Below are 57003 nucleotides of genomic sequence, written 5' to 3' on the forward strand. Positions count from 1 at the left end.
CCCTGATGTCGGCGCGCGGGCCGCGGACTAGGCTGACGAGGTGTCTTATGCCGCCGATCTACGCACGGTCCTGGAAGGTCGGGACTTCAGACGCCTGTTCAGCACGCGGCTGGTCTCGCAGTTCTCCGATGGGATCTTCCAGTTCGCGGTGGTCGGTTTCGCGTTCTTCAGCCCGGAGAAGCAGACCACGGCCGCGCAGGTGGCCATGGGGCTGGCGGTGCTGCTGCTGCCGTACAGCATTCTGGGGCCGTTCGTCGGTGTCTTCATCGATCGGTGGTCGCGGCGGCAGATCCTCGTGGTGGCGCCGATCGTGCGCGGGTCGCTGCTGATCGTGGCCGCTGCGCTGGTCGCGGTCGACTGCCCGGACGGCGTCTTCTACGCGGCGGCGCTCGGCGTGCTCGGCGTCAACAGGTTCTTCCTGGCCGCGCTCGGCGCCTCGCTGCCGCACGTGGTGCCGCACGACCGGCTGATGATGGCCAACGCGGTCACCCCCACCTCGGGCACGGTGTTGACCTTCGTCGGCGTGGGCGTGGGCTTCCTGCTGCGCTCGGTGTTCGGCGGCGACGACGCGGGCACGGCGCTGCTGCTGCTCACCTCGGGCGTGGTGTTCGGGCTGAGCGCGCTGATCGCGCGCACCATGGGCCGCACCCTGCTCGGCCCCTCCTACGACCCCGCACGCCCCCAGCCCCGCAAGGCGGTACGGCACGTCGTGCTGGGCCTGGCCGACGGCGCCCGACACCTGATCCACCACCGCGCCGCCGCCGCCGCGATGGGCGCGATGGCCGTGCACCGCTTCATGTACGGCATGGCGACCGCGATGGGCATCATCCTCTACCGCTACTACTTCACCGACGGCGACCCGGACGCCGCCCTGGCCGGCAGCGGCATCGTGGTGGCCACCTCGGCCTTCGGCTACTTCCTCGCGGTGATCGTCACCCCGTGGGCGACCGACCGGTTCACGATCGAGCGCTGGATCCCGGCGATGCTGGCCACCGCGGGCGTGCTGACGGCCGTGCTGGTCACGCCGTTCCAGGAGTGGGGGCTGCCGGCCGCCGGGTTCGTGCTCGGCGTGGCCGGCCAGAGCGTGAAGATCTGCGCCGACACCAGCGTGCAGCGCGACATCGACGACGCCTACCTCGGCCGGGCCTTCTCCATCTACGACATGCTGTTCAACGGGATGTACGTCCTCGCGGCGGCCCTGTCGGCGGCGATCCTGCCCGCGAACGGCAAGTCCTACCTGGCAGTGGCGATCATGGCGCTGGGCTACCTCGGGGGCGCCGTCCTCTACCGGGCCGTCACGCCGACGCGTACACCATCGCCTCGGTGATCCGGGCGACCTCGGCCGGCGTGGCCGCGTAGGGCGGCATGCTGTAGATCAGCCTGCCGAAGGGCCGCAGCCAGACCCCCAGCTCGACGGCCCGCTCCTGGACCCTGGCCACGTCCACGGGGTCGTGCGTCTCGATGACCCCGATCGCGCCGAGCACCCTGACCTCCTTGACGCCGGGATGGTCCGCGGCGGCGGCCAGGCCGTCGGTCAGCCCGCTCTCGATGCGCCGCACCTCCTCACGCCACGGCCGCTCGGCGAGCAGGTCGAGCGAGGCTCCGGCGACCGCGGTGGCCAGCGGATTGCCCATGAAGGTGGGGCCGTGCATCAGCACGCCGATGCCCTCGGCCACCCGATCGGTGCACAGCGTGGCGGCCAGCGACAGGTAGCCGCCGGTCAGCGCCTTGCCCAGGCACATGATGTCGGGCCTGATCCCGGCGTGGTCGCAGCCGAACAGCTCTCCCGTACGGCCGAAGCCGGTGGCGATCTCGTCGGCGATGAGCAGGACGCCGTACTCCTCGGTGAGCTCGCGCAGTCGGCGCAGCACCGAGGGGTGGTAGAAGCGCATGCCGCCCGCGCCCTGCACGACGGGCTCGACGATCACCGCGGCCAGTTCGTGGGCGTGCCGGGCCACCAGCGCGCCCAGCTCGTCCAGGTAGCCCTGGTCGGGCTCGCGCGGCGGCGCGGGGGCGAACACGTGCCGGGCCAGCGCGCCGGAGAACAGGTGGTGCATGCCGTTGACCGGGTCGCAGACGGCCATCGCGCCGAAGGTGTCACCGTGGTAGCCCCCCCTGACCGTCATCAGCCGCGAGCGGCCGGTGTACTGCACCGCCATCTTGATGGCGACCTCGACGGCGACCGAGCCCGAGTCGGCGAGGAACACCTTGGGCAGGCCGGTCATCGCGGCCAGGCGGCGGGCCAGCAGGACGGCGGGCTCGTGGGTGAGCCCCCCGAACATCACGTGCGCCATGTCGTCGAGCTGGTCGCGCAGGGCCTGGTTCAGCCGGGGGTGGTTGTAGCCGTGGATGGCCGCCCACCAGGACGACATCCCGTCGATCAGCTCGCGCCCGTCGGCTAGCCTCAGGCGTACTCCGTGGGCGGCGGTGACCTCCCGGACGGGCGCGCCCACGGCCGCGTAGGGGTGCCAGACGTGGTCGCGGTCGAGGTCGAGCAGATCCACCTAGCCGTTCTCCCCCGCCCACTCCCGGAGCGCGTCCGCGGCCGCCTCCTTGCCGATGACGCCCTGGTCGAGGCGCAGGTCGAGGAGGAACTTGTAGGCCTTGCCGACCACGGGGCCGGGGCCGACGCCGAGGACCTTCTGGATCTCGTTGCCGTCCAGCTCCGGCCTGATCTTGGCCAGCTCCTCCTCCTCGGCCAGCTTCTCGATGCGCTCTTCGAGCTGGTCGTAGGTGCGCGACAGGGCCTGCGCCTTGCGCTTGTTGCGGGTCGTGCAGTCCGCCCTGGTCAGCTTGTGCAGGCGGGTGAGCAGGTGGCCGGCGTCGCGGACATAACGGCGCACGGCGCTGTCGGTCCACTCGCCCGAGCCGTAGCCGTGGAAGCGCAGGTGCAGCTCGACCAGGCGGGAGACGTCGGAGACCACGTCCTTGGGGAACTTCAGCTCCGTCATGCGCTTCTTGGTGAGCTGGGCGCCGACCACCTCGTGGTGGTGGAAGGACACCCGGCCGCCCTCCTCGTGGCGGCGCGTCTTGGGCTTGCCGACGTCGTGCATGAGCGCCGCCCAGCGCAGGATCCGGTCGGGCGTGCTGTCCTCCTCCTGGTCGATGGCCTGCTCCAGGACGATCAGCGTGTGCTCGTAGACGTCCTTGTGCCGGTGGTGCTCGTCGATCTCCAGGCGCAGCCTGGGCAGCTCGGGCAGCACGTGGGCGGCCAGGCCGGTCTCGACGAGCAGGCGCAGGCCCTCGCGCGGGTCGGCGCCGCAGACGAGCTTGTCGAGCTCCTCGCGGATGCGCTCGGCGGAGACGATCTCGATGCGCCCGGCCATCGCGGTCATCGCCCGGACCGCGTCGGGGTCGACGCCGAACTCCAGTTGCGAGGCGAACCTGGCGGCGCGCAGCATGCGCAGCGGGTCGTCGTCGAAGGACTGCTCGGGGGTGCCCGGCGTGCGCATGACCTTGGCGGCCAGGTCGCTCATGCCGCCGTAGGGGTCGACGAACTCGTGGGTGGGCACGCGCACGGCCATCGCGTTGACCGCGAAGTCGCGGCGCTCCAGGTCGGCTTCGAGCGTGTCGCCGTACATCACCTCGGGCTTGCGTGAGGTGGGGTCGTAGGACTCGCTGCGGTAGGTGGTGACCTCCAGCAGCCAGCCGCCCTTGCGGATGCCGACGGTGCCGAAGTCGATGCCGATCGTCCACACCGAGTCGGCCCAGTCCCTGACGATCTCCAGCACCCGCTCGGGGCGGGCGTCGGTGGTCAGGTCGAGGTCGTTGCCGATACGGCCCAGCAGGATGTCGCGCACCGAACCGCCCACCAGGGCGAGCTCGTGCCCACGCGCGGCGAACAGCTCGCCGAGCTCGTCGGCCACGGGCGCGATCTTGCGGAACAGGTCACTCATGGTCTGCGTTGAGTCGGACAAGCTGGGTAGGTCCTTCGATTCCGGAACATATCCCCCGAGCCACACCAGGTCCGGGTTACCGTCGGTCAGAGGACCGTCGGGGGCCATGGAACGAGGCAAGGAGCGCATATATGAAGGACGCCCTCGCGATCCACCGCTGGCTCCTCGCACACCAGGTCCATCATGAGATCGTACGCCTTCCGCGCCCCATGACGTGCGCGGACGAACTACCCCAGACGATCTCGGTTCCCCCCGCGAGGTGTGTGACGGTCACGGTCTTCGAGGTGTCGGCCAAACCGGGCCGCGAAGCGGTCGCGGTGATCTCGACGGCGGCCACCCCGCCCAGGCCGGGAGCGGTCGGCGGACTCCTCGGCGGACGGCGGGTGCGCCCCGCCCCGGCCTTCCTGGTCAACGCCGCCACCGACTACGCCGCCGGTCTCGTCTGCCCGCTGCTGCTGCCCGGTGACCTGCGGGTGCTCGTCGACGACCGGCTGAGCACCGATGCCGAGCCCGTCTTCACCGCCACCGGCGAGCGTCACACGGCCCTCTCCCTCCGCGCCCACGACCTGGTGACACTCCTGTCGGGAAAAACCGTGGATCTGCGGATCCCACGGCCCCGTGGATCACGTGAGGCGGTCGCGATCCGGCACTGAGCCCGTACCATTGCGGGCGTGCGTCGAACTCCACTCCGGACAGACGCGTGATCCGTAAGGCCACGCTCCTCGCCGTCCTCTCCGCCGCGTTGCTCGCGCCCACGGCCGTGACAGCGCCGAGTACGGCTGCCGCGACCCCGGTCACGGCCGGACGGCAGACGGTCAAGCTGACCGTCGACGCGATCACTCCCGACGTCCCCAGGGAGCCGACCACCGAGATCAACATCTCCGGAACCGTCACCAACGCCGGCGCCGCAGCCCTGTCCGGCCTGCGGGTGCGCATCCGCTACACCAGCGTCCCCTTTCCCGACCGGGCCTCGCTGGAGGCGTACCAGACCTGCCAGGCCTGCGATCAGGCCTCGCGCAGCATCGTCGCCGAGATCCCGGCGATCAACGCGGGCGGCAAGGCCCAGTGGGAGCTGCCGCCCGTCACCCCGGCCTACCTGAACCTGTCGGGGTTCGGCGTCTACCCGCTCTCGGTCGAGGTCCTCGACGCCAACTGGCAGCCGATCGCCATCCAGCGCACCTATCTGACCTACGCGCCGTCGACGATGCCCAAGCTCCCGCGCACCCGGCTGGCCTTCGCGCTGCCGATCATCGACCAGCCGCACCGCTCCGTCGACGCCACCTTCATCGACGACCAGTTGCGCACCTCGCTCGTCGGCACCGGCCGCCTGGCCGACCTGCTGAAGATCGCCAGATCCAAGCCGAAGAACGTCACCTGGTTCGTCGAGCCCGCCCTGCTCGACGACGTGGACGCGATGACCAGGCCGCACCGGGTCAAGACCCGCAAGACCAGCCAGGACCGGCCCGCCGACGCCAGCGCCGCCCAGTGGCTCGAATCCCTGCGCTCGGCGCTCGCCACGGCCTCCGTGGTGGCCACGCCGTACGCCGACCCCGATGTGGTCGCCCTCGCCCACCAGGGCCTCGACGAGCAGACCGGCAAGGCCGTCTCGATCGGCGCGGAGCAGGCGCGCAAGCTGCTCCAGCGCGACGTGCCGACCAATGTCAACTGGCCGGTCGGCGGGCTGATCGACGCCGACGGCCTCGACCTGCTGGCGGTCAGCAAGGTCGACACCGTCCTGCTCAACGCCCAGAACGCGCCGCCGCAGCCACCCGTCCTCACCACGCCCGACGCGGCGACCACCGTCGACAGCGTCATGGGCCCGGTCACCGCTCTGGTCGCCGACCCGGGGCTGAGCCGCGCCCTCGAACTCGACCCGTCGTTCCAGGGCTCCTCGGTCATGGCCAGGCAGCGGTTCGTCGCGGAGACCGCGATGATCGCCAAGGAGCAGCCCCCGACGGCGCCCGCCCGGTCGCTGCTGGTGGCCCCCTCCCGGCGCTGGCAGCCCAACCCCGAGCACGTCACGGCGCTGCTGAAGACCACGGCCGGTCTTCCCTGGCTGGCCAACGGGCCGGTCACCGCCCTCAAGGCGGGCAAGGCCGGGGTGCCGCGGGCCGCGCTGACCTACACCGAGCTGGACCGGAAGGCCGAGCTCGGCAAGAAGTACCTCGACGGGGTCGCGAAGCTGGCCGGCAAGTCCCGGCTGACCACAGAGATCACCTCCAAGCCGCTGCTGTCCGCCTTCGACAGGTCGGTGCTGCGGCTGACCTCCTCGGCCTGGCGCGGCCGTACCGGCGCCGCCACCTCCTCGGCCAAGCAGGTCAACGCGACCACCGACGAGCACATCGGCAAGGTCCAGGTCACCGGCATCTCCAGCGACAAGCCGCGCAGCATCGCGGGCACCGAGGCGTCCATCCCGATCAGCGTCCGCAACGGCCTGAAGCAGGACGTCACCCTCAGGGTCGCGGTGACCTCCGACAACCGCGAACTGCTCACCATCGGCAGCTACGACGAGCAGATGCCGCTCACCATCACCGCCGAGCAGAACGGCACCGTGGTGATCCCGATGAAGGCCACGACGAGCAGGAGCGGGGACGCGCTGGTCACCGTCCAGCTCACCACGCTCGACGGCAAGAACTACGGCCCCGCCCAGAAGCTGACCGTCCGCACCACCGGCTACACGGGCATCGCCCTGGTGATCGTCGGCGGCGGGCTGGTCGTCATGCTGGCCGCCGTGGTGATGCGCGTGCTGCGCCGCCGGTCGCAGAAGCGCGTCGCGCGCGCCACGAAGACGAGGGAGAGCGAGCACGTATGAGCCGCATGTTGCGGGCCAGTGCGATCATGGCCGCCGGCACGCTGGTGTCTCGGGTCACCGGCTTCGTGCGCACCATGGTCCTCGCGTCCGCGATCGGCGTGACGGCCCTCGGCGACGCCTACAACGTGGCCTACAACATTCCCTACGTCCTGCTCGATCTGCTGCTGACCGGCGTGCTGAGCAGCGTCGTGGTGCCGATGATCGTGCGGGCGCAGCAGCAGGACGCGGACGGCGGACGGGCCTACGAGCAGCGGCTGATCAGCATCGCGGCGGTGGCGCTGGCGGTGGTCGCGACGATCGCCGTGCTGGCCGCGCCGTACCTCGTGGGCATCTACACGACGGAGTGGAGCGAGGGCGACCGGGAGGTGGCGGTCACGCTGGCCAGGTTCATCCTGCCGCAGATCGCGTTCTTCGGTGTCGGCGCGATCGCCGGGGCCATCCTCAACACCCGCGACCGGTTCGCCGCCCCCATGTGGGCGCCGGTGATCAACAACCTCGTCGTCATCGGGCTGCTGTTCGCCTACATCGCGGTCAGCACGGCCAGGGGCGACATCACCAAGGCCACCGACACCGATCTGGCCATCCTCGGCCTCGGTACCACCGCCGGGATCGTCGCCCAGGCGATCGTGCTGATCATCGCGCTGAAGCGGACCGGGTTCTCCTTCAGGCCGCGCCTCGACGTGTGGAACGCCAAGCTCGGCGAGATGGGCCGGATGGCGGTCTGGACGTTCGGCTACATCATCATCGTCCAGCTCGGCCTGCTGCTCACCACCAACCTGGCGACCGCCGCGAGCAAGATCGCCGCCTCCGAGGGCATCGAGCACGGTGTCGGCTACACGCCGTACATGCTCGGGTTCCAGCTCTTCCAGTTGCCCTACGGCATCATCGGCGTCTCGGTCATCACCGCGATGCTGCCCCGGATGAGCCGCGCGGCCAACGAAGGGCGGCTGGACGACATCCGCAGCGAGTTCGCCTCGGGGGTCCGGCTGATCAGCGCGGTCATGGTGCCGGCCTCGCTGATGCTCATGGTGCTCGGGCCGGCCATCACCGTGCCGATCTACGCGCACGGCGCCACCTCGGTGGAGAGCGCCATCTACATCGGCAACGTGCTGCAGGTCTTCGGGCTGGCGCTGGTGCCGTTCTCGATCTTCCAGTTACTGCTCCGGGTGTTCTACAGCTTCGGGGACACCCGTACCCCGGTGTTCGTGGGCACGGGCACGACCGCGTGCAACGTCGTGATCAGCCTGGCCGCGTTCTACACGCTGCCGGCCCGGTACGCGGTCATGGGGCTCGCCTTCGCCTACGCGGCGACGTACGGCATCGGCGCGGTGGCGGCCTGGAACATGGCCAGCCGCCGGGTTCAGGGGCTGGGCGGATGGGCGGTGGGATCGGCGCTGACCAGGATGTATCTCGCGGCGCTGCCCACGGCGGTGCTCTCGCTGGCCACGGTGTGGGGGGTACAGCAGCTCTTCGGAGGGCTTAGTCTGATCAATTCGCTCATCATCCTGACGGTCGGCGTCGTTCTCGGCGGTGCGCTCTACCTGTTCATCGCGCACAGGATGCGCATCCCGGAGGTGAACTCGATCGTTGGATTGGTGGCGGGAAGGGTAGGCCGATAGGCGGGCACTGCCTCGCCGGTCTGACAAGGAGAACGCGGGCGGAACCGGCCCGGCACTACCATGGTGCGACACGCGGCGAATGGAAGCAGGAGGGGCGTGGGCGGATCCACCCGGCATAGCGTGCCTGTGTGGCACATCGCCACGCAGGTGACCGAGTCATGAGCACCTCAGCGGTCGAACCCGGCACACGCCTGGCCGAGCGTTTCCGACTGGAGGACGTCGTCAGCGAGTCTGACGGCGTCACACTGTGGAAGGCCATCGACGAGATTCTGGCGCGGCCTGTAGCCGTTCACACCTTCGCCCCCGACTTCGCCCGCGTCACCGAGGTGGTCACCGCCGCCAGGGCCGCGAGCCGCCTCACCGACCCCCGGCTGACCCAGGTGTTCGACGCCGCGCAGGAGGAGGACCTCGCCTTCGTGGTCAGCGAGTGGGTGACCGGCGACTCGCTGTCCGACCTGCTGGCCGCCGGCCCGCTGGAGCCCGAGCGGGCGGCCGGGCTGGTCGCCGAGGCGGCCGAGGCGCTGACGCACGCCCACGAGGCGGGTCTCCACCACCTGTGCCTGCGACCGGGCAACCTGGTGTGGACGACCGGCGGCACGCTCAAGGTGCTGGGCGTCGGGATCGACGCCGCCGTGGCCGGGCTCACCACCGACGACCCCGCGCTCGACGACGCCGAGGGCCTCGGCCGGCTGCTGTACGCCGGTCTGACCGGCCACTGGCCCGGCGACGAGGAGGAGGGCGGCCTGCCCGCCGCCCCGATGAGCGACGGGCACTTCTGCACGCCCCGTCAGGTGACCGCCGGCGTGCCCGGCTATCTCGACACCGTCACCTGCCGGGCTGCGCTGCCCGAGTCGCGCAAGGGGCAGAGCGCGCTGACCTCGCCCGCCGAGGTGGCCGAGGCGCTGTCCGACGTGGCCAGGCCCATGCCGATCCCGGTCGCCTACTCGCCGATGCCCGCCCCCGCGACGGTCTCGCGTTCGGAGGGCATCGACACCGAGTGGCCGAAGACGCAGACCACCATGGCCCCGCCCACCCACCACCACCATCACCCGCGCCAGGGCAACGACGGCGGCAGCACGCTCAACAAGGCGCTGATGGCGATCGTGGTGCTGCTGGTGATCGTCGCCGTGGGCCTCGGCGCGTGGACGCTCGGCCGCAGCATCGGCAGCCCGTCGACGCCTGAGGTCGCGGGCGGTCCCACGGTGAAGCCGACGCGGACGGCCGAGCCGCAGGTGGTCAAGCCGTCCAGCGCGACCGGTTTCGACCCGCTCGGCGACGACCAGGCCGAGCATCCGGAGCTGGGCGAGGACGCCATCGACGGCAAGCCGAGCACGTTCTGGCACACCACCTTCTACAACAGCGCCGAGCTGGGGAAGCTGAAGGACGGCGTGGGGCTGCTGGTCGACATGGGCAAGCCCGTGCAGGTCGCCAACGTGGCCGTGACGCTGTCCAGCAACCCGGGCTCCACCGTGGAGCTGAGGGTGGGCGACGCTCCCGAGTTGTCCGCGCTGAAGACGGTGGCCCGGCAGAAGAACGTCTCGGGCAAGGTCACCCTGACGCCGCCGGAGGCCGCAAGCGGTCAGTACGTTTTGATCTGGTTTACGCGTCTCCCTGCGGATGAAGGTAGGTTTCGTGGCACCATCTATGACGTAGTGGTGTACTCCCCCGGATCGGCATAACCTTGTGAACTCCCCACCCGAGCCACCTTTCGCCGATGAGCAGCAGCCCCAGGCCCCCGTGCCTGACGCCGAGCTGCTGGCTCGGCACATCAATGGGGACCCGCACGCGTTCAGCGAGATCGTCAAAAGGCACCGAGACCGGATGTGGGCCGTCGCGCTGCGCACGCTGGGTGATCCTGATGAGGCGGCTGATGCCGTACAGGACGCCTTTGTCTCCGCCTATCGCAAGGCGCACAGCTTTCGCGGTGAGGCGGCCGTCACCACCTGGCTGCACCGCATCGTGGTCAACGCCTGCCTGGACAGGATGCGCCGCAAGTCGGTCCGGCCGGTCGCCGACGACGAGCTGATCGAGGCGGCCGAGCGGGACACCCCGATGCCCGACCAGACGGCCGAGCGCGAGGTTTCGATGGAGGTTTCGGCGGCGCTGAAACTGCTTCCGGCCGACCAGCGGGCCGCGCTCGTACTCGTCGACATGATGGGATATTCAGTCGAAGACGCAGCTCAGGTGCTGTCCGTGCCCAGTGGGACGGTGAAGAGCCGATGTGCACGGGGTCGCGCGAAACTTGCCCCAATTCTTTCGCATCTGCGGAACCGATCCAACCTCACCCGCGTCTCATCCGCGAAGGGAGCAGAACTTCGTGACGGGTGACACGCACTACGATCTGGAGATCCTGGCCGAGTTGGCCGAGGGTCTCCTGGACGCTGCCACGGCCCAGCAGGTACGCGAGCATCTCGCGGCATGCTCCCCATGCGGGGAGCTCCTTGCTGACCTGGCCGCGGTTCGCGAGGTGCTGGCGGCGACACCGACACCGGCCATGCCGATGGGTGTCGCACTCCGGATCGACCGCGCGCTGGCCGCTGAGGCGGGTTCGGCGCGGGGAGGCGGAGTCGGCCTCGTGGAAAGCCCTGACTGGGACGAGCTCATGCGAGACGCCCCATGGGAGGAGGCACCAGAGCCCGTACGGCTCGGCGTGGTGGCGGACGACGGCAGCGTCGTTCGGACCAGGCGGCGCGCGTCCACGCGACGGCGCAGATGGGCGATGCCCGCGGTGGCGGCGGCAGCGGCGGCGGCCGTGGTCGGCTCCGTGGTGGTCTCCAGCGGCCTGCTGACGGCGAGCGGCGGTGAGCCGGGACGTGGCAAGGTCCTGCAGGCGCAGCCGGCCGTGCCCAGCGAGACCGCCGGGGTGAGCTACATGATCACGGACTCCGGCTACAACTACAGCGAGCATGCGCTCAAGCAGCCGCTGGTGGGCTACTTCGGCCCGTACGAAGCCAAGAAGGAGGACGGCGGCGGCAACGGCAAGGTGGCGGCCTGCGTCTCCAAGATCACCTCCCGGACCAAGCTCAGGCCGATCGCGGTCGACCAGAGCCAGTACAACGGGCAGGAGGCGCTCGTGATCGCCTCCTGGAAGGACCAGGCCAGGAACAAGGTACGGGTCGACGTGGTCGATCCGTTCAAGTGCAAGGCCATCCGCAAGCCCGTTCTGGGGCGCTGGAAGTAACCTCTGTCACGTCGGGAGCCCACTTCGGTGGGCTCCTTTCGTTTGCCTTTCTCATGGGCCTGGCGATGTGGGTAGGTAAGGGAATCACGGACGCCTAGGATCTGTTGTCGCCACTGGCAACAGCAGAAACGAAAGGCGTGGAACGTTGAAGGACGTCCGAGATGTCATCATTATCGGTTCCGGTCCGGCCGGATACACCGCGGCCGTCTACTCCGCGCGCGCCGAGCTGAAGCCATTGGTCTTCGAGGGCTCGGTGACCGCGGGTGGCGCGCTGATGAACACCACCGACGTGGAGAACTTCCCCGGATTCCCTGACGGCATCATGGGCCCCGACCTGATGGACAACCTGCGCAAGCAGGCCGAGCGGTTCGGCGCCGAACTGGTCGCCGACGATGTGGTCGAGGTGGACCTCGCGGCCAACCCCAAGGTGGTCAAGACGCACACCGACACCTACCTCGCCAAGTCGGTCATCCTGGCCACCGGGTCGGGCTACCGCGAGCTCGGCGTGCCCAACGAGAAGCGCCTGTCCGGCCACGGCGTCTCCTGGTGCGCCACCTGCGACGGCTTCTTCTTCCGGAACAAGGACATCGTGGTTGTGGGCGGCGGCGACACCGCGATGGAGGAGGCCACCTTCCTCACCCGGTTCGCCCGTATGGTCACCGTCGTGCACCGCCGCGACGAGCTGCGCGCCAGCAAGATCATGCAGGAGCGGGCCTTCGCCAACGACAAGATCAGCTTCGTCTGGGACAGCGAGGTCGTCGACGTGCTCGGCGACGACAAGGTGACCGCGGTCAAGCTGCGCAACCTCAAGACCGGCGAAGAGAGCGAGCTGGCCACCGACGGCCTGTTCATCGCCATCGGCCACGACCCGCGTACCGACCTGGTCAAGGGCCAGGTCGAGCTGGACGACGAGGGCTACATCAAGGTCGCCTCGCCCAGCACAGAGACCAACATCGAAGGCGTGTTCGCCTGCGGCGACGTCGTCGACCACATCTACCGTCAGGCCATCACCGCAGCGGGCACCGGCTGCTCGGCGTCTCTCGACTCCGAGCGCTGGCTGGCCGGCAACGAGAAGTAAGGAGCGCTCCCGTGAAGGCAGTCACCGACGCCACGTTCGATGCCGAGGTCCTCAAGAGCGACAAGCCCGTGCTCGTCGAATTCTGGGCGGAGTGGTGCGGCCCGTGCCGTCAGGTCGCCCCGATCCTGGAGGAGATCGCCAAGGAGTACGGCGACCGGCTGGAGATCGTCAAGCTCAACATCGACGAGAATCCGGAGGTTCCCCGGAACGCCGGTGTGCTCCAGATCCCCACGATGAACGTCTACAAGGGTGGAGAGGTCGTCAAGCAGATCATCGGCGCCAAGCCGAAGGCCATGCTGCTTCGCGAGCTTGAGGGCATCATCTAGAGCCCCCCGCGGCTGGCGACAGCCGTACCTCCGCATGGAAAAGCCCCCTGGCCGCAGGGGGCTTTTCTCATTTTTTGGTCATGGACGATCGCGGGCGCGCCGGGCGCCTCCCCGGAAGCGCCTGGAAGGCGTTAGACGGGGCGAAGGGCGCGTTCCGGGCTCATGGAGCCGAGGAGGCGTTCCAGGGCCACCTCGACGTCCTCACGCCAGGAGACGGCCGTCTTCAGCTCCAGGCGGAGCCTCGGGAAGCGCAGATGCGGGCGGACGGTCTTGAATCCCACCGACAGCAGGTATTCGGCGGGGACGACGCAGCTCGGCTCCTCCCACTTCAGGTCGCCGAACGCCTCGATGGCCCGCACGCCGCGCCTGGTCAGGTCCTTGGCCACGCCCTGGATCAGCATCCGGCCCAGGCCGCCGCCGGAGAATTCGGGGATGATGTGCGCGGTCATCAGCAGGACGGCGTCGGCGCTGACCGGCGAGGTCGGGAAGGCGACTGAGCGCGGGCTGTACAGCGGCGGGGTGTACAGGACGAAACCCGCCGGGACCCCGTCGACATAGAGGATCTTCCCGCAGCTCCCCCACTCCAGCAGGGTGCCCGAGATCCACGCCTCTTTCTCCAGCGCCGGGTCGCCCGCCTTGACGGCGCGCTCGCCACTGACCGGATCGAGTTCCCAGAAGACGCACTGCCGACACCTTCGCGGCAGGTCATCCAGGTTGTCGAGGGTGATGTTGACCAGCCGACGCGACAACTGCGCCCCCCATCGTTGCGCGGAAAAGCGCGCGAAAAGCACGTCTACACGTGGCATCGTAGCCCAGTGAATGCGGCGTCAGCGGTTCCTGTGGATCGTGCCCAGCGGTTGGGCTGGTCACGGGCGACAAGTCCGACTGACGTACTCTGGACTCTCGGCTTCACTTACATGACCTAGGAGGTGGACCGTGGCGGAAGAATCGGATCACGGTCAGACGCCCGCGACCCACGGGTCGCGCATCGACGCCTACGTCGATCGGTACGCAGCACGAGCTACCGGGATGGTCGCCTCCGAGATTCGAGCTCTTTTCGCCGTCGCGTCCAGGCCCGAGGTGGTCTCGCTCGCCGGCGGCATGCCGTACGTCACGGCCCTTCCCCTCGACGTCGTCGGCGAGCTGGTCGCCGACCTGGTCGCCAGGCGCGGCCCCGTGGCCCTGCAGTACGGCTCGGGCCAGGGCGACCCGCACCTGCGCGAGCAGATCTGCGAGGTCATGCGGCTTGAGGGGATCGACGCCGGGGCGGACGACGTGGTCGTCACGGTCGGCTCGCAGCAGGCGCTCGACCTGATCACCCGGATCTTCATCGATCCTGGTGACGTCGTGCTCGCGGAAGGCCCTTCGTACGTCGGCGCCCTCGGTACATTCGCCGCCTATCAGGCCAAAGTGGTTCATATCGCCATGGACGATCAGGGCATTGTGCCCGAATCGCTGGCGCAGACCATCTACGCCCTCCGCGCCGCCGGAAGCACCGTCAAGTTCCTCTACACGATCCCGACCTTCCAGAACCCCGCCGGCGTCACCCTGAACGTGGCCAGGCGGCAGCAGGTGCTCGACATCTGCCAGCGGGCCGGGATCCTCATCGTCGAAGACAACCCGTACGGGCTGCTCGGCTTCGACGGCGAACCCATGCGCACCCTGCGGGCCGACTGCCCCGACGGAGTCGTCTACCTGGGGTCGTTCTCCAAGACGCTGGCGCCCGGCTTTCGCGTCGGATGGGCGCTCGCGCCGCACGCCATCCGCGACAAACTCGTGCTCGCCATGGAGTCGGCGGTGCTGTCGCACTCGTCGTTCACCCAGCTCGCCGTCGGGCAGTACCTCGCCACGCAGCCCTGGCGGGAGCAGATCAAGACGTTCAGAGAGCTGTACCGGGAACGACGGGACGCGCTGCTCGGCGCACTGGAGTCGCTCATGCCGGCCGGAGTCACCTGGACTCGGCCCGGGGGCGGCTTCTTCGTCTGGGCCAGCCTGCCCGAAGGGCTCGACTCCAAGGCGATCCTGCCCCGGGCGGTGGCCGAACGGGTGGCGTTCGTGCCCGGCACCGGCTTCTTCTCCGACGGCAGCGGATCCCGGCACATGCGGCTCTCGTACTGTTTCCCGGAGCCTGAGCGCATCCGGGAAGGGGTACGAAGGCTCAGCGGGGTGATCGAGCAGGAACTGCAGATGCGCGACACCTTCGGCACCGGCTCCGTGCTGGGCCACGGCGGCGTCGACACCCCCGGCCCCGACCTGGCCTGACCCGTCTCAGCCACACCGGCCGCCTCCCGCATGGGGGGCGGCCGGTCCGCGTTACGCCTGCTGTACACCAACCCCCCGAGACGCCGGTACGGTGGAACACCGTCCGGCGAGCTTCAACGCCGGGGACCATCCGGAGGATGTTAGATGAGCGATCTCAGCCACGTGCTCGTGCTGGCCGGCGGGCTCTCCTACGAGCGGGAGGTCTCCCTCCGCTCGGGGCGTCGCGTGAGCGAGGTGCTGCGCGCGGCCGGGATCGACGTCGAGACCCGCGACACCGACGCCTCCCTGGTGCCCTCCATCCTCGCCGACCGGCCCGACGCCGTCTTCGTGACCCTGCACGGCGGGGCCGGCGAGGACGGGGCGATCAGGTCGGTGCTGGAGCTGCTCGGCGTGCCGTACGTCGGAGCCGACCCCGACGCGTGCCGCGTCGCCTACGACAAGCCGACCGCCAAGGCCGTCGTACGCTCCGTCGGGCTGCGCACCCCCGAATCCGTCACCCTGCCCAAGGAAACCTTCCACGACCTCGGCGCCACCGTCGTACTCGGCCGCATCGTGGAACGCCTCGGCCTGCCCCTGTTCGTCAAGCCCGCCCGCGGCGGCTCCGCGCTCGGCGCGTCCATGGTGCGCACCGCCGAAGACCTGCCCGCCGCCATGGTGGGCTGCTTCGCGTACGGTGACACCGCGCTGATCGAGCGGTACATCGAAGGCGTCGAAGTCGCCGTGTCCGTCGTCGACCTCGGCGAGGGGCCTGTGGCGCTGCCGCCGGTGGAGATCGTGCCCGACGAGGGCGTGTATGACTACGCGGCCCGCTACACCGCTGGGCACACCGAGTTCTTCGCTCCCGCCCGGCTCTCCGCCGAGGCGTCACTCGCCTGCGCCGAGATGGCGGTCACCGCGCACACGGCCCTCGGGCTGCGCGACGTCTCCCGGACCGACCTCATCGTCGACGCTTCGGGCCAGCCGTACTTCCTTGAGGTCAATGTGGCTCCCGGCATGACGGAGACCTCGCTCCTTCCCATGGCGGTCGAAGCCGCCGGCCAAGACCTCGGCACCCTCTGCCGCGCCCTCCTCCAGTCCGCCGCCAACCGCTCTGGGCCCCAGGTCTCCTAGCCTGGGCTGTGTGCTGATCGATTCCCCGTATCCCAAGAGCTTCGCCAGCGACAACCACGCGGGCGTGCACCCGGACATCCTCAAGGCGATGGCAGCCGCCAACGACGGCGACGCACCCGCGTACGGCGGCGACGCCTGGACCACCGCCCTGGACGGACACGTGCAGTCCGCGTTCGGGCCCGACGCCACCGGGTTCGCGGTACTCAACGGCGCCGGAGCCAACATGGTCGGACTGGCGCTCATGCTCGGCCGCTACGACGCCATCATCTGCGCCGACACCGCGCACATCGCCACCCACGAAGCCGGGGCCGCCGAACGGCTCCTCGGCGTGAAACTCATGACGGTACCGACCGCCGACGGCAAACTCGTCCCCGACGACATCCGCTGCCGCCTGTCAGGTGTGGGCAACCCGCACGAGTCGCAGCCACGCGTCGTCTCCATCTCCCAGGTGACGGAACTCGGCACCTGCTACACCCCCGACGAGATCTCCGCCCTCGCCGACACCGCCCACGAGGCGGGCCTCTTCCTGTACATGGACGGCGCCAGAATCGCCAACGCGGCGGCCTTCCTGAACTGCTCCCTACGGGAGATCACCACCGACGCCGGTGTGGACGTCTTCAGTTTCGGCGGCACCAAGAACGGCGCCCTGGCCGCCGAAGCCGTCATCGTCCTCGAACCTTCGCTGAGCCCCGGCGCACCCTTCCTGCGGCGACAGTCCCTCCAACTGGCCTCCAAGATGCGCTTCATCTCCGCACAACTCTCCGCCCTGCTGACAGACGACCTTTGGCGAACCAACGCCGCCCACGCCAACGCCATGGCCGCCCGCCTCGCAGCCGGCCTGACCGACCTCCCCGACGTCACCCTCGCGTACCCGGTCCAGTCGAACGCCGTCTTCGCCACACTCCCGCAAGAGGTCATCCCACAACTCCAAGAACACTTCACCTTCCACACCTGGGACCCCGCCGCCGGCACGGTCCGCTGGATGACCGCCTTCGACACCACCCCCACCCACATCGACGCCTTCCTCACCACCATCCGCTCCACCCTCCAGACATGACACCCTGGCGTACTCCCCATCCCAGCAGCTCTGCTCCCACCTTCCCTCCCGCCTTCCGTCTAGCCCGCCTTCACACCTTTGGACTCGTAGCGCTACTGGACTCGTAGCGCTACGCCTTCACCTCCCAGGTCTTGGTCAGCGAACCGCGGCCACCAACTGTCTGCGCTAACTCGATAACCGCACCCGCATCCCCCCTCTAGCGACTCCCGACCGGGAGCGGCCAGGCAGGCTCCACGCCCTCGCCACTGATCCTGGTTTCACGTGAAACCAGGATCAGCACGCAGTCGGCATCCATCAACACGCCGCCGACATGGGAGCAGACCGAGCCGCGCAGGAGCCTCACGCGCCACATCTCGCACGCGAGAGGCACCACGGCGCCCGGCACCCCCTCCTGCACAGCGAAGGCCTCGCCCAAGGAAGGTGAAGCGCCACTGGAGTCGGAGGGCATGAGATACGAAGGGGCGTAGTCACGAAGAACAGAAGGGGAGCAGAAAGAAGAGACCGCCCGCAATGGCTGGTGCCGAGTGTGCGGCGAAGAGTGGGACATCGTGGGCCGCCGCTGCGACGCCCGCGCGAATGTTCGGCGAGCGAGTGGCCAGTGAGCGAGAAGCCCCGCCGATAGACGGATCGAGCAAGACGAGCAGGAGGCTCACTCCGTCCATCGCGCTCACTCCGTCAAGCCCGCCGCCTGCTGAGCCCAACTGTCTACCGAGCTCCCGTCATCTTCCAATCCCTGCGAATCTCTCCGGCTCGCCATCGGCCCGGCTCCCCATTGGCGTGGTGCGCCACGGCCGTACAGACACGTCGAGGATAAGCGGATCGCGCCAGCGGGCGCCAAGGGTCCTTCTGGAGGCGGCGAGGGAACGGGTTTCACGTGAAACGGCGCAGCCATGTCCAGCCGCGGAGGCGGGCGCGGGGACGGTCGGCGTGGCGCGGTTTCACGTGAAACGGTGTGCGGGCTGGGCCTGCTCTGTTTGCGAGGGAACCCGGCAAGGCGTTGAGGCGGACCATGTTTCACGTGAAACGAGGTAGGGCTCGTCTCGGATGGCTAGTCTTCGGTTTCGCGCATGGCGTTGGCGGCTTCGGGGGCCATGGCGCCGATGATGCGTTCGAGGTCGTCGATGGTGGCGAACTCGACGACGATGCGGCCCTTGCGGCGCCCCAGGTCGACCTTGACCTTCGTTTCGAAATGGTCGGAGAGGCGGTCGGCCAGGTGGACGAGACCGGGCATTGACGGTTTCTTGGTGGCGCGCTCCCTGGGAGCGTTGCCGGCGCCGTTCGCGCCGCCGGTGGCGACGATCTCCTCGACCGTACGGACCGACAGCCCTTCCGCGACGATGCGCTTGGCCAGATACTCCTGGGCGCGGGAGTCGTCCAGGGCCAGCAGTGCGCGAGCGTGACCGGCACTCACCACTCCGGCGGCGACGCGGAGCTGTACTTCGGGCGGCAGGTTCAGCAGGCGGAGGGTGTTGGAGATGTGCGGGCGGGAACGGCCGACGCGCTGGGCCAGCTGCTCGTGCGTGGCGCCGAAATCGTCAAGCAGCTGCTGGTACGCCGCCGCCTCTTCCAACGGGTTGAGCTGCTCCCGCTGAAGGTTCTCGATCAGGGCGTCACGCAGGAGGTCGTCGTCCTGGGTGTTGCGCACGATGGCGGGAACCACGTCCAGCCCGACGAGCTGACACGCCCGCCAGCGCCGCTCCCCCATGATGAGCTCGTAGCGTCCACCACCGATCGAGCGCACCACGATCGGCTGCAGCAGACCAACCTCTTTGATGGAGGCCGCAAGCTCGTCCAGCCGATCCTCATCGAACACATCGCGCGGCTGGCGCGGGTTCGGCGTGATGGCGGTGAGCGCGATCTCCCTGAAGTACGCTCCGGCCACCGGATTGGGCCCTGTCTCCCCCACCTGCTCCCCTGCGGGCGCCACGGCTCCCGTACCGTCAACGATCGGCCCGGTCGGGATGAGCGCCCCGAGTCCCTTGCCCAGTCCCCGCCGCTGCTGACTCACTGCGTCTCCTCATCCGCCCGGGCCGATTCCGGTCACTCCAGGAGAGGTTACCGTCGGGCGCCCTACCCGGTGCGCGCTCGCCACACGCGCTTCGGTCTGGTTTGAGAAGACCACGCCACAAAAGTGGCCTTCGACACCCACCCCACCCCGACACACCTTCAGAGGTACGACCAGAGGTACGACAAAGCGCCCCCTCATCCACCCCGCACAAACGAGGCCGAGGCCGGTAGCGGACCGGGCCGGTGGCGAGCCAGGCCGGTGGCGAGTCAAGGAGATAGGTAGGGCTCGGTAGATCACGGGACTTGGTACGCAGTTTGGCTCAGCGGGCGGCGGGCTCGATCTCCGCCAGGATCAGGAACAACCCCGTCCAGAAATGGCCGAGGCAGGCTGGCTGAGGGTAAGTGGAGAAGGAGGAGGTAGATGCGGTCTGGGCGTGCCAGACGGCGCTGTGAGTCGACGCGGCCGGGACGCGAGCGGCGGGGGCGCGAACCCTTGGCACTGGAGCCAGGCATGTGGGCGACCCCCCGGGTGTGAACACCCGTGGCGCCCCCCGGGTGAACACCCCCCGGGCAAGCACCCCTCCGGCAAGCAACCCCCGGGCAAGCGGACCACCCCTGATGAGCGGACCCGCCGGGTGAGTACGACTCGCAGAACAGACGGGGGCGAGTAGCTAGGTGAGGAGGGGGCCAGAGATGGACCCTAGAGAAGGGCGCCCTTGATGGCTATCTCGCGGGCGGCGTCCATGTAGGCCATCGCGCCGCTCGACCCAGGGTCGTACGTCATGACCGACTGCCCATAGCTAGGTGCCTCAGACAGACGGACGCTGCGCGGGATGACCGTCTTCAGCACCACCTCGCCGAAGTGGGACCGTACCTCGTCCGCCACCTGTGAAGCCAGCCGCGTACGCCCGTCGTACATGGTCAGCAGAATCGTCGACAACCCCAGCGTCGGGTTCAGGTGCGCCTTGATCAGGTCCACGTTGCGCAGAAGCTGCCCCAGCCCCTCCAGCGCGTAGTACTCGCACTGGATCGGGATCAGCACCTCGTTGGCCGCCACCAGAGCGTTGACGGTCAGCAGTCCCAGCGACGGCGGGCAGTCGATGATGATGTAGTCGAGCTCCACGTCCGTGTAAGCCTCAAGCGCCCGCCGCAGCCGCGCCTCACGGGCCACCAGCGAGACGAGTTCGATCTCCGCCCCGGCCAGGTCGATGGTCGCCGGCGCGCAGTAGAGCCCGGGCATGTCCGGTACGGCCTTCACGACTTCGGACAGCGGCAGATCGTCCACCAGCACCTGGTACACGTCAGGGATGTCGCCGCGGTGCTCGGTCGCCAGGGCGGTCGACGCGTTCCCCTGCGGGTCGAGGTCGACGACCAGGACGCGCAGGCCGTGCATGGACAGCGCCGCGGCCAGGTTCACTGACGTCGTCGTCTTGCCGACCCCGCCCTTCTGGTTGGCCACACCGATGATGCGAGTCTTGGGCGGGCGGGGCCAACCGCCGTCCGGGGAGCCGCTCACGGCTGCGGCTGCCGTCTGGGTCGCAGACGTTTCACGTGAAACCACTGAGCTGAGTGCCTCTCGTACCAGCGGCGAATCGCCGGGGTTAAGGGGGGTCTGGGTCACGATGGCCATCCTTTCAACCAGCGGCGGGGTGGTGCCTGGAATCCGGTCTTGCGACACGCCCAATTCCGGCCAGCCGAGCCCTGCGGGGCTCTCCGGCCCGGGGCCTCCTGGCCAGCCAAGACCACATGACGTGCCCGGCACAACCGTCACCTCTTTCGTCGCCGCCGGCCTCGCTCGGGCGGGCGACCCGCGACCACTCGTACGAGAGTGGCGGGCGGCTCGACCTTACCTTGCCCGACGGTGATGAGTTCGGCTGCCCGCGCCCCCATGGCGCGGAGTTGGGGACCCGCCTCGGCGAGTTCTTCGGCGGCCCGCTCCCCCTTCATCGCGATCAGCTCGCCGTCCTCGCGCAACAGCGGCATCGCCCAGGTGAGCAGGCGGTCGAGCGGGGCGACGGCGCGCGCGCTGGCCACGTCGAACTCACGCTTGCCGGCCAGTTCCTCGGCCCGCCCGCGCAGCACCTCGACATTGTCCAGCTTGAGCACCTCGACACACTCTTCCAGGAACACGGTACGGCGAAGCAGCGGTTCCAGCAGGGTAACCGTGACGTCCTGCCGTACGATCGCCAGGACCAGGCCGGGCAGGCCGGCTCCCGAGCCGATGTCCACCAGTCGCACGTCGGCGGGGACGGCCTCGGCCACCACCGCGCAGTTCAGCAAGTGGCGATCCCAGATGCGCGGCACCTCGCGCGGGCCGAGCAGCCCGCGCACGACGCCGGGCCCGGCCAGCAGCTCCGCGAATGCCTCGGCCCGATCCCAGGCCATTCCGGCGAACACCTCGCGGGCTATCTGCGGTGCGGCGGGCAGCTCGTCGCTCACTGATCGGCGACCTTTCTCATGAAAAATCTGGATATGGGTGATGCGGGGGCGTGAGACAGACGAACGGCCGCCAGCCACGTGCGGGCTGACGGCCGTTCGGCTGAAGTCTCCGCCGTACCTGCGATCAGGCAGGCAGGACCACCACGAAACGGTGGGGCTCCTCGCCCTCGGACTCGCTGCGCAGGCCCGCGGCCGCGACCGCGTCGTGCACGATCTTGCGCTCGAACGGCGTCATCGGGTGCAGGGCCTTGGGCTCGCCGTCGCGCTTGACCCCCTCGGCGATCTCGGTGCCGAGCTTGGTCAGCTCGGCCCTGCGCCGCTCGCGGTACCCGGCCACATCGAGCATCAGCCGGGAACGCTCCCCCGTCTGCCGGTGTACGGCGAGGCGGGTGAGCTCCTGCAGCGCCTCGAGCACCTCACCGGCGGGACCGACCAGATCGGTGCCCTTGACGCCGACCACGGAGACCAGCGCCCGGTCACCCTCGACGTCCATGTCGATGTCGCCGTCGATGTCGGCGATGTCCAGCAAACCCTCGACGTAGTCCGCCGCGATCTCGCCTTCCTGCTCAAGCGCCGCGAGATCGGGAGCCGCAGCCACCGTCTCCTGCTCGGCCTCGGTCATGCCCAGCCTCTCCTTCGTGCTGTTGGACACCTAGGACTTCTTGCTGCCCGTGCGCTTGCTGCGGGGCGGCGGCTTGCTCTGCTGCCGCCGGACGACCTTCGGCTCCGGCGGCGCGGCCGGCGCCTCCTCCTCGGTCTTGCTCTTCGTCACCTTCGAGAGCAGTCCCGGCTTGGGCGCGACGGGGATCGCGTTGCCCTTGGCGTCGAACTCCGGCATCGGGTTACGGCTGTAGAACCAGTGCTGCTGGCCGAGCGTCCACAGGTTGGTGGTCACCCAGTACATGATCAGGCCCAGCGGGAAGTTCAGGCTGAAGAAGGCGAACAGCGGCGAGATGTACATCAGGATCTTCTGCTGCTGCGCCATCGGGTTGTCCGGCATCTGCTGCATCGAGCGGGTGACGCTCTGCCGGACGGTGAGGAACGTGGTCAGCGAGCTGACCGCCACGAAGACGCCAAGGACGATCTTGGTAATCGTGGGGTCGGCGTTCATCTTGATGATGTCGGCCGAGCTGGTGAAGAAGGTCGCGGGCAGCGGGGCGCCGAAGATGTGCGCGGCACGCGCGCTGTCCATCATCTCCTGGGTCATGCCGAACTTCGGCACCGGGCTGCTCGCCATGGCCTGCAGCACGGTGAACATCGAGATGAAGATCGGGAACTGCGCGACGATCGGCAGGCAGCCGCCGAGCGGGTTGGCCCCCGCCCCCTGGTACAGCGCCATGACCTCCTGGTTCATGCGCTGCTTGTCGTTCTTGTAGCGCTTGCGGATCTCCTGGACCTTCGGCCCCAGCTCCTGCATCTTCTTCGACGAGCGCATCTGCTTGAGGAAGAGGGGGAAGATCAGGATCCGCATCAGCACGGTCAGCGTGATGATCGTCAGCGCCCACGTCAGCCCGCTGTCGGGGTTCAGGAAGGTGCTATAGCCCTGGTGAATCCAGGTGATGACTTGCGCGACGGCTGTGTACAACCAATTCAGCCAGGACAGCTCCACCGAGCTAGCTCCCTTGCGTTTCGTGGGACCGGACCGGGCGTGGGGGCACCGGGTCAATACCTCCGGGATGGAATGGGTGGCAACGCCCGATGCGCCGGACGGTCAACCAGATGCCGCGCAAAGCACCGTGTACGGCTATCGCCTCAAGCCCGTACGCGCTGCACGATGGGTAGAAGCGGCAGCGCGGACCCAGCATCGGGCCGATGAAGGCCCGGTAGAACCGGATCGGGGCCATCAGGACCCGAGCGGCGAGGTTCGGCTGCTCCATCATCTATGTCCAACCATCGAGGACGCCTGCCGCCTCAGCAAACGATCCAGCGCGACGTCGAGTTCGGCGGCAAGGCGCTCTGATCGCGCGGACGCGGCCGGTGGATTGGCGCGTACCACAAGCAGGCTACCTCTCGGGAGCCTGGGCAGTCGGTCCCGCATCAGGTGTCGAAGGCGGCGCTTGACCTTGTTGCGCACGACCGCGCCCCCCACCGCTTTGCTCACCACGAACCCGACCAGAGGCGGTTCGTCGGTGGAAACGCGCACGTTGAGGTGCACGACCAGCGTCGGGCGGCCTGCTCGGCCACCCTGCTTGATCGCGAAAGCGAACTCCTCGCCCCGCCGCATGCGGGATTCTCGCGACAGCACGTCATACGCCTATCGCCCGCCGGCAGAAAACGCCGGCGGGCGACCAAGCGGACAGATGTTCGTCAGGCCGACAGCTTCTCGCGACCCTTACGGCGACGGGCGGCCAGGATCGCGCGACCGGCCCGGGTGCGCATACGCAGCCGGAAGCCGTGGGTCTTCGCGCGGCGACGGTTGTTCGGCTGGAAAGTACGCTTGCTCACGAGTGGGCTCCAGGCTTGAAAGTGCGCCCCCACCAGATGCAAGGACGCTTGACACACATGGCTGGCTTGCCATCGGTCGCGAGGCATGCGAAATAGCCGTCACGTGACAAGCCGACCGTCGTACGTTACGGGCCAAGCATGGCCCAGGTCAAACCGGAGAATCTCCGGCCGTGGTTATCCACGAATCCACAGGCTACTTTTCCACCGGCGTTCGCGCGTCCACAGTATGTGCACTCAGGTGCCACTAGGCTGTGGACAACGTCTTGAACACAGATGTGGACATGCCCCTCAGACCCGTCCCCCGCCAGCCGGACGTTTTCCAGAGGGCTGTGCACAGCCTGTGGATCTCCTGTGGAGCCCGTGGGGAGAACGCGCGGACGCCATGCTGTGGACAACGAGGGTCGGCGCGCCACGAGGCGAGCGCCCTGTGTGGATAAACGATCGCGGGGGGCCGCGAGAGGAAGGAGGGGAGCCGAACCATGGAAGGTGTCGACCTCGGCACGGTATGGGCGCGGGCACTGGCCAACTTCCTCAACGAGAGCGTGCCCATCCAGCAGCGGACCTGGCTGTCCATGGTGCGCCCGATCGCCAGGGCCGACGACACGATCGTGCTCGGTGTCCCCAATGACTTCCTCAAGGATCTGATCGAGGGCAAACTGCGGCCACTCGTCGCGCATGCGCTGTCCCAGGAGCTCGGCCGGCCCATGCGGCTGGCCGTGATGATCGACACGACGGCGCCGGACCGCTCGATGTCCGAGCCTCATCCCCAGCCTGTGAATCCCGGTTATCCCCAGGGCCCGGACGGCGCACAGGGTTATGCACAGCCTGCTCCGCCCCAGCACTATCAGCCTTCCGAGGCGCCGCCGTTCTACTCTCCACAGGCTGAGCAGTCTCAGGTGTCCACCGAATATCCACAGCGGCCGTTCACTTATGAACAGGCTCTGCCGTACCAGCCGCCGGTGGAGGTCGTGTCCTCGCCGCAGCCGCCGGCTTCGGCGCCGCCTCAGCCGCAGCCGCCGCAGAACCGGTGGGACGCCAAGGGCGGGAAGCCGAGCGAGCCCGCGAGACTGAACCAGAAGTACACCTTTGAGACCTTTGTCATCGGGTCGAGCAACCGGTTCGCGCACGCGGCGGCGGTGGCGGTGGCCGAGGCTCCGGCGAAGGCGTACAACCCGCTGTTCATCTACGGTGACTCGGGGCTGGGCAAGACGCACCTTCTTCATGCGATCGGGCACTACGCGCAGAGCCTGTACGACGGGGCGCGGGTGCGTTATGTGAGCTCCGAGGAGTTCACCAATGACTTCATCAACAGCATCCGCGACCACAAGGCCGACAGCTTTCGCGGCCGCTACCGGGCGATCGACATCCTGCTTGTGGACGACATCCAGTTCCTGGAGGGCAAGGAGCAGACGCAGGAGGAGTTCTTCCACACCTTCAACACCCTGCACAACGCCAACAAGCAGATCGTCATCTCCAGCGACCGGGCGCCCAAGCAGCTGATCACGCTGGAGGACCGGCTGCGCAACCGGTTCGAGTGGGGCCTGATCACCGACGTCCAGCCGCCCGAGCTGGAGACCCGCATCGCCATCCTCAGGAAGAAGGCGATCCAGGAGGGCCTGGCCGCGCCGCCCGAGGTACTGGAGTACATCGCCAGCCGGATCTCCACCAACATCCGCGAGCTCGAGGGCGCGCTGATCAGGGTGACCGCGTTCGCCAGCCTCAACCGGCAGTCGGTGGACCTGCAGCTCGCCGAGGTGGTACTGAAGGACCTGATCACGTCCGACTCCGGGTCGGAGATCACCATCGCCACGATCATGGCGAAGACCGCCGAGTACTTCGGCATCTCGATCGACGACCTGTGCGGCAGCTCTCGCAGCCGGGCGCTCGTCAACGCCAGGCAGATCGCCATGTACCTGGCCCGGGAGCTGACCGACCTGTCGCTCCCCAAGATCGGTCAGCAGTTCGGCGGCCGTGACCACACCACCGTCATGCACGCCGAGCGCAAGATCCGCTCGCTCATCGCGGAGCGCAGATCGATGTACAACCAGGTCAACGAGCTGACAATGCGTATCAAACAGACCTCCCGCAGTGCATGAGATCTGTACACAGGCTGTGGATAACTCTGTGGACCCAGCTCGAAGGCCGTTTCTGCGGCGATCTGAAGATCAAAAACCGCGAACGCCGCCCACATGGCCTGGGGACAAAGGTGGGGACAACCTGAGGAGAACCTGGGGACTACTCGTGGACAACCTGTGCACGGCCTGTGCACGGCGCCCGAGGGGGGTCACAAAACGGACCCGTACCCCGTGGATAACCGGTGGAAACCCGGTGGATGAACGGTGGATGAAGGCACCTTGATCTGGGGACGGCCTGTGGGCAACGCAACTTCTTCCACAGGCGCCGCAGTTACCCCCAGGCGTCACCCACACCCCACGTGGACAAAAACTGGGGGGTTGAGCTGCGGAAACGCGTGTTGTCCACAGTATCCACACCCCCTAGTGTGATGACCTCTCTTATCTCTAACTAGAAATTCAAAGACCCATAGAGGGGTTCTCCCGGAACTCAGGTGCGGGAGAGTGAAGACTGACAAGCAGCGACGACCACCCTGGAGGCTGATCCCCGTGATGTTCCGGATCGAGCGAGACGTGCTCGCTGAGGCGGTGGCCTGGACGGCACGCAGCCTTCCGGCCCGCCCGTCGGTGCCCGTCCTGGCGGGCATGCGCCTCGAGGTCACCGAGGATCAGCGACTGAAGCTGTCCGGCTTCGACTACGAGGTCTCCGCCGAGGTCACCCTCGAACTGCAGACCGGCGAGGCCGGAGTCGTGCTCGTCTCCGGCAAGCTGCTCGCCGAGATCACCCGCGCGCTTCCCGCACAGCCTGTGGACTTCGTCGTCGAGGGCGCCAAGGCCGTGGTCACCTGTGGCAGCGCGCGATTCACCCTGCTGACCATGCCGGTGGAGGACTACCCGTCGCTGCCGACCATGCCGCCGGCCGCGGGCCGGGTCGGCAGCGACGTGTTCGCCTCGGCGGTCGGCCAGGTCGCCGTCGCCGCGGGCCGGGACGACACGCTGCCGATGCTCACCGGCGTGCGGATGGAGATCGAGGGCGACACCGTGACCCTCGCCGCCACCGACCGCTACCGCCTGGCCGTACGCGAGCTGAAGTGGCAGCCGGGTGAGCCTGACTTCGCGGCGATCGCGATGATCCCCGGCAAGACGCTCGCCGACACCGCCAAGGCGCTCGGCACCACCGGCGCCGAGGTGGAGATCGCGCTCAGCGCCGCGGGCGGGACGGGCGAGGGCATGATCGGGTTCTCCAGTGCGGGCCGCCGTACCACGACGCGCCTGCTCGACCCCGAGTTCCCCAAGTACCGCTCGCTGCTGCCGACCGAGTTCTCCGCCCGCGCGGACCTGGCCACGGGCCCGTTCGTCGAGGCGGTCAAGCGCGTCGCGCTGGTCGCCGAGCGCAACACACCGGTGCGGATGGCGTTCAGGGGCGGCGAGGTCGTGCTGGAGGCCGGCAGCGGCGACGAGGCGCAGGCGGTCGAGGTGCTGCCGGTGGAGTTCGACGGCGACGACATCAACATCGCCTTCAACCACCAGTTCCTGCTGGAGGGCCTGGGCGCGATCGACTCCGACGTCGCCCGCCTGCAGATGACCACCTCGACGAAACCCGCCATCCTCACCGGCGGCAAGCCTGTGGACGACGGGGGCACTCCCGACTACCGTTACCTGATCATGCCCATCCGGCTGTCGAGCTGATCGGTCCATCGGGGAAGATGGAACCCTGACAAGGGGGTAGTCAACATGCAGATCGGCATGGTCGGGCTCGGCAAAATGGGCGGAAACATGGCGGAGCGGCTGCGCCGCGGCGGCCATGACGTGGTCGGGTACGACCGCGATCCGGCCATCAGCGACGTCTCCAGCCTGAAAGAGCTCGTGGAGCGGCTCCAGACGCCTCGTACGGTGTGGGTGATGGTTCCGGCGGGTGATCCGACCCAGAAGACCGTGAACGAGCTGGGCGAGCTGCTCAGCCCCGGCGACCTCGTGATCGACGGCGGCAACTCGCACTATGTGGACGACCAGCGCCACGCCAAGGAGCTCGCGGCCCGCGAGATCGGTTTCGTGGACTGCGGCGTCAGCGGCGGCGTCTGGGGGCTGGAGAACGGCTACGCGCTGATGTGCGGCGGCGACGAGAAGCTCGTCCAGCGCGTCATGCCGATCTTCGAGACGCTCAAGCCCGAAGGCGAGGACGGGTTCGTCCACGCCGGCGAGGCCGGCGCCGGACACTTCGCGAAGATGGTCCACAACGGCATCGAGTACGGCATGATGCAGGCCTTCGCCGAGGGCTGGGAACTGCTCGAGGCCTCCGACATCGTCAAGGACGTGCGCGGCTCGTTCAGCAGCTGGCGCACCGGCACGGTGATCCGCTCCTGGCTGCTGGACCTGATGGTGCGGGCACTCGACGACGACGAGCACCTCGAGGCGCTCCGCGGTTACGCACAGGACTCCGGCGAGGGCAGGTGGACCGTGCAGGCGGCGGTGGACCACGCCGTCCCGCTGCCGGTCATCACCGCCGCGCTGTACGCCAGGTTCGCCTCCCGCCAGGACGACTCCCCCGCGATGAAGGTCGTCGCGGCGCTGCGCAACCAGTTCGGCGGGCACGCGGTCACCTCGACCGAGGGCTCGACCGGCAAGGGGGCCGACTCCCCCGGCGCCGACGTGGCGCCGCCGCGCGAGGCCGAGTGAGACGCCGGTTGTCCACAGGTGTCGGTCAGTGGCCCCAGTGATGTGCGTGGGCCACTAACCTTCGTGGAGTGCATGTCGCCCATCTGTCGCTGACCGACTTCCGGTCCTACGCCGCCGTCGAGCTCGGCCTCGAGCCGGGCGTGACGGCGTTCGTCGGACCGAACGGCCAGGGCAAGACCAACCTGGTCGAGGCGATGGGCTATGTCGCGACCCACTCCAGCCACCGGGTGGCCAACGACGCTCCGCTGGTGCGTCAGGGGGCGACGCGGGCGATCGTGCGCTGCGCCGTCCAGCGCGACGACCGGCGGGCGCTGGTCGAGCTGGAGATCAACCCGGGGCGGGCCAACCGGGCGCGGCTCAACCGCTCCCCCGTGTCCAGGCCGCGTGACGTCATCGGCCTGCTGCGCACGGTGCTGTTCGCGCCTGAGGACCTCGCGCTGGTGAAGGGCGATCCGTCGGAGCGGCGGCGGCTGCTCGACGACCTGCTGGTGGCTCGCGCCCCCCGGTTCGCGGGCGTGCGGGCCGACTACGACCGGGTGCTCAAGCAGCGCAGCGCCCTGCTGCGTACCGCGGCCCAGGCGCGGCGCGGCGGCGGCCGAGGGGCGCGCAGGGCCGAGAGCGAGGCCGCCTTCGCGGCGGCGGGCGCCGGAGACGTGCTGAGCACCCTCGAGGTGTGGGACGCCCACCTCGCCAGGCATGGCGCGGAGCTCCTCCAGGCCAGGCTCGAACTCGTCGAAGCGCTGCGCCCGCTGGTCGCCAGCGCGTACGCTTCACTGGCCCCGACGAGCGCCCCCGCCGAGCTGGCCTATCGCAGCACGTTGTCCACAGGTGGGGACGGCGCGGAGGACGAAGAGGCCGGTGGGAGCGGATCTTCCGGCGTTCAGGCGTTTTCCACAGACCTGGGGAAAACCTTGGAAGCGCGGCTCCGCGAGCGCCTGCTGGAGGTGCGCCAGGCGGAGATCGAACGGGGTGTGACACTGGTCGGCCCGCACCGCGACGACCTCATCCTCGGCCTCGGCGATTTGCCCGCCCGCGGCTACGCCAGCCACGGCGAGTCGTGGTCGTTCGCGCTGGCGCTGCGGCTGGCCGCCTACGACCTGCTCAGGGCCGACGGCGGCGATCCGGTGCTGATCCTCGACGACGTCTTCGCCGAGCTCGACACCCAGCGCAGGCGCCGCCTCGCCGAGATCGTCGCCCCCGCCGAGCAGGTGCTCATCACCGCCGCGGTCCCCGACGACGTGCCGAAGGAACTGGCCGGAGCGCGGTTCGACGTCGCGGGCGGGAGCGTGAGCCGTGTCTGTTGACGACAACCCGACCGCCAGGGGCGCGGCCATGGCGCGGGAGAAACTCGCGCAGGCCAAGGCGGACGCCGCCAAACGCGGCCAGCTCCCGCGCAGCGAGCCGCGCCGCAGGGCGGCGGGCCCCAGGCGCGACGCCGGAGATCCCCAGCTTTTCGGACGAGCCATCATGGATCTGCTGGCCACCAGGGGGTGGGAGCGCTCGGCCGCGGTCGGCGGGGTGTTCGGCCGCTGGCCGGAGATCGTCGGCGGCGACCTCGCCGCGCACACCCGGCCGGAGAGTTTCGAGGACGGGGAGGTCCTCATCTCGGCCGATTCGACCGCGTGGGCGACCCAGGTGCGGTTGCTCGCCCGCACGCTCATCCGCCGGCTCAACGAGGAGCTGGGCGACGGGACGGTCAAGAAAGTCAAGGTCAGAGGCCCGCAGAACGGGCCGCGGCATACCGGAGGGCTGCGCGTCACCGGAAGCAGAGGGCCTGGGGACACCTACGGCTAGCCATACGGCACGAAAATCGATCAGAGAGCGCCAGAGACGATGAGCCTCGTTCTCGTGGGGGGGCCTTTGAACGGGGGGAAAACGAGCGACAGGCCATCACAGGCGCGTTCAATGCCCCCTTGGGCTCTCGGAACCGGTAGAATGAAAGCGGATTCCGGACACGTCCGTTTGCGTGTCACCCCCGGCACGTAAGCCGACTCCCCTGGGTGACCATCGCATCGGGGCACTCACGACGGTGACGGGCACGGCAGGGGCAGCTGGCAAGTGTCGCCTCCCCCGCCGCGTGTCCGCGGCAGGAGGATTTCGCACTTGTCCTACGACGCTAGCTCAATCACCGTACTCGAAGGGCTTGAGGCGGTTCGCAAGCGCCCGGGTATGTATATCGGCTCGACCGGTGAGCGCGGTCTGCACCATCTCGTCTACGAGATCGTCGACAACGCGGTCGACGAGGCCCTCGCGGGTCACAACGACCGCATCGACGTCACACTGCTCGCCGACGGCGGCGTCCGCGTCGTCGACCACGGCCGAGGCATCCCTGTCGGCATGCACCCCGTCGAGAAGCGCCCCGCCATCGAGCTGGTCTTCACGACGCTGCACGCGGGCGGCAAGTTCGACGGCAAGTCCTACGCCGTCTCCGGCGGCCTGCACGGCGTCGGCGCCTCCGTGGTCAACGCGCTGTCGCGCAGGCTGGACGTCGAGGTCCGCCGCGACGGCCACGTCTGGCGGCAGTCCTACGACACGGCCAAGCCCACCGGGCCGCTGCAGCAGGGCGAGGCGACCGACGAGACCGGCTCCACCATCGCCTTCTGGCCCGACGACACGATCTTCGAGACCGTGCAGTGGAGCTTCGAGACGCTCTCCCGCCGGTTCCAGGAGATGGCCTTCCTCAACAAGGGCCTGACCATCACCCTGACCGACGAGCGGCCCGACCACATCAACGGCGAGCCCGTCGTCGTGACCTACTGCTACCAGGGCGGTCTGGCCGACTTCGTCACCCACCTCAACTCCAAGAAGGAGCCGGCGCACGCGTCGGTCATCGACTTCGAGGAGCACGGTGACGGCATCTCGGTCGAGATCGCGATGCAGTGGAACAACTCCTACTCGGAGTCGGTCTACACCTTCGCCAACACGATCAACACCGCCGAGGGTGGCACCCACGAGGAGGGCTTTCGCGCGGCGCTGACCTCGATCGTCAACCGCTACGCGCGCGAGCAGAAGTTCCTCAAGGAGGGCAAGGACGACAACCTCGCCGGTGAGGACGTCCGCGAGGGCCTGACCGCGATCATCTCGATCAAGCTGGCCGACCCGCAGTTCGAGGGCCAGACCAAGACGAAGCTGGGCAACACCGAGGCCAAGTCGTTCGTGCAGAAGGCCTGTAACGACCACCTGCGCGACTGGTTCGAGCGCAACCCCGGCGAGGCCAAGGACATCATCAACAAGTCCCTGCAGGCCTCCAGGGCCCGTATGGCGGCCCGCCAGGCGCGCGACCTGACCCGGCGCAAGTCGCTGCTGGAGTCCGGCAGCGGCCTGCCCGGCAAGCTGGCCGACTGCCAGTGGAACGAGCCGGACAAGTGCGAGCTGTTCATCGTCGAGGGAAACTCGGCCGGCGGCTCGGCCAAGGGCGGCCGTGACTCGCGCTTCCAGGCGATCCTGCCGATCCGCGGCAAGATCCTCAACGTGGAGAAGGCGCGGATCGACAAGGTCCTGCAGAACATCGAGGTCCAGTCGCTGATCACCGCGATGGGCACCGGTGTGCACGACGAGTTCGACATCAGCAAGCTGCGCTACAACAAGCTGATCCTGATGGCCGACGCCGACGTCGACGGGCAGCACATCACCACGCTGCTGCTGACGCTGCTGTTCAGGTTCATGCGCCCGCTGATCGAAGGCGGCCACGTCTACCTGTCGCAGCCCCCGCTCTACAAGATCAAGTGGGATCGCAAGGGTGAGGACGCGTCCTACGCCTACTCCGACCGCGAGCGTGACGCGGTCATCGAGGACGGCATCGCCCGCGGCAAGCGCGACCCGCGCGCGCACGACGGCGTCCAGCGGTTCAAGGGTCTCGGCGAGATGAACGCCAACCAGCTCTGGGAGACCACGATGAACCCCGCGTCGCGCATCCTGCTACAGGCCACGCTCGACGACGCCGCCCAGGCCGACGAGATGTTCAGCGTGCTCATGGGCGAGGACGTCGAGGCACGTCGGTCGTTCATCATCCGCAATGCACGAGATGTCCGCTTCCTGGACGTGTAGCGACAGCCGTACCGAGAAAAAGGATCTTTACACGTGACGGAAGTGAACACTCCGCCCCCGGCCGCGGATCGCATCGAACCGGTTGACATTCAGACCGAGATGCAGCGCAGCTACATGGACTACGCGATGTCGGTCATCGTGGCCCGTGCGCTGCCCGACGTCCGCGACGGGCTCAAGCCCGTGCACCGGCGGGTGCTGTACGCGATGTACGACGGCGGCTACCGCCCCGACCGCGGCTACTTCAAGTGCTCGCGCGTCGTCGGTGACGTCATGGGCTCCTACCACCCCCACGGCGACACCTCGATCTACGACGCCCTGGTACGGCTGGCGCAGCACTGGTCGCTGCGTCACCCGCTGGTCGACGGGCAGGGCAACTTCGGCTCCCCGGGCAACGACGCCCCCGCGGCGATGCGGTACACCGAGTGCAAGCTCGCGCCCATCGCCATGGAGATGCTGCGGGACATCGACAAGGACACCGTCGACTTCCAGCCCAACTACGACGGGCGCTCGCAGGAGCCGGTCGTGCTGCCCGCCAGGTTCCCGAACCTGCTGGTCAACGGCGCCGGCGGGATCGCGGTCGGGATGGCCACCAACATCCCGCCGCACAACCTGCGCGAGGTCGCCGCGGCGGTCAAGTGGGCGCTGGAGAACCCGGAAGCCTCCGACGAGGAGCTGCTGGAGACGGCGATCGGCCTGGTGAAGGGCCCCGACTTCCCCACCAAGGCGCTGATCGTCGGTCGCCGGGGCATCGAGGACGCCTACCGCACCGGCCGCGGCTCGATCACCATGCGGGCCGTCGTCGAGGTGGAGGAGGACAACAAGGGCCGCCACGCCCTCGTCGTCACCGAACTCCCCTACCAGGTCAACCCGGACAACCTCGCCCTGAAGATCGCCGACCTGGTGAAGCAGGGCAAGGTCACCGGCATCGCCGACGTCCGCGACGAGTCGTCCTCGCGGGTCGGCCAGCGCCTGGTGATCGTGCTCAAGCGCGACGCGGTCGCCAAGGTCGTGCTGAACAACCTGTACAAGCACACCCAGCTCCAGGACACCTTCGGCGCCAACATGCTGGCCCTGGTCGACGGGGTGCCGCGCACGCTGCGCCTCGACCAGTTCATCACGCACTACGTGGCGCACCAGATCGAGGTCATCGTCCGCAGGACGCGCTACCTGCTGCGCAAGGCCGAAGAGCGGGCGCACATCCTGCTCGCGCTGCTCAAGGCCCTCGACCGGATGGACGAGGTCATCGCCCTCATCCGGCGTTCGCCCTCGGCGGCGGAGGCGCAGGGCGGCCTGATGGCGCTGCTGGACATCGACGAGATCCAGGCGCAGGCCATCCTCGACATGCAGCTGCGCAAGCTCGCCGCCCTGGAGCGCCAGGCGATCCAGGACGAGTACGACACGCTCATGGCGGCCATCGCCGACTACCAGGACATCCTGGCGTCCGAGGCGCGCCAGCGGCAGATCGTCGGCGACGAGCTGGCCGAGGTCGCGGCCAAGTTCGGCGAGGACCGGCGTACCGAGGTCGTCGCCTACGACGGCGACATGTCGATCGAGGACCTGATCGCCGAGGAGGAGATGGTCGTCACCATCACCCGCGGCGGCTACGCCAAGCGAACCAGGACAGATCTTTACCGGGCGCAGAAGCGCGGCGGCAAGGGTGTGCGGGGGGCGCAGCTGCGCCAGGACGACATCGTCGACCACTTCTTCGTCACCACGACCCACCACTGGCTGCTGTTCTTCACCAACAAGGGCAGGGTCTACCGGGTCAAGGCGTACGAACTGCCCGACTCGGGCCGGGACGCGCGCGGCATGCACCTGGCGAACCTGCTCGCCATGCAGCCCGACGAAACCGTCATGGAAGTGCTCGACCTGCGCGACTACGACGTGGCGCCGTACCTGGTGCTGGCCACGCGCAGTGGCCTGGTGAAGAAGACCATGCTGTCGGAGTACAACTCGCCGCGCTCGGGTGGTCTGATCGCCATCAACCTGCGCGAGGACGACGAGGTCATCGGCGCCCGGCTGGTGTCCGAGACCGACGACCTGCTGCTGGTCTCGCGCGGCGCCCAGTCCATCCGGTTCACCGCCTCCGACGAGTCGCTGCGTCCCATGGGCCGGGCGACCAGCGGTGTCATCGGCATGAGATTCCTAGAGGGTGACGAACTTCTGGCGATGAATCGGCTCGCCGATGGCCAGGACGTGCTTATCGCCACCGAGGGTGGGTACGCAAAACGGACGCCCGTTGAGCAGTATCCGCTTCAAGGTCGTGGCGGCAAGGGCGTACTGACTGCGAAGATCGTCAGCGCCCGTGGCAAGCTGGTCGGAGCCGTCATGGTGAACCCTGAGGACGAGGTCTTCGCGATCACGTCCGCCGGAGGGGTGATCCGTACGAGCGCCGGGGAGATCAAGCAGTCCGGCCGTCAGACCATGGGAGTTCGCTTGATGAATCTCGCCGAAGGCGACAGCGTGGTGGCCCTCGCCCGAAACGCCGACTCGTTGGAGACTGCGGTGGAGAACGAGGAAGACGGGGGAGGAGAGTAGGCCATGAGCGCCCAGGGTGGTCCCGCCAAGGCAACGCCGACTCGGGAGAACGGGCAACAGCCGAAGAATTCCGCTGAGTCGGAGATCTTCAACGAGACCAAGCCCACAGGGGCACCGGCGGAGCAGCGTGAGGAGAACGAGACGGTCCGTATCCGTCCCTCGCTCACCTCCGAGGCCCCGCCGCCGCCTCCGATGGTGGAGCTACAGAAGAAGAAGTCCGCCACCGCTGGTGGAGCACGCCTCCCCCGCAAGGCCCACCTGGTCCTGCGGCGGATAGAGCCCTGGTCGGCGATGAAGTTCAGCTTCGTGGTCTCCCTGGTGTGCTTCGTGGTGCTGTTCGTCGCGGTCGCCGTGCTGTACGGCGTGCTGTCGGCGCTGGGGGTCTTCGAGTCGATCGTGCAGACGGTCAACCAGCTCACCCAGGCGGACGGGCAGAACACCAGCAGCTTCGACGTGTCGTCGTGGTTCGAGCCCGTACGGATCCTCGGGTACACGGCGCTGATCGGGGCGGTCAACGTCGTCCTGATCACCGCGCTGTCGACGCTGGGGGCGGTCATCTACAACATCGCCTCCGACCTGGTCGGCGGCGTCGAGGTGACCTTCAGCGAAGCCGAGTGACGCTCCTTCGCGCCGCGCTCTTCCTGAAGAGCGCGGCGCGAGCAGCGGGCGAGAGGCGGTAAGCTTTTCCCCGTACGAACAACCGGTTCGCGTCGCTACCGGCGATGCGATACGGTTCTTTGTGCGCGGGGCTATAGCTCAGACGGTTAGAGCGCTTCCCTGATAAGGAAGAGGTCCCAGGTTCAAGTCCTGGTAGCCCCACCCAGCTCAGAGGCCATTTCCCGGTAAGGGAAATGGCCTTGTTGATTTTCTGAGTGTCTCGGCGGCGGGCTCAGCCTCGTAGCAGTGGTAGGCCCGGGTGTTTGACCTTGGCCTTCATGAGGCTGGGGGCGCCGTTGCCGCCGATGTTGACGAAGTAGAGTGCCTTGCCGTCGAAGGCCAGGCTGGCTGGGCCGTCCAGTTTGTCGGCCAGGACTTCGACGTGGCCGTCGGTGCGGATGATGCTGAGGGTGTTGCCGGAGTAGCTCGGCACGTACAGTTGCCCGCGCACGTCGAAGGCCACCCCGTCGGCGCCGGCCAGCTTGGTGTCCTTGACGTGGACGGCGGGCGTGCCTGCCCGGCCGCCCTTGCCGTACGGGATTCGGACGATCTGTGCCTGGTCGGAGACGGCGACGTAGAAGGCGCCCGAGCGCCAGGCGATGCCGTTCGCGCCGACGCCGTCGGCTCCGGGGTCGAGCAGCGGTGACTTCACCCAGACCGTGGCCTTGCCGCCGGCCACACGGTAGATCGCGCCGTGTGCGGAGTCGGTGACGTACAGGGCGCCGTCGGGGCCGAAGGCGAGGGCGTTGGCGAAGCCGATCGGCAGGGCGGCGTGGAGCTTGGCGTCGCCCCACGGGGTGATCCGCCAGACGCCGTTTGTGGCGGCCTCGCCCGAGTTGAGCAGGGCGTAGACGGTGCCGCGTCGGTCGGTGACCAGGCCGTTCAGCCTGCCTTCGCCGACGGGCAGGGCGGCCAGCAGGCTGTCGGTGCCTGTGGCGTCGACCTTTCGGATCTCGCCCTTGAACAGCAGTCCGACGTAGACCTCGGCGTTCGGGCCGACGGTGACGCCCTCGGCGAGGTCGGCGTAGGGCTGGACGATGACCGGGCGGAGGGCGGCGGCATGAGCGGGCGTGGCGACCAGCGCTAAGAGCGCGATCGAGATGAGAAGGAGGGGGATGCGCTTCATGGAGAGGACCATGTCATGGCAAGATCGCCATGACGTCACCGATTCTTCCGCGAATCGTCACGTATGAAATACGATGACGGCCTGAATGTCGAGCAGTTCTTGCTGCCAGGTATTTCCCCTAGCATGTCTGACCTGCACGTATCGCTCATGATCTAAGAGCCGCAAAGGGAAAATGGTATCCGTAGCCTTATGCGGTACGGGAATCACTTGGTAGAGATATAGCGCCGTCCCGGTCAATGTCCCGAGACGTCACCCGATGACGCGCTCCGGCGAGTCCAGCCACACCTGCTGGCCTTCGGGCGTGACCGTCATCCCGAACCGGTCCCTCTTCGGGCGTCCCCACCCCACCCAGGTCAGGTACGCGTCGGCGACCTCCTCCCACAGCCGCCTCGGCCCGTAGGTGAGTACCTCGAACTCCCGTCGGCCAGGCTGGTAGGTGACGGTCGCCCACGATCCGCCGCCGTCCCACACTCGCAACTCCAGGCCGCCGTCTTCCTCGCCGGTGCCGCTCACCACGCCCGGGACGAGGGCCGCGATCGCGAGGTCGGCGCCGTAGTCGTCCCAGAGAAGGTCACGCGGATCGATCAGCGTCGCCGTCGAATCGGGAACGGTGCCCGTGCGGGCAGGGATCGGGTGGCGTTGGGCGCGCATCATCATGTAGCCGGCCGACCTGACCATCCGGCCCACCGCGCGGTCTCGACCCACCGTCAGCCGCAGCAGGTGGCCGAACTCCCAGCCGGGTGACCACGGGGTCACGATGACGCCTCCCGGCCGGGTCTGCTCAACCCACGCCCATGGGACCGTCTGGACACCGAACGTCGCGTGGACCCGATCGTAGGGCGCGTTCCGCGCGTGGCCGTACGCGCCGTCACCCACGACCAGGTCGGGCCGGTACCCGGCGGCGGCGAGGTTCTTGGCCGCCTGCTCGGCGACGGCCTGATCCACCTCGACGGAGGTGACGTTCGCGTCCCCTACCCGGGCCGATAGGAGGGCCGCGGTCCATCCGGTGCCGGTGCCGACGTCCAGCACTCGCTGCCCGTCGCGCGGGTGCAGGTGCCCGAGGTTGGCGAACACCGCGCCGGGCGAGGACAGGGACGACGTCCACGAGCCCTCCCCGGTCGCCGGGTCGCCGGCGCCGTCGTCGGCCTGGGTGATGACGGAGGCGTCGGCGTAGACGCTCTCCCACCACGCGGCCGGGTCGCTGTCGCGGTCGATCGGGTACCCGGCGCGGCTGCCGTCGTCGGGTATCGCCCACCCGCGCGCCGGAGCGAACAGGTGCCGGGGAGCGGCGTCGTACGCCTCCCGCCAGACACGCGGCAGCTCACCCTCCTCTTCGAGCCGACCGGCCAGGCGCCCGCGCAGCTCGGCCTCGGTCACTTCTTCCCGCCGCCGCCCTTGCCGCCGGTCGGCTTCTCCTCTTTGGGGATCTGGCGGCCGGTTTGCACGCCATCCCCTTGAATCTGCTCCTGGTCCTTGTCCCTGTGCTTGCCCATGCTGATCCCCCTCGCCGCGATTACTGCTTAGCGTGACTGTACGGCTACATATTGGGGGGTCGAGGGTCGCTAATGGGATCGATGATGTTGGACTACTGGCGCGGCACTCCCCCAGCGTGATCTTGTGGCTGGCCGACAAGCCCTATCAGATGGCGCCGCGTTCTAGAGCTGACAAGCCCCATCGTCGGCTGGCGTCACAAACACATCCAGCAGTAGAGCATCTGATGGCTTTCCTTGGCGCGGCGGGCCAACCCGACAAAGTCCGTGACCAGGGACAACATGTAGTCGATGTCAACCGACGTGAAGTGCGAGAAGTGTTCGATCTCGGCCCAACGCTCCGCAATCGCGGGTAGGCGGGAATCATCGGCACCGGCCAGCACGTCACGCACGTTCACGGGCAGTTCGTCGATACCCGGACCGTCGAGATACGGCGAGTCCTCCGGAAGGGCGTCCCACTCCTCATCGCTCTTCGGGGCGCCTTCCGGTGGCGGATACAGCGTCACGGTGTCGACCAGGTCTATGGAGAAAGTGACGTCGCTGACAAGCGCCACAAGCTGGCCAAGGACCAAGCCGGGGTCGATCCACTTGGTATCCACGGCGTCGAAGACGGGACCACCGGGAAGGGGCTTCCCGGTGCGCGATCGTCTTGGATGGGCAATAGCGACATCGCGATTCTCGGCTCGGTAGTACTCAAAAATGACGCCCGAGTGAGTGCTCCTCTACGGAATTAACCGAAAGGCTACTCCGTCACGCGCGGCGGATGATCTTGCGGGAGGGAAGGTCCAGGGCCAGCCAGACGACCACGGTGATGGTGAGGACGGCGGCGGGAGCGAGCCAGTGGGGACCCGCGGGCCACGGACGGGCGAGGAAGCCGATGCTCAGCAGGGTCAGCGGGATGGCGGACAGCAGGAGGCCCGCTCCGGCGGCAGCGGCGGCGATGACCAGGGCTTCCCAGCGGATCATGGTGCGGAGTTGGCGCGGAGTCGCGCCCAGGTGGCGCAGGGCGGTCAGTTCGGCGGCCCTTCCGCTGGTGGTGGCCACCAGGCGGTTGGTGACCGAGACCAGCACATAGCCCAGGAGTACGGCGAGGACCGCCAGGTTCACCCAGATCTGTGCGGAGGCTTCGCTCAACTGGGGAGCGGCCGCGTCGGCGGACAGTACGGTGCCCGGCCACTGCTTCAGGACCACGGGGAGCGAGGACGGGCCGGGGGCGTGCCGTACCAGGATGGTGGAGTTCAGGCCGGTGGTGGTGTGGCCGGCGGCGAGGTCGTGGGAGAGGACGAGTGGGCCGAAGCCGAGGGCGCGGGTGTAGGTGGCCACCACGCGGGCCCGTACCCGGGTGCCGTCGCCCAGGGTGAGGTCGCGGTGTTCGCCGACCTTTCCGGCGAGTTCGTCGACTGCGATCGTGTCGCCCTTGAGCGCGGCCAGGCTGCCTCGCACGATGCCCAGGTCCACCAGCCCTTCGGCGTCGGGGCCGAGCACCATGGCGGCCCTGGGGACGAGTCGGCGGGAGTCGTCGCCGACGGCCAGGGAGCGGGTCAGCACGGTGGTGGTGGTGAACGCGGTGGCCGCGGTCACGCCGGGCGCGGCGCGTACGTCGGAGATCAGGCCGTGCGGGATGCCGCCGAGGACGGGGGCGGTGATCGCGGCGTCGGCGCGGATGCCCTGGGCGGCCTCGTCACCGGTGGCTTTCGCGATCGTGGTCTGGGTCAGGACGACGCTGAGCGCGAGGGTGACGACCATGCCGAGCGCGGCGATGGCGCCCGCGGTCCTGAGCGCGTAGCCGTGGGTGTTGCTCACCGCGAGCCAGGTGGGCGCGGACAGGCCGGCGGGAAGCCGTCTGGCGAGCAGGCCCGTCGCCCGCTGGACCAGCCAGGGTCCGGCCAGGGCGAGTCCGATGACGGCCACGAGCGCCGCGGTCGCCGGGCCCACCGCCGCGATCTCGGTGCGGATCACCAGGGGGAACGCGGAGAGCACGACCGAGGCCAGCATGAGCAGCAGTCCGCTGGTCGTGCGGGTGGGAGAGGGGGTGCGCGGCTCGCTGTGCGACTCCGCGACGGCGGACACCGCCGACATCCGCGAGGCGCGGAAGGACGCGCCCCAGGCCGAGATCCTGACCACGGCGAGTAGCAGCAGCGCGGCGGCCAGGGCGGGCAGTGGGCTGTAGGAGAGCGGGAGGTCGCCGGGCAGCATACCGACCGACACCAGCAGGTCACCGAACCTGGCGGCCAGGTAGTAGCCCAGCGCGGCTCCGGGGATGATCGCGGCCAGCGCGGCCACGGTGCCCTGTGCGGCGACCAGCTTCCGTACCTGGCGCGGGGTGGCGCCGGCCGCGCGCAGCAGGGCCAGGTCGCGGCGCTGCTTGTTGATCGACAGGGACAGGCCCCCGGCGACCACGAAGCCGACGATCATCAGGCTGATTCCGCCGATGGAGGCGGGCAGCGCGATGAGCATGCCGCGGGCGGCTGCGGTGCCGGGGGATTCGGCGTCGCCCATGGCCCGGCCGGTGGAGATCTCGTACCGGTCGCCGAGCCGCTTGCCGAGGTCGTCGGCGAGCGTGGCGGCGGAGATGCCGGGCGCCGCGCGGAGCGCGACGAGGTCCACGGTCTTGGCGCGCGGCCCGGCGTCCCTGGCGGCGATCCTGGTCGCGGTCTCGTCGCTGAAGTAGAGGCCGGGCGCGTCGACGAGCGCGGTGACCCGGTAGTCGCCGGCCGTACCGCCCGCGACGACGCGGACCGTCTGGCCGAGGCGCGCATCCGGGGTGGTGGACGGCAGGGCGATCTCGTTGGCGGTCCTCGGCGGGGTGCCGGTCGTTTTGACGGCCCTGCCGGTTAGTGCGGCGGAGGACCAACCGTGGCCCATCGTGCCTGCCGTGGCGGGGACGACGGTGGCGGGGAAGCTGAGGTCGCCTACGGCGGTGGCGACGCCCGGCGCGGTGGCGAGCCGGCTGACCAGGGACGCGGGCACCACGGCCCGTTCGGGCAGGGCGACCGGCAGGTCCTCCTGCTGCGGGATGGACTGCCGGGCCGAGACGACGACGTCGGCTCCGGCCAGGCGCTGGGTGGTGACGCTGGAACGCAGGCCCGACTCCACGATCACGCCGGACCCGGTGAGCAGGGCCATCCCGCCGAACACGGCCAGGAACGCCACGACCAGGCCGCTGAGCCCGGCCATGGCGAGCGCTGTCCTGGTCATCTGGTCTCCTCCAGTACGGCGGTGAGCCCGGTGAGGCGCTGCGCCAGTTCGCCGGCGGTGGGGCCTGACATCAGATCGACCACCTTCCCGTCGGCCATCACGAGCGTGTCGTGGGCCCTCGCTGCGGCCGCAGGGTCGTGGGTGACCATGACGACGGTCTGGCCGAGGTCGTCGACCAGTTCCCGCAGCAGGTCCAACACCTGTGAGGCGCTGCGCAGGTCGAGTGCCCCGGTGGGCTCGTCGGCGAAGACCACGTCGGGGCGTGCGGCGAGCGCGCGGACGATCGCGGCGCGCTGCTGCTGGCCGCCCGACAACTCGGCGGGCCTGTGGTGCAGCCGCCCGCCGAGCCCGACTCGCTCGACCAGTTCGCGCAGCCAGGCGGGGTCGGGGCGGATTCCGGCCAGCCGGAGCGGCAGGGTGAGGTTGTGCTCGACGCTGACGGCGGGCAGCAGGTTGTAGGACTGGAAGACGAACCCGATGTGCTTCCTGCGCAGTTCGGTGCGCTTGGTCTCGTTGAGCCGGGTGGCGTCCACGCCACCGATGGTGACCGACCCGGAGGTGGGCGTGTCGAGCCCGGCCGCGCAGTTCAACAGCGTGCTCTTGCCCGAACCGGAAGGACCCATGACGGCGACGAACCGGCCACGCGGGAAGGCGAGTGACACGTTGTCGAGCGCTACGACGTCACCATGCTTCTTGACGACGTCGGTGAGGGTGACGACGCTCATGAGCGACGCCGCATGAAGTGGTGGGCGATGAGCGCGGCGATGCAGCCGACGGCGATGATCCCGGCGCCCATGCCCAGTGGCGTGCTCCCGCCGCCGAGGTTGTTGCCGACCATGTTGGTCGCGGCGCTCACGATGAAGACGACCCACAGCAGCGCGCGAAGCGCGGTGCCGCCGCCACGCGGTCTGGAGGTGGGCGCCGGCGGTCGGCCGGAGGGGTCGAGGCGGTAGGGATCGTTCATGTTGAGCAGCCTAAGAAGCGGCTTCACCTGCGGAAATCCCGCCAGCTACCCAAGGGGCGGTAGGGCAGGCAGGAGTGTTTCCACCGGTTGCCCGGTCCTAGGGTGGTGGGATGACCCGTGACGCCTTCGAGGCGCTTGAGCGCCTGGCAGGCGGCCTCGGCACCGCTCTGCTCGCCCTGCTGACACTCGCCTTCTGGGTTCTGGTCGGGGCGGCCTGCGTGGTGGGGGTGGGACTGCTGATGCTCCCGGCCATGCTGGCGCTGACCAGGGCGCTGGCCGAGCGGGAGCGTGCGCGGCTCAACCGCTGGGGGCTGGAGGTGGTGAGCCCCTACCCGGTGGGGGAGGCCCCGGTGGGCTGGACGGCCAGGCTGCGGGCCGCTCGTGCCGACCCGGCGACCTTTCGAGACCTGAGCTGGCTGGCCGTACACGGCACGCTGGGGCTGGTTCTCGGCCTGGTGGCGGTCATCCTACCGATGATCACGCTGCGCGAGGCGACGTTCCCGCTGTGGTGGCGGTTCCTGCCCCCCGACATGTGGGTCACCAGCTTCGGGGTTCCGGTGACCACCTGGCCCGCGATGCTGGCGGTGGCGGTGGGGGCCGTGATCATCCAGGTGATCGCCGTCCTTCTCGGTCCCCGGATGGCGCGGTGGCAGGCCAGGTCCGGGGTACGGCTGCTCGGCCCGCACCCGTCGATCGACCTGTCGCAGCGGGTCGCGAGGCTCACCGCGACCCGGGCGGGCGCGTTGCGGGCGCACGCCGCCGAACTGCGCAGGATCGAGCGGTCGTTGCACGACGGCGCGCAGAACCGGCTGGTCGCGGTGGTCGTCATGGTCGCCGCGGCCAGGCGGGCGCTGGCCCGCGACCCCGCGCTGGTGGATCTCGCGCTCGACCGCGCGCAGGGCGCCGCCGAGCAGGCGCTGTCCGAGCTGCGCGGCGTCGTACGCGGCCTTCTGCCGCCCATCCTGGAGGACCGGGGGTTGGCCGGGGCGTTGAACGCGCTGGCGGCGGGCAGCCAGGTGCCCTGCGGGCTGGCGGTGGGCGAACTCGGACAACTGCCGCTCTCGGTGGAGACGACCGCCTACTTCACCGTCGCCGAGGCGCTGACCAACGTGGGCAGGCACAGCGGCGCCCGGCGGGCCCAGGTCACTCTTAGCCGCGACCGTGACCTGCTGCGCGTCGTGGTCACCGACGACGGCAAGGGCGGAGCGGATGACGGCAGTGCCGGGACCGGGCTCGCCGGGATCCGCCGCCGGGTCGAGGCGCACGACGGCGTCGTCACGCTGTCCAGCCCGCAGGGTGGGCCGACCAGAATCGAAGTGGAGTTGCCATGCGGATCGTGATCGCCGAGGACGACGCGCTGCTGCGCGAGGGGCTCGTGCTGCTGCTCAGCGGGGAAGGGTTCGAGGTGGTGGCCGCCGCGCCCGACGCCGACGGGTTCCTGGCCGCGGTCGCCGAGCACCACCCGGACGTGGCGGTGGTGGACGTGCGGATGCCGCCCACCCATACGGACGAGGGCATCAGGGCCGCGGTGAAGGCCAAGCGGCTGCATCCGAAGCTGGCCGTACTCGTGCTGTCGGCGTATGTCGAGCAGGCGTTCGCCACCAATCTGCTCGCCGAGAGCACGCACGGGGTGGGCTACCTGCTCAAGGAGCGGGTGGGCCGGGTGGAGGAGTTCGTGGACGCGCTGCGGCGGGTGGCGGCGGGCGGGACCGCGATGGACCCCGAGGTCGTCGCCCAGTTGTTCGCCCGGCGCAGTGACCCGCTGGGGCGGCTGACCGCCAGGGAGCGCGAGGTGCTCGCGCTCATGGCCGAGGGGCTGGGCAACACCGCCATCGCCGAGCGGCTGGTGGTGAGCGACGGCGGCGTACAGAAGCACATCCGCAGCATCTTCGCCAAGCTCGACCTGGCGCCCACCGACCAGTTGGACCGCAGGGTCGCGGCGGTCCTGCACTACCTGGACGGCTGACGGGGACCTCCAAGTCAGATACCAGTGGGACACCAGTGACGCTGAGTAGCCTGTGTCATTCTTTCCGAGAAAGGCATATCTACATGAAGAGGACAGCGTTACTGCTGAGCACCATCTTGCTCAGTGGGCTGCTGGTTACTCCCCCGGCCGTCGCCGCGCCCGCCGTCAAGGTGGCGGTCGCCAAGGTCAAGGCCTCTTCCACCGCGGACTCCGGCGACTGCCCCACCACAGTGGGCTTCTCCGCGACCGTGTCGGCCAAGGGCAAGGGCACGGTCCGCTATCGCTGGGTACGCGGTGACGGCACCAAGGGATCGATCAAGAGCTTCACCGTCGGCGGGAGCCGCAAGGTCACCGTCCGCGACCGGCAGACCTTCGAGGAGTCGGTGAAGGGCTGGCAGGCCGTCGAGATCCTCGGCCGCAAGGGCCTGTCGCGCAAGGCGCACTTCAGCGTCGTCTGCGCGAGCCCGGCCAAGGTGTACGACGCCGCGCACCGGCTTCCCGCCCACGCCACCAAGCCGCTCGTGGCCGCCGCGGACGTGGACGTCACTCCCCCGGCCTACAGCGGTGCCTGCCCCACGACCGTGCGCTTCACCGGCACCATCCAGGTGTCCAGGACCCCGGCCCGCGTGGCCTACCGGTGGGTGGACAGCGCCCAGGGCGACGGGCCCGTCGAGTACCTGGACTTCCCCGCCGGAGGCCCCCGCCTCAAGCAGGTCGTCTTGCCGCTCAGCGTTGGCAGCACCACTGGCGGCTGGAAGGCCATCCGGGTGACACGGGGGCACGACTCGGGCCGCGCCACCTACCAGGTGACCTGCACCAGCACACCCACCCCCACTCCCACCCCCAGCTCCACAGGTACCCCCACCCCGGGCCCGACGGACCCGCCGCCGGCGAAGCCCGTGGCCGCCATCCCCTACCTGACTCCCGGCGACTACGAGGGCACCTGCACGGCTCCCATCGAGTACAACGCGTGGGGCACCATCCAGTTGCCCGCCGGGCCGGCCACCACCGTCACGTACCGGTGGATTCTGAACGGCTCGCCGTGGCAGGAGGAGCGGATCGACTTCACCGAGAGCGGCAGTGCTCGCTCCAGGTACGTGTTCGGCAGGTTCTCTCTGAATGACCAGCAGTCCGGCACTCACACCCTCGGCCTCATGGTGGAGGGCGGCTCCCGCGAGCCCGTCGAGCGGACGTTCGTACTCAAGTGCCTGACCGAGTCCCCGCCCGTGACCGTGGCCCTCGGCAAGATCGACCACCTCGTCAGCTACCCCGACCCTGACTGCGACGAGTCGCCGCGGGTCGCGGTGGACGTGACACTGACCCTGGACCGCGCCGGGGAGGTGGAGTACCGCTGGCTGGTGGCCGGACGCACCTTCGCGAGCAAGAGGGCCCTCGGTGCTGGGACGACCAAGATCGTGGGAGGCACGCACCTGGTGGCCACCAGCGGCATCGCCCGCTTCGAGGTGCTCAACCACAACAAGCCGGTGAAGGAGATCTCCTACACCGTGAAGTGCCTGCCCAAGTAGTCGTGGCACGCCCGTGCCCCCGCCGCCACGGCGGGGGCACCCACTTTCAGGGAAACGTCACCCGACGACCCGCCCCGGAGAATCCAGCCACACCTGCCGCCCCTCCGGCGTGACCGTCATCCCGAACCTGTCCCGCCAGGCCCAGCCGTACGGCACGGCCCGGATGCCGCACGTGACGTGGGCTCGGTCGTAGGGCACCCGCCCGGGGCAGCCGCGGCCGCGTGCCCGTGCCGATCTCCAGCACCCAGGGCCACTTCCGGGATGAACGCGTGCCGGGGCACCGCGAAACGCCCACGCAGTGGTCCTTGATGTGGGTGTGCGACCATGGGCGGCGTAGGCGACGGCGGACGAGGAAGTCGGTGTGAATCCGGCGCGGTCCCGCCACTGTGATCGGTGAGCGAACTCCGATGAAGCCACTGCCCGGGTGCGGGTGGGAAGGCCGGAGGGAGCTTTGACCCGAGAGCCAGGAGACTCACGCGGTCGCCTCCTCAGAGAAATTGGGGCGGATCTCCCCAAGAGAGGAACGGTGGTCGCCATGCCGCTCATCGGTGTGCGGTCCTTCGGGCTGCCCGCGTCGCGACCCTCTTGTGATGATCCGGCTCCTTGCCCCTCCCGCTCATCGGGTGCGACCCGTGAGTGAAAGGACCCGTTCATGACGAGCCGACGCTCGCTCGCGTTCCTCCTGTCCGTCCTGCTGGCGACGGGCTGCGGAACCAGCGCTCACACCACCACTCAGCCCACCGCGCCGTCCGCCGCGGGCTTCCCCCTCACCATGACCAACTGCGGCGTGACGACCACCTACCAGCGGCCGCCGCAGCGGGCGGTCACGCTCAACCAGCACGTCACCGAGATCATGCTCGCGCTCGGGCTGGAGAAGTCGATGGTGGCCACGGCCTACCTCGACGACCGGATCCTGCCCGAGTACGAGAACGCCTACAAGGGGATCAAGGTCCTCGCCGAGCAGTACCCCTCGTACGAGGCGCTGCTGTCGGTGGAGCCGGACTTCGTGTACGGCGGGTTCGACAGCGCCTTCGACGAGAAGGAGGGGCGCGGCCGGGCCGTACTGGCGGAGGCCGGGATCACCTCGCGGGTGAACGGTGAGGAGTGCCCGGCGGGGCCGGTGACGGCGGCCCAGGTCGAGGAGGAGGTTCGGGCGGTCGGCAGGATCTTCGGGGTGTCCGACCGGGCGGAGCGGCAGGTGGTCGCGATGCGGGGGGTGCTGGACGGGGTCAAGGCCAAGATCGGGCGGGTCGAGCCGGTCAAGGTGTTCGTGTACGACAGCGGCGACAAGACGGCCTTCACGGCGGGCGGTGCGGGCATCGGCAACGAGATGATCAAGCTGGCCGGGGGGACGAACCTGTTCGGCGACCTCGGCAAGGCCTGGGGGAACGTCTCGTTCGAGCAGGTCGCGGAGCGGGCGCCCGAGATGATCGTCATCTACGACTACGGCGACCAGTCGGTGGAGGCGAAGAAAAAGTTCCTGCTCGGCAATCCGGCGCTCAAGGACGTGCCCGCGATCAAGAACCAGCGGTTCGCGGTGTTGCCGCTGTCGTCGGCGGTGCTGGGCGTGCGGGTGCCTTCCGGGGTGGAGGCGCTGGCCCGCCAGTTGCATCCGGATCTTTTCGCGTGACCGAACGCGGGCGCGTGCCGTACACGCTGGTTCTGGTGGTGTTGTCCGTCGCGGTGGTCGTGGCGGGGACGGCGGGGGTCGCGGTTGGGTCGGTGCGGCTGCCGTTCGGGGAGGTGTGGGGCATTCTGCTGCATCGGGTGTATCCGCCGCTGGTCGAGCCGAGTTGGGCGCCGGTTCGGGAGACGATCGTGATGGATGTCCGGGTGCCCCGGATCCTGCTGTGCGGGGTGGTGGGGGCGGGGCTGTCGGTGTGCGGGATGGCGCTGCAGGCGCTGGTGCGCAACCCGCTGGCCGACCCGATGCTGCTGGGGGTGTCGTCTGGGGCGACGGTCGGCGCGGTCGTCGTGATGGTGCTGAACGTCTCGCTGCTCGGGGCGTTCTCGCTGCCGCTGGCCGCGTTCGTCGGCGCCTTCGCGGCGCTCGTGCTGGTCTACTCGCTGGCCCGCTCCGGCGGGCGGATGACCACGGTACGGCTGGTGCTGGCCGGAGTCGCCACCGCCGAGGTGCTCTCGGCGGTCGCCAGCTACCTCATCATCACCTCCAACGACCCGCACAAGGCCGACGCGGCCCTGCGCTGGATGCTGGGCGGGCTGGCCGGAACCACCTGGGACCTGCTGTGGATCCCCGCCGCGGCGGTACTGCTCGGGACCGGGGTGCTGCTCGGCGTCAGCCGTCCGCTCAACCTGCTGCTGGCCGGCGAGGAGGCCGCCGCCGCGCTGGGCCTGAACGTGCACCGCTTCCGCGGCGCGGTGTTCGTGCTGGTCGCCCTGATGATCGGCGCGATCGTCGCGGTCAGCGGGTCGATCGGGTTCGTGGGGCTGATGCTGCCGCACGTGGTACGCCTGCTGGTCGGCGCCGACCACCGCCGCGCGCTGCCCGCCGTCGCCCTGCTGGGGGCGGCCTTCCTGATCGCCGCCGATCTCGCCGCCCGCAGCGTGATCGCTCCCGAGGAGATTCCGATCGGCATCCTGACCGCCCTGGTCGGAGGTCCGTTCTTCCTCTGGCTGATGCGACGGAGGGCGGCGCGATGACGCCCGGGGCGTTGCGGGTCGACCACGTCAGCGTGGTCGTCGACGGCAGGGCGCTGGTGCAGGATGTCTGCCTGGACGTCGCCCCCGGCGAGGTCGTCGCGCTGGTCGGGCCCAACGGGGCAGGGAAGTCCACCCTGCTGCGCACCCTCTACCGGGCGTTACGGCCCACGTCGGGGCGGGTGACGCTGGACGGCGAGGACGTCTGGCGGATGACGGGCAGGCGGCTGGCGCGGCGGCTGGCCGCCGTACTGCAGGAGACGCCCGGTGAGTTCGAGCTGACCGTGTACGACGTGGTGGCCATGGGCCGTACCCCCTACAAACGGGCATTCCAGGGGGACGACGCCGACGATCGGGACATCGTCACGGGCGCCCTGGGGGACTTGGACGTCGCCGACCTCGCCCAGGCTCCGTTCGACCGGCTGTCCGGCGGGGAGAAGCAGCGCGTCCTCATCGCCCGGGCGCTCGCGCAGCGGGCCGGGACGATGGTGCTGGACGAGCCGACCAACCACCTCGACCTCCGGCACCAGCTCGACGCCCTTCGGCTGGTACGGCGGCTCGGCGTGACCGCGGTCGTCGCGCTGCACGACCTCAACCTGGCGGCGGCGTTCTGCGACCGGATCTGCGTCATGGACTCCGGCCGGCTGGTCGCGGCCGGCCCGCCCGCCCAGGTCCTCACCGCCTCCCTGCTCGCGACGGTCTACCGGGTGGACGCTGAGGTCAGCGCGCACCCTCGCACCGGCGTCCCGCAGATCAGCGTGCTGCCAGGCGGCTCGGCATGACGCCCGCCCCACCCGGAGCCGTCGCCGCCGCACTGCCGGGCCGGACCTGACCTTCCATGAGGACCGGTGGGTGACGGGGCACCGCGCAGCGGGGTTTCTTGGATGCTGGGCGGTGCCGCCGTTGCTACTTCTTGTCGTCCTTGGGGTCTTTGGCGTGGGCGCCGTTGGGCTTGGTGTCTTTGGCGCCGTCGGCCGGGCTCTTGCCGTTGGAGGAGGGGGTGAGCGGCTTGTCCTTGGGGCTGTTCGGAGCCGCGTGCTTGCCCATGATGATCTCCCTCGCCTTCGTCAACTGCTTAGCGCGACCGTACGACTACGTGGTGGAGATGGGCAAGGGGGCGTGGTCGTTCAGTCGATAACGCCTCGTCGTTGGTTGTGCGGCGTCACACTGGTGACTGCGGCCATCGCTTTCCTCCTCCGAGGTGAACTGCGCCACTCGAAGGATCACGCGATGGCCGTCTCCTGGTCACGACTGCCGGTGGCGGGCGTAGTGGCGCGAGGCTTTGGCGCGGTTGCCGCAGCCGGTCATGGAGCACCAGCGCCGGGTGCCGTTCTTGGAGACGTCGTAGAAGTGCAGGATGCACGCGGGGTTGGCGCACGGCCGGAGCCGTTCCGGGCGGTCGGCGAGTAGTCGTAGGTAGTTCTCGGCGGCGGCCCACGCGGGATACCAGGCGGCGCTGTCGATCTCGACCGTCTGGGTCGGTCCTTCCGCCGTCAGGGTCAGTCGTACGCTCCCGTGCTCGAGCACGGCGTTGAGGTTCGCGCGGCCGGTGGGGGTCTCGGGCGTGTCGACGAGTTCGGTGAGGGCGGCGCGGGCTTGGCGTACGGCGTTGAGGGTGGCGGCGTCGGCGCGCACCGGATGGTCCCGCAGTTCGGTCGCAACGGTCGGCGCGGCGAGCCAGACGGCCAGGCCGTCGGTGGACTCGAGCAGGTCCTGGCGGACGCCTTCGTGCATCCACCGGGTGTTGAGCAGGTCGATCGCGAGGGGTTCGCCGATCAGTGGCCGGGGGTCCTGAGCCGCCATGAACACCTTTCCTCGCATCCTGCCTGCTAGACCAAGCCTAACTGGTGACGGGCCCTAGATGGGTTGACACCTTCGATCCTAACCTTTAACGTCAGTTTTGGCAGTTAGAGGCAGCGCAAGCGAGGATGGGATGCGCATGAGCACGCTCCAGACCGGTCACATCGGGCTGAACGTCACGGACCTGGCCCGTTCCGTGGAGTTCTACAAGCAGGTGTTCGGCTTCGAGGTCGCGGCCGAGGGCAAGGAGGAGGGGCGCCGCTACGCGTTCCTCGGGCGCGAGGGGAAGCTGGTCGTCACGCTCTGGCAGCAGAGCTCGGCCGCCTTCCCGGCCGACCGCGCGGGTCTGCACCACCTGGCGTTCCAGGTCGACTCGATCGAGGAGGTCAAGGCCGCCGAGCGGACGCTGCGCGAGCTGGGCGCCGACTTCGCCTACGACGGCGTCGTCCCGCACGGCGAGGGCGCCGCCTCCGGCGGCATCTTCTTCGCGGACCCGGACGGTATCCGCCTGGAGATCTACGCCCCCTCCGGCGCCGAAGCCCCCGCCCCCACCGCCGGCGCTCCCACCTGCGGCTTCTTCTAGACCATGGCCACCTATCACCACGGAGAGCGCGCCGTTCAACAGCGCGCCGGGGTGGAGTCGCAGGCGGCGCACGCGCTCCGCGCCATCCGGGGGTTCGTCCCGGATGTCGCCGCCGCGTTCCTCGCCGAGCAGTCGATGATCATCGTCAGCGCGGCCGACCGGGCGGGCCGGACATGGTCCACGCTGCTCGCCGGGGAACCCGGTTTCCTGCGGGCCCCCGACCCGTGGACGCTCACCGTGGACGCCCTGCCCGCCCCCGAGGACCCGCTCGCCGAGGTCCTCGCCGGGGCGGTCAAGGTCGGCATGATCGCCATCGATTTCGCCGCCCGCCGCCGGATGCGGGTCAACGGCACCGCCGAACCTTCCGGCCGGGGGCTGCGCGTACAGCTCGACCAGGTGTTCGCCAACTGCCCCAAATACCTGCAGAAGCGGCAGTCCACCCCGATGCCGCCGGGCGCGAGGAGCGTATGCCGCGGCACCGAGCTCACCGCCGCCCAGCGGCTCGCGCTCAGCGAGGCCGACACCTTCTTCATCGGTACGGCCACGCCCGACGGCGACGCCGACGTCTCGCACCGGGGCGGCAACCCGGGCTTCGTCCAGGTGCTCTCACCCACCCACCTGAGGTGGCCCGAGTACACCGGCAACTCGATGTTCCTCACCCTGGGCAACCTCGAACTGCGGCCGTCGGCGGGCCTGCTCGTCCCGGACTGGAAGAGCGGCGGGCTGCTCCAGCTCACCGGCACCGCCCGTACCCGGGAAGATCCGCGGCTGGTGGACTTCTTCGTCGGCGAAGTCCAGGAGACCACGGGCGCGGTGCCGCTGCGCTGGACCGACCCCGACTACTCCCGCTTCAACCCGCCGATCTCCCAAAAGGAACCGTGACCGCGATCCCGCTGGCCTGACAGCTCTTGGGGGGGAATGTCCCCTTGACCGAATGTCAAAGACGTACGATCTTGCCTACCCGGAAACCCGCTTAGGGAGCCTGATATGGCCGACGACGTCAACCCTCGTCTGGAGTTAGCGGACAGGATCAAGTTCAACCAGCCGCACGCCGCGCGGATCTGGAACTACTGGATGGGTGGTAAGGACAACTACGAGGTGGATCGCGCCGCCGGGGACGCCGTCGCGGAGGTGTATCCGGAGATCGTCACGATGGCGCTGCAGTCGCGGAAGTTCCTCAACCGCGCCGTGCGCCACCTGGCCGCCGAAGCCGGGATCGACCAGTTCCTCGACATCGGCACCGGCCTGCCCACCATGCAGAACACGCACGAGATCGCGCAGGGGATCACGCCGCACGCGCGCATCGTCTATGTGGACAACGACCCGCTCGTGCTGGTGCACGCCCGCGCCCTGCTGGCCAACACCACGGCCGAGGGCGTGACCACGTACGTGGACGCCGACTACCACCAGCCGGACGCGATCATCGCCGAGGCGCGCAAGGTGCTGGACTTCGACCGGCCCGTCGCGGTCATGTTCATGGGCGTGCTCGGGTACGTCACCGACTTCGACGAGATGCGCTCCATCGTGACGCGGGTGATGGCCGAGGTTCCGGCGGGCAGCTACCTGGTGCTGTGGGACGGCACCGACACGGGTGACGCCATCAACGAGGGGGGCGAGAAGCTCGTGGAGAGCGGGGCCATCCCGTACCACCTGCGTACGCTCGACCAGCTCGGCCGGTGTTTCGAGGGGCTGGAGATGGTGGAGCCCGGCCTGGCGCCGATCACGCGCTGGCGGCCGGACGCCGAGGCCGAGCACATCGACGCCTACGGCGCGGTGGCACGCAAGCCCTGAGACCCGTGCGTGTCGGGTGGGCCGACGCCCGCCCGGCATCCGAGTGGGAAGTACGATCGTCAGATGACCGAAAGGACCGAAACCGTGCCCGGGTGGCTCGCTCCGGAAGAGTTGGAGTTGATGCGGGGGCGGATGCCGATCCTCTACATCGACGCCGTGCCGGTGCGCGTGGACGACACCGGCGTGGTGACGCATGTGGGCCTGCTGCTGCGCATCTCCTCCGACGGGACGGTCAGCCGCGCGCTGGTCTCCGGGCGGGTGCTGCACCATGAGCGGGTCCGTGACGCGTTGCTGCGCCATCTGGAGAAGGATCTCGGCCCGGTGGCGTTGCCGCACGTGCCGGTGTCCCCGCAGCCGTTCACGGTGGCCGAGTACTTCCCGACGGCGGGCGTGACGCCGTACCACGATCCGCGGCAGCACGCGGTGTCGCTCGCCTACATCGTGCCGGTCGCGGGTGACTGCCGTCCGCGTCAGGACGCGCTCGACCTCGTCTGGTTCACGCCGGAGGAGGCCGGCTCGCCGATGGTGCAGCAGGAGATGGCCAGCGGCCAGGGCGTGCTGCTGAAGCAGGCCCTCGCGTACGTCGGCCGGCTCACCTGAACCCCGCGCCTACTGGAACAGCCGGCCGAGGACGCCGGATTCGAGCACGATGAGTGCCCCGATGAGCATGAACACGCCTGGGACGAGCCAGCGGCCGTAGCGCTCGACCAGGTCGATGACCTTGCGGTGCGAGCCCAGCCACGACCCCGCGGAGCACCACAGCGTTGGGCGAGGTCGGTATGACGCTCGGCTCGGGTTCGGTGAGGATGGGGCCTATGGAAATCTGGATCAATCCCGCCTGTTCCAAGTGCGCGTCCGCGCTGTCGCTGCTGGACGCCGAAGGCGCGGAGTACACGGTGCGGCACTACCTGGAGGACCCGCCGAGCGTGCCGGAGCTGGAGGAGGTGCTGCGCAGGCTCGGCCTGGAGCCGTGGGACATCGCCCGCACGGGCGAGCGGCCCGAACTGGGCCTGGACGCGTGGCCGAGGGACGCCGCGAACCGCGCCCGCTGGATCCAGGCCCTGGCCGAGCACCCGATCCTCATCCAGCGCCCGATCATCACGGTGGACGACACGACCGCCGTCGTCGCCCGATCCCCCGAAGCGGTCCGCGCCACGCTCGGCACGAGCCCCTGAACCGCAATACCGCTTCGGGTACGTCCGTATTGAGGTAAATTACCGGATCATTGATCGCCCGTTCGCGTAGGTGCTGCCGCGCCGGTAGGCGTCCGCGAGCCGTCTGGGCTGGAGGTCGAGGATCGTGAACGCGGACGAACCCGCGTGGGAACAGTGCAGCACGGCACGGGTGATTCCACCCGTCATGCCGCGCAAACTGGCAAAAGTGCCTTTCGTCGAGCTGGCGGACGGGCGGCTGCAGGGCGTGGTGTCGAGCGGGTCGGACATCGAACGGGTGTACGTCTCGTCGATCACCGCCGGGACCCACACCATCAACTGCAGCACCAACAACAACCGACCGTGTGGAGCACTGCACGGCTACGCGTGCAAGCACCTGGTGGCACTCGGCCAGGAGGGCGTCCGGCAGTACGGCGCCGAGCGGGTCGCGCGCTACCTGGGCGTCGAACTCAACGAGCAGGGCGCCCTGGAGGGCTACATGACCGGCGGGATCGAGCGCACCCCGGGGGCGATGGTGTTCAGCAGCTTCCTGCGCCACCTGGCCTACCTGGAACTGCCTGACACCACCGAGCCCATCGCCGAGCTGCACTGGTTCCCGGCCACGGGGGCGGTCCGCTGATGCTTGGCGTACAGCTCGCCGAACTGCTCGACGGCGACCCGCCCGGAGTGGCGGAGGCCCTCGACCTGGTGACCGGCTTCGACGACGCCCTCGCCTTCGGGTTCGCCCGGCTGGGCGAGGACCGCGTCGCCGCGCTGGCCGCCATGGCCGGCGCCTTCGCGGGGTCGCCGCTGGGCGACCGGCTGGGGGAGGCGGCCGGGAAGGTCGCCGCCGGTTCGATCGCCGACGAGCACCTGACGGCCCTGGCCGGTGGGCGGACCGCGCTGTTCGGCGCGGTGCACGACGCCCTGCTCGACCGCCTGGACACCGCGCTCGGACGCACCCGGGCGCCCTGGGAGGAAGCCCCGGCCGCCGCGTCGCCGGGGAACGAGAACCTGCTCAGCGGGTGCCGGTCCTGGCTGCGCGAGCTGGCCATCGCCGGCTGGCGGGGCGTCGACCACGACCTCGTCACCGCCTCCGGCCAGGTGGTCGAGGCGCTGCTGGCCGAGCCCGGCCTGCGCCGGCCGGCGGTGCTGCTCGACGGCCTGGCGGCCGAGCTGCGGGCCTCGTCGCCGATCGCCACGATGGATCGCCTGCCGGTACGGCGCTGGGCCGACCTGTGGACGCGTGCTCTGCTGCTGTCCCAAGGGTCCGGCGGCGCCGGGTCGGCGAGCACGGTGTCGGGGCGGCTGCTGATCCTCGGCGTGGACGTGCACGAGCACGCTACCGCCGTACAGATGCAGGTGCACGGCATCCTGGAGCCCACCGGCGGCGGGCCGTCCCGGCTGGTGCGGACCGGCGTCGCCGCCGGGAAGACGGACACGATCGTCGGCCCGGCCGTGTGGCGGCTGCTGCACCGCCACCCCGTGCTGCTCGGCGCGCTGGCCGAGCACCGCAGCCTGGACGTCAGGGACCTGACGCTGCTGGACAGCGGCGACCTGGTGTGGCAGGACGGCCAGGCGAGCGTGGGCGAGCCCGTCGACGCGTTCGCCATGGCCCGGGTGCAGCTCGCGGGGGCGGTCGCCCCGGCGGTGCCGCCCCTGGACCGCCACCCCGTGCGCATCGCCGAGCCCGTGCTGCTGGAGGGCTACAAGAAGGGCGCCGACGACACGCTCGACCTGGGCGGCAACCGCCTCACGGTCGACGTCGACCGGATTCCCGCCTGCGGCCCGCTCACCGCCAAGCTGGTGGCCGCCTCCTCGGCGTGCATCGGCCTGGTCCGCTGGGACGGCGGACGGTGGCTGCTGCAGCCTCTCGCGGTCCAGACGAAGGTCAAGCAGGAGACGGTCGAGGTGCACACCGGCGACTGGGCGCTCGGCCCCACCGACCCCAAGGTCGTCAAGGCCATGGCCAAGGACGGGGACGCGGTCGCCATCCTGCGCGAGCGGGCCGGACGGTTGCTGCGCAAATGAGTGACTCACCGATCAGCGCCGACGAGAACCGGCGCCAAGTCCTCTACTGGCGGCTGCTCTCGAGGCTGTTCGACAACGAGGAGCAGCCCTCGCTGGAGGCGGCCAGCGTGGCCATCGTCGACGACCTCGGCCTGCCCCCGGCGCTGCTCGACCCGGGCGTGTCGGTGGACACCCTCGTCCAGCGCTTCCCGGACCTGGCCGGGGAGTTCGACGGCCTGATGGCGGAGGGGGACCAGGTCCCCGGCGACGAGGTACGGCGCGCCGCCCTGATCTCCAAACTCCTGCTCAACGTGTTCGCCACCGGAACCGGCAACGTCAGCGCCACCCAGCTCGCCGCCTGGCAGCAGGACGCCGGCTGGTTCTGCCGAGGAATCGGCGGCGGCCAAGGCGAGGGCGAAGGTACCGGACAAGGTGGCGGCCGGGGCCTGGGTCCCGGCGGCGGCCGAGGCTACGGCATTGACGACGCCGAGCTGAACGCGGTGCTGGCCGAGATGGAA

General features: G+C 69.3%; 54 protein-coding genes, 1 tRNA gene, 1 pseudogene and 1 riboswitch (1 of these 57 running past the window's edge). Of the genes and pseudogenes, 35 read left to right on the forward strand and 21 right to left on the reverse strand.

The window, feature by feature from the left end:
* The first annotated feature begins 40 nt into the window (after window positions 1-40).
* The gene (locus ABZ911_RS18600; RefSeq protein ID WP_358056700.1) at window positions 41-1327 is read left to right on the forward strand and encodes an MFS transporter; all 1287 of its coding nucleotides are present in this window, start codon (window positions 41-43) and stop codon (window positions 1325-1327) included.
* On the opposite strand, the gene ABZ911_RS18605 is transcribed toward ABZ911_RS18600, so the two are convergent.
* Together ABZ911_RS18605 and ABZ911_RS18610 are read right to left on the reverse strand one after the other, a co-directional pair.
* Window positions 1296-2498 carry an adenosylmethionine--8-amino-7-oxononanoate transaminase gene (locus ABZ911_RS18605; RefSeq protein WP_358056888.1) on the reverse strand — a complete coding sequence of 401 codons (1203 nt, stop codon included), beginning with the start codon at window positions 2496-2498 and terminating at the stop codon, window positions 1296-1298. The two genes, ABZ911_RS18600 and ABZ911_RS18605, sit on opposite strands and share 32 nt — an antisense overlap.
* Before the next feature lie 6 nt (window positions 2499-2504).
* A complete protein-coding gene (locus ABZ911_RS18610; RefSeq protein WP_358056702.1) occupies window positions 2505-3896 on the reverse strand; it encodes a CCA tRNA nucleotidyltransferase in 1392 nt (463 codons plus the stop codon).
* 209 nt (window positions 3897-4105) lie between these two features.
* Here ABZ911_RS18610 and ABZ911_RS18615 point away from each other — a divergent pair, with 209 nt between their 5' ends.
* The 8 genes from ABZ911_RS18615 (at window position 4106) to trxA (ending at window position 12912) form a co-directional block, all read left to right on the forward strand.
* Entirely contained in the window at window positions 4106-4549 is a 444-nt protein-coding gene (locus ABZ911_RS18615; RefSeq protein ID WP_358056890.1) for a YbaK/EbsC family protein, read from the forward strand.
* 47 nt (window positions 4550-4596) lie between these two features.
* Complete coding sequence (locus ABZ911_RS18620; RefSeq protein ID WP_358056704.1) at window positions 4597-6708, forward strand: DUF6049 family protein; 2112 nt, start codon at window positions 4597-4599, stop codon at window positions 6706-6708.
* Window positions 6705-8327, forward strand: a complete 1623-nt coding sequence (murJ, locus tag ABZ911_RS18625) for a murein biosynthesis integral membrane protein MurJ (RefSeq protein ID WP_358056706.1) — start codon at window positions 6705-6707, stop codon at window positions 8325-8327. The genes ABZ911_RS18620 and murJ overlap by 4 nt, the downstream gene beginning before the upstream one ends.
* A gap of 158 nt (window positions 8328-8485) precedes the next feature.
* Window positions 8486-10006, forward strand: a complete 1521-nt coding sequence (locus ABZ911_RS18630) for a protein kinase family protein (protein WP_358056708.1) — start codon at window positions 8486-8488, stop codon at window positions 10004-10006.
* 58 nt (window positions 10007-10064) lie between these two features.
* Window positions 10065-10655: an RNA polymerase sigma factor SigM gene (sigM, locus tag ABZ911_RS18635; RefSeq protein WP_358056710.1), complete on the forward strand. Its 591-nt coding sequence runs from the start codon at window positions 10065-10067 to the stop codon at window positions 10653-10655.
* Window positions 10645-11508: a zf-HC2 domain-containing protein gene (locus tag ABZ911_RS18640; RefSeq protein ID WP_358056712.1), complete on the forward strand. Its 864-nt coding sequence runs from the start codon at window positions 10645-10647 to the stop codon at window positions 11506-11508. Before sigM ends, ABZ911_RS18640 begins: the two co-directional genes overlap by 11 nt.
* A 145-nt stretch (window positions 11509-11653) precedes the next feature.
* Window positions 11654-12586 (forward strand): thioredoxin-disulfide reductase, encoded by a 933-nt coding sequence (trxB, locus tag ABZ911_RS18645; RefSeq protein WP_358056714.1) that lies wholly within the window; start codon window positions 11654-11656, stop codon window positions 12584-12586.
* Window positions 12587-12597: 11 nt separating this feature from the next.
* On the forward strand, window positions 12598-12912 hold the full coding sequence (gene trxA / locus ABZ911_RS18650) for a thioredoxin (protein ID WP_358056716.1): 315 nt from the start codon (window positions 12598-12600) through the stop codon (window positions 12910-12912).
* A gap of 131 nt (window positions 12913-13043) precedes the next feature.
* Here the strand turns inward: trxA and ABZ911_RS18655 are convergent, their stop codons facing one another.
* A complete protein-coding gene (locus ABZ911_RS18655; RefSeq protein WP_358056718.1) occupies window positions 13044-13661 on the reverse strand; it encodes a GNAT family N-acetyltransferase in 618 nt (205 codons plus the stop codon).
* A gap of 280 nt (window positions 13662-13941) precedes the next feature.
* Between ABZ911_RS18655 and ABZ911_RS18660 the strand changes: the two genes are divergently transcribed.
* The 3 genes from ABZ911_RS18660 to ABZ911_RS18670 all read left to right on the forward strand — a co-directional run bounded on the left by ABZ911_RS18660 (window position 13942) and on the right by ABZ911_RS18670 (window position 17341).
* Window positions 13942-15174 carry a PLP-dependent aminotransferase family protein gene (locus tag ABZ911_RS18660; protein ID WP_358056892.1) on the forward strand — a complete coding sequence of 411 codons (1233 nt, stop codon included), beginning with the start codon at window positions 13942-13944 and terminating at the stop codon, window positions 15172-15174.
* Between the two features lie 144 nt (window positions 15175-15318).
* Window positions 15319-16284, forward strand: coding sequence for a D-alanine--D-alanine ligase (locus ABZ911_RS18665; protein WP_358056720.1), 966 nt, complete (start codon window positions 15319-15321; stop codon window positions 16282-16284).
* A 10-nt stretch (window positions 16285-16294) separates the two neighbouring features.
* The gene (locus ABZ911_RS18670; protein WP_358056722.1) at window positions 16295-17341 is read left to right on the forward strand and encodes a beta-eliminating lyase-related protein; all 1047 of its coding nucleotides are present in this window, start codon (window positions 16295-16297) and stop codon (window positions 17339-17341) included.
* 1048 nt (window positions 17342-18389) lie between these two features.
* Here the strand turns inward: ABZ911_RS18670 and ABZ911_RS18675 are convergent.
* From ABZ911_RS18675 to rpmH, 8 genes are all read right to left on the reverse strand, one after another.
* Window positions 18390-19349, reverse strand: a complete 960-nt coding sequence (locus ABZ911_RS18675) for a ParB/RepB/Spo0J family partition protein (RefSeq protein ID WP_358056724.1) — start codon at window positions 19347-19349, stop codon at window positions 18390-18392.
* Between the two features lie 699 nt (window positions 19350-20048).
* Complete coding sequence (locus tag ABZ911_RS18680) at window positions 20049-20978, reverse strand: ParA family protein (RefSeq protein ID WP_358056726.1); 930 nt, start codon at window positions 20976-20978, stop codon at window positions 20049-20051.
* A 137-nt stretch (window positions 20979-21115) separates the two neighbouring features.
* Complete coding sequence (rsmG, locus tag ABZ911_RS18685) at window positions 21116-21733, reverse strand: 16S rRNA (guanine(527)-N(7))-methyltransferase RsmG (protein ID WP_358056894.1); 618 nt, start codon at window positions 21731-21733, stop codon at window positions 21116-21118.
* 178 nt (window positions 21734-21911) lie between these two features.
* The gene (locus tag ABZ911_RS18690; protein WP_358056896.1) at window positions 21912-22409 is read right to left on the reverse strand and encodes a R3H domain-containing nucleic acid-binding protein; all 498 of its coding nucleotides are present in this window, start codon (window positions 22407-22409) and stop codon (window positions 21912-21914) included.
* Between the two features lie 30 nt (window positions 22410-22439).
* Window positions 22440-23372: a membrane protein insertase YidC gene (yidC, locus tag ABZ911_RS18695; RefSeq protein WP_358056728.1), complete on the reverse strand. Its 933-nt coding sequence runs from the start codon at window positions 23370-23372 to the stop codon at window positions 22440-22442.
* A 28-nt stretch (window positions 23373-23400) separates the two neighbouring features.
* Entirely contained in the window at window positions 23401-23667 is a 267-nt protein-coding gene (gene yidD / locus ABZ911_RS18700) for a membrane protein insertion efficiency factor YidD (RefSeq protein ID WP_358056730.1), read from the reverse strand.
* Window positions 23664-24011, reverse strand: a complete 348-nt coding sequence (gene rnpA / locus ABZ911_RS18705; RefSeq protein ID WP_358056732.1) for a ribonuclease P protein component — start codon at window positions 24009-24011, stop codon at window positions 23664-23666. The genes yidD and rnpA overlap by 4 nt, the downstream gene beginning before the upstream one ends.
* Window positions 24012-24094: 83 nt before the next feature.
* A complete protein-coding gene (rpmH, locus tag ABZ911_RS18710) occupies window positions 24095-24232 on the reverse strand; it encodes a 50S ribosomal protein L34 (protein WP_043614899.1) in 138 nt (45 codons plus the stop codon).
* A 479-nt stretch (window positions 24233-24711) separates the two neighbouring features.
* On the opposite strand from rpmH, the gene dnaA reads away from it, so the two are divergent.
* The 9 genes and pseudogenes from dnaA (at window position 24712) to ABZ911_RS18755 (ending at window position 36384) form a co-directional block, all read left to right on the forward strand.
* Window positions 24712-26328, forward strand: coding sequence for a chromosomal replication initiator protein DnaA (gene dnaA, locus ABZ911_RS18715; protein WP_358056734.1), 1617 nt, complete (start codon window positions 24712-24714; stop codon window positions 26326-26328).
* Between the two features lie 525 nt (window positions 26329-26853).
* Window positions 26854-27993: a DNA polymerase III subunit beta gene (dnaN, locus tag ABZ911_RS18720; RefSeq protein WP_358056898.1), complete on the forward strand. Its 1140-nt coding sequence runs from the start codon at window positions 26854-26856 to the stop codon at window positions 27991-27993.
* A gap of 18 nt (window positions 27994-28011) precedes the next feature.
* Window positions 28012-28980 (forward strand): annotated as a pseudogene (gnd, locus tag ABZ911_RS18725) (phosphogluconate dehydrogenase (NAD(+)-dependent, decarboxylating)); the annotation flags it as partial.
* A 68-nt stretch (window positions 28981-29048) separates the two neighbouring features.
* Entirely contained in the window at window positions 29049-30284 is a 1236-nt protein-coding gene (gene recF, locus ABZ911_RS18730) for a DNA replication/repair protein RecF (protein WP_358056736.1), read from the forward strand.
* Entirely contained in the window at window positions 30274-30774 is a 501-nt protein-coding gene (locus tag ABZ911_RS18735; RefSeq protein WP_358056738.1) for a DciA family protein, read from the forward strand. Before recF ends, ABZ911_RS18735 begins: the two co-directional genes overlap by 11 nt.
* A 309-nt stretch (window positions 30775-31083) precedes the next feature.
* A complete protein-coding gene (gene gyrB / locus ABZ911_RS18740; protein WP_358056740.1) occupies window positions 31084-33027 on the forward strand; it encodes a DNA topoisomerase (ATP-hydrolyzing) subunit B in 1944 nt (647 codons plus the stop codon).
* 33 nt (window positions 33028-33060) lie between these two features.
* Window positions 33061-35565: a DNA gyrase subunit A gene (gene gyrA, locus ABZ911_RS18745; protein WP_358056742.1), complete on the forward strand. Its 2505-nt coding sequence runs from the start codon at window positions 33061-33063 to the stop codon at window positions 35563-35565.
* Window positions 35566-35568: 3 nt separating this feature from the next.
* Window positions 35569-36183: a DUF3566 domain-containing protein gene (locus ABZ911_RS18750; protein WP_358056744.1), complete on the forward strand. Its 615-nt coding sequence runs from the start codon at window positions 35569-35571 to the stop codon at window positions 36181-36183.
* Between the two features lie 127 nt (window positions 36184-36310).
* A tRNA-Ile gene (locus tag ABZ911_RS18755) sits at window positions 36311-36384 on the forward strand.
* Between the two features lie 70 nt (window positions 36385-36454).
* Here the strand turns inward: ABZ911_RS18755 and ABZ911_RS18760 are convergent.
* The 6 genes from ABZ911_RS18760 to ABZ911_RS18785 form a co-directional block, all read right to left on the reverse strand.
* Window positions 36455-37348, reverse strand: a complete 894-nt coding sequence (locus ABZ911_RS18760) for an SMP-30/gluconolactonase/LRE family protein (RefSeq protein WP_358056746.1) — start codon at window positions 37346-37348, stop codon at window positions 36455-36457.
* 249 nt (window positions 37349-37597) lie between these two features.
* Window positions 37598-38725, reverse strand: coding sequence for a methyltransferase domain-containing protein (locus tag ABZ911_RS18765; RefSeq protein ID WP_358056748.1), 1128 nt, complete (start codon window positions 38723-38725; stop codon window positions 37598-37600).
* Window positions 38726-39035: 310 nt separating this feature from the next.
* Window positions 39036-39437: a hypothetical protein gene (locus tag ABZ911_RS18770; protein WP_358056750.1), complete on the reverse strand. Its 402-nt coding sequence runs from the start codon at window positions 39435-39437 to the stop codon at window positions 39036-39038.
* A 151-nt stretch (window positions 39438-39588) separates the two neighbouring features.
* The gene (locus tag ABZ911_RS18775) at window positions 39589-42036 is read right to left on the reverse strand and encodes an ABC transporter permease (RefSeq protein ID WP_358056752.1); all 2448 of its coding nucleotides are present in this window, start codon (window positions 42034-42036) and stop codon (window positions 39589-39591) included.
* Window positions 42033-42761 carry an ABC transporter ATP-binding protein gene (locus ABZ911_RS18780; RefSeq protein WP_358056754.1) on the reverse strand — a complete coding sequence of 243 codons (729 nt, stop codon included), beginning with the start codon at window positions 42759-42761 and terminating at the stop codon, window positions 42033-42035. The genes ABZ911_RS18775 and ABZ911_RS18780 overlap by 4 nt, the downstream gene beginning before the upstream one ends.
* Window positions 42758-43000, reverse strand: a complete 243-nt coding sequence (locus ABZ911_RS18785) for a hypothetical protein (RefSeq protein WP_358056756.1) — start codon at window positions 42998-43000, stop codon at window positions 42758-42760. Before ABZ911_RS18785 ends, ABZ911_RS18780 begins: the two co-directional genes overlap by 4 nt.
* A 110-nt stretch (window positions 43001-43110) precedes the next feature.
* Between ABZ911_RS18785 and ABZ911_RS18790 the strand changes: the two genes are divergently transcribed.
* The 3 genes from ABZ911_RS18790 (at window position 43111) to ABZ911_RS18800 (ending at window position 46492) form a co-directional block, all read left to right on the forward strand.
* Window positions 43111-44340 (forward strand): sensor domain-containing protein, encoded by a 1230-nt coding sequence (locus ABZ911_RS18790; RefSeq protein WP_358056758.1) that lies wholly within the window; start codon window positions 43111-43113, stop codon window positions 44338-44340.
* The gene (locus ABZ911_RS18795) at window positions 44328-44966 is read left to right on the forward strand and encodes a response regulator transcription factor (RefSeq protein ID WP_358056760.1); all 639 of its coding nucleotides are present in this window, start codon (window positions 44328-44330) and stop codon (window positions 44964-44966) included. Before ABZ911_RS18790 ends, ABZ911_RS18795 begins: the two co-directional genes overlap by 13 nt.
* 83 nt (window positions 44967-45049) lie before the next feature.
* The gene (locus ABZ911_RS18800; RefSeq protein ID WP_358056762.1) at window positions 45050-46492 is read left to right on the forward strand and encodes a hypothetical protein; all 1443 of its coding nucleotides are present in this window, start codon (window positions 45050-45052) and stop codon (window positions 46490-46492) included.
* A 57-nt stretch (window positions 46493-46549) separates the two neighbouring features.
* On the opposite strand, the gene ABZ911_RS18805 is transcribed toward ABZ911_RS18800, so the two are convergent.
* Complete coding sequence (locus ABZ911_RS18805) at window positions 46550-46690, reverse strand: hypothetical protein (protein ID WP_358056764.1); 141 nt, start codon at window positions 46688-46690, stop codon at window positions 46550-46552.
* Between the two features lie 149 nt (window positions 46691-46839).
* Window positions 46840-46966: riboswitch (cobalamin riboswitch) on the forward strand.
* Window positions 46967-47144: 178 nt separating this feature from the next.
* Between ABZ911_RS18805 and ABZ911_RS18810 the strand changes: the two genes are divergently transcribed.
* From ABZ911_RS18810 to ABZ911_RS18820, 3 genes are read left to right on the forward strand one after another with little or no spacing between them, the layout of a single operon-like run.
* Window positions 47145-48122, forward strand: coding sequence for an ABC transporter substrate-binding protein (locus ABZ911_RS18810; protein ID WP_358056766.1), 978 nt, complete (start codon window positions 47145-47147; stop codon window positions 48120-48122).
* Window positions 48119-49153 (forward strand): iron ABC transporter permease, encoded by a 1035-nt coding sequence (locus ABZ911_RS18815; protein ID WP_358056768.1) that lies wholly within the window; start codon window positions 48119-48121, stop codon window positions 49151-49153. The genes ABZ911_RS18810 and ABZ911_RS18815 overlap by 4 nt, the downstream gene beginning before the upstream one ends.
* Window positions 49150-49932: an ABC transporter ATP-binding protein gene (locus tag ABZ911_RS18820; protein ID WP_358056770.1), complete on the forward strand. Its 783-nt coding sequence runs from the start codon at window positions 49150-49152 to the stop codon at window positions 49930-49932. Before ABZ911_RS18815 ends, ABZ911_RS18820 begins: the two co-directional genes overlap by 4 nt.
* A 124-nt stretch (window positions 49933-50056) precedes the next feature.
* On the opposite strand, the gene ABZ911_RS18825 is transcribed toward ABZ911_RS18820, so the two are convergent.
* Together ABZ911_RS18825 and ABZ911_RS18830 are read right to left on the reverse strand one after the other, a co-directional pair.
* A complete protein-coding gene (locus ABZ911_RS18825; RefSeq protein WP_358056772.1) occupies window positions 50057-50197 on the reverse strand; it encodes a hypothetical protein in 141 nt (46 codons plus the stop codon).
* Window positions 50198-50395: 198 nt separating this feature from the next.
* Window positions 50396-50953 carry a CGNR zinc finger domain-containing protein gene (locus tag ABZ911_RS18830; protein WP_358056774.1) on the reverse strand — a complete coding sequence of 186 codons (558 nt, stop codon included), beginning with the start codon at window positions 50951-50953 and terminating at the stop codon, window positions 50396-50398.
* A gap of 130 nt (window positions 50954-51083) precedes the next feature.
* On the opposite strand from ABZ911_RS18830, the gene ABZ911_RS18835 reads away from it, so the two are divergent.
* From ABZ911_RS18835 to ABZ911_RS18855, 5 genes are all read left to right on the forward strand, one after another.
* Window positions 51084-51533 (forward strand): VOC family protein, encoded by a 450-nt coding sequence (locus tag ABZ911_RS18835; RefSeq protein ID WP_358056776.1) that lies wholly within the window; start codon window positions 51084-51086, stop codon window positions 51531-51533.
* A gap of 3 nt (window positions 51534-51536) precedes the next feature.
* On the forward strand, window positions 51537-52415 hold the full coding sequence (locus tag ABZ911_RS18840; RefSeq protein WP_358056778.1) for a pyridoxamine 5'-phosphate oxidase family protein: 879 nt from the start codon (window positions 51537-51539) through the stop codon (window positions 52413-52415).
* Between the two features lie 105 nt (window positions 52416-52520).
* Complete coding sequence (locus ABZ911_RS18845; RefSeq protein ID WP_358056780.1) at window positions 52521-53324, forward strand: SAM-dependent methyltransferase; 804 nt, start codon at window positions 52521-52523, stop codon at window positions 53322-53324.
* Between the two features lie 63 nt (window positions 53325-53387).
* Window positions 53388-53924 (forward strand): NUDIX hydrolase family protein, encoded by a 537-nt coding sequence (locus ABZ911_RS18850; RefSeq protein ID WP_358056782.1) that lies wholly within the window; start codon window positions 53388-53390, stop codon window positions 53922-53924.
* 215 nt (window positions 53925-54139) lie between these two features.
* A complete protein-coding gene (locus ABZ911_RS18855; protein WP_358056784.1) occupies window positions 54140-54499 on the forward strand; it encodes an ArsC/Spx/MgsR family protein in 360 nt (119 codons plus the stop codon).
* Between the two features lie 39 nt (window positions 54500-54538).
* On the opposite strand, the gene ABZ911_RS18860 is transcribed toward ABZ911_RS18855, so the two are convergent.
* Entirely contained in the window at window positions 54539-54685 is a 147-nt protein-coding gene (locus ABZ911_RS18860) for a hypothetical protein (RefSeq protein ID WP_358056786.1), read from the reverse strand.
* 19 nt (window positions 54686-54704) lie between these two features.
* Here ABZ911_RS18860 and ABZ911_RS18865 point away from each other — a divergent pair, with 19 nt between their 5' ends.
* The 3 genes in view from ABZ911_RS18865 to ABZ911_RS18875 are tightly spaced (each overlapping or abutting the next) and all read left to right on the forward strand, a layout consistent with a single transcriptional unit that may run on beyond the window.
* Entirely contained in the window at window positions 54705-55115 is a 411-nt protein-coding gene (locus ABZ911_RS18865) for a hypothetical protein (protein WP_358056788.1), read from the forward strand.
* Window positions 55115-56506 carry a hypothetical protein gene (locus tag ABZ911_RS18870; protein ID WP_358056790.1) on the forward strand — a complete coding sequence of 464 codons (1392 nt, stop codon included), beginning with the start codon at window positions 55115-55117 and terminating at the stop codon, window positions 56504-56506. The genes ABZ911_RS18865 and ABZ911_RS18870 overlap by 1 nt, the downstream gene beginning before the upstream one ends.
* Window positions 56503-57003 carry the beginning of a VWA domain-containing protein gene (locus tag ABZ911_RS18875; protein ID WP_358056792.1) on the forward strand. The gene runs 852 nt beyond the window's last position, so the window shows 501 of its 1353 coding nt (coding positions 1-501); the start codon lies at window positions 56503-56505; the stop codon falls past the right edge of the window. The genes ABZ911_RS18870 and ABZ911_RS18875 overlap by 4 nt, the downstream gene beginning before the upstream one ends.

The sequence above is a fragment of the Nonomuraea sp. NPDC046570 genome (assembly GCF_040645915.1).
Taxonomy (GTDB): domain Bacteria; phylum Actinomycetota; class Actinomycetes; order Streptosporangiales; family Streptosporangiaceae; genus Nonomuraea.

Excerpts from the sequence above, each read along its gene's own strand:
- ABZ911_RS18610 (WP_358056702.1), bottom strand. The coding sequence starts at position 3,896 with ATGAGTGACCTGTTCCGCAAGATCGCGCCCGTGGCCGACGAGCTCGGC.
- ABZ911_RS18775 (WP_358056752.1), bottom strand. The coding sequence starts at position 42,036 with ATGACCAGGACAGCGCTCGCCATGGCCGGGCTCAGCGGCCTGGTCGTG.
- dnaA (WP_358056734.1), top strand. The coding sequence starts at position 24,712 with ATGGAAGGTGTCGACCTCGGCACGGTATGGGCGCGGGCACTGGCCAAC.
- ABZ911_RS18810 (WP_358056766.1), top strand. The coding sequence starts at position 47,145 with ATGACGAGCCGACGCTCGCTCGCGTTCCTCCTGTCCGTCCTGCTGGCG.
- ABZ911_RS18785 (WP_358056756.1), bottom strand. The coding sequence starts at position 43,000 with ATGAACGATCCCTACCGCCTCGACCCCTCCGGCCGACCGCCGGCGCCC.
- ABZ911_RS18845 (WP_358056780.1), top strand. The coding sequence starts at position 52,521 with ATGGCCGACGACGTCAACCCTCGTCTGGAGTTAGCGGACAGGATCAAG.
- ABZ911_RS18870 (WP_358056790.1), top strand. The coding sequence starts at position 55,115 with ATGCTTGGCGTACAGCTCGCCGAACTGCTCGACGGCGACCCGCCCGGA.
- ABZ911_RS18790 (WP_358056758.1), top strand. The coding sequence starts at position 43,111 with ATGACCCGTGACGCCTTCGAGGCGCTTGAGCGCCTGGCAGGCGGCCTC.
- ABZ911_RS18840 (WP_358056778.1), top strand. The coding sequence starts at position 51,537 with ATGGCCACCTATCACCACGGAGAGCGCGCCGTTCAACAGCGCGCCGGG.
- yidD (WP_358056730.1), bottom strand. The coding sequence starts at position 23,667 with ATGATGGAGCAGCCGAACCTCGCCGCTCGGGTCCTGATGGCCCCGATC.
- ABZ911_RS18760 (WP_358056746.1), bottom strand. The coding sequence starts at position 37,348 with ATGAAGCGCATCCCCCTCCTTCTCATCTCGATCGCGCTCTTAGCGCTG.
- murJ (WP_358056706.1), top strand. The coding sequence starts at position 6,705 with ATGAGCCGCATGTTGCGGGCCAGTGCGATCATGGCCGCCGGCACGCTG.
- ABZ911_RS18800 (WP_358056762.1), top strand. The coding sequence starts at position 45,050 with ATGAAGAGGACAGCGTTACTGCTGAGCACCATCTTGCTCAGTGGGCTG.
- ABZ911_RS18795 (WP_358056760.1), top strand. The coding sequence starts at position 44,328 with ATGCGGATCGTGATCGCCGAGGACGACGCGCTGCTGCGCGAGGGGCTC.
- ABZ911_RS18750 (WP_358056744.1), top strand. The coding sequence starts at position 35,569 with ATGAGCGCCCAGGGTGGTCCCGCCAAGGCAACGCCGACTCGGGAGAAC.
- ABZ911_RS18690 (WP_358056896.1), bottom strand. The coding sequence starts at position 22,409 with ATGACCGAGGCCGAGCAGGAGACGGTGGCTGCGGCTCCCGATCTCGCG.
- rsmG (WP_358056894.1), bottom strand. The coding sequence starts at position 21,733 with ATGGCCTGGGATCGGGCCGAGGCATTCGCGGAGCTGCTGGCCGGGCCC.
- ABZ911_RS18680 (WP_358056726.1), bottom strand. The coding sequence starts at position 20,978 with ATGGCCATCGTGACCCAGACCCCCCTTAACCCCGGCGATTCGCCGCTG.
- ABZ911_RS18630 (WP_358056708.1), top strand. The coding sequence starts at position 8,486 with ATGAGCACCTCAGCGGTCGAACCCGGCACACGCCTGGCCGAGCGTTTC.
- ABZ911_RS18860 (WP_358056786.1), bottom strand. The coding sequence starts at position 54,685 with ATGACGGGTGGAATCACCCGTGCCGTGCTGCACTGTTCCCACGCGGGT.
- ABZ911_RS18855 (WP_358056784.1), top strand. The coding sequence starts at position 54,140 with ATGGAAATCTGGATCAATCCCGCCTGTTCCAAGTGCGCGTCCGCGCTG.
- ABZ911_RS18830 (WP_358056774.1), bottom strand. The coding sequence starts at position 50,953 with ATGGCGGCTCAGGACCCCCGGCCACTGATCGGCGAACCCCTCGCGATC.
- ABZ911_RS18820 (WP_358056770.1), top strand. The coding sequence starts at position 49,150 with ATGACGCCCGGGGCGTTGCGGGTCGACCACGTCAGCGTGGTCGTCGAC.
- ABZ911_RS18780 (WP_358056754.1), bottom strand. The coding sequence starts at position 42,761 with ATGAGCGTCGTCACCCTCACCGACGTCGTCAAGAAGCATGGTGACGTC.
- ABZ911_RS18660 (WP_358056892.1), top strand. The coding sequence starts at position 13,942 with ATGGTCGCCTCCGAGATTCGAGCTCTTTTCGCCGTCGCGTCCAGGCCC.
- rnpA (WP_358056732.1), bottom strand. The coding sequence starts at position 24,011 with ATGCGGCGGGGCGAGGAGTTCGCTTTCGCGATCAAGCAGGGTGGCCGA.
- ABZ911_RS18825 (WP_358056772.1), bottom strand. The coding sequence starts at position 50,197 with ATGGGCAAGCACGCGGCTCCGAACAGCCCCAAGGACAAGCCGCTCACC.
- ABZ911_RS18835 (WP_358056776.1), top strand. The coding sequence starts at position 51,084 with ATGCGCATGAGCACGCTCCAGACCGGTCACATCGGGCTGAACGTCACG.
- ABZ911_RS18615 (WP_358056890.1), top strand. The coding sequence starts at position 4,106 with ATGACGTGCGCGGACGAACTACCCCAGACGATCTCGGTTCCCCCCGCG.
- ABZ911_RS18850 (WP_358056782.1), top strand. The coding sequence starts at position 53,388 with ATGACCGAAAGGACCGAAACCGTGCCCGGGTGGCTCGCTCCGGAAGAG.
- ABZ911_RS18665 (WP_358056720.1), top strand. The coding sequence starts at position 15,319 with ATGAGCGATCTCAGCCACGTGCTCGTGCTGGCCGGCGGGCTCTCCTAC.